This window comes from Kitasatospora sp. P5_F3, assembly GCF_054049135.1.
In genome coordinates this window covers 112,300-165,512 of the sequence record NZ_JBFUMY010000018.1, presented here as the reverse complement: position 1 = coordinate 165,512, position 53,213 = coordinate 112,300, and the positions used below count along the sequence as shown (strand labels likewise).

The window sequence follows — 53,213 nt, the reverse complement described above, 5'->3', positions numbered from 1 at the left end:
GGTTACATTCCGAACCCGGAAGCTAAGCCTCATAGCGCCGATGGTACTGCAGGGGGGACCCTGTGGGAGAGTAGGACGCCGCCGAACAATCTTTAGTCAGAAAGCCCCGCCGGGTAACCGGCGGGGCTTTCTGCATTTCCGGACCAGGTTGGAACTCAGAGGGTGTTCTTCACCTTGATGTAGCTCCGGTCGACGACGAACGTCTGGTTGGCGCTGAGCCACGAGCAGCGGTAGAGGATCGTCAAGCCATGGGCCCGACCGACGCTGTGGTCAAGATCTTCGTGTACGTCTCGATGTCGGAAGTCACAAGTAACGCCCTGGACGTCGCACTTCACCTGGACGGAGGGTGTTCGCCCTGGCAGATACCGCCGGATGGCCACCCCCGCCGGACCTCGTCGGCTACGGGACCCGACCGACCTCCGGCCGCGACCGGTGCAGCTCCAGTGCGATGTCGACGAGCGAGACCCGTGGCAGGTCGGCCACCTCGTCCAGGGGAATCCAGGCCGCCAGGTCGGTCGAACCCTCGACCTCGTTCTGCAGGCTGCCGCCCACCACCCGGACGCCGTAGACGATCCGCAGGCCGTGGAAGTCCTTCGGCGAGCCCTTCCGGGCGAAGGGCGGGTCGAGCAGGTGCTGCGAGTGGATGCCGAGCAGTCGCTCGGGCTCGACCTGGTAGCCGGTCTCCTCCAGGACCTCCCGGATCACCGCTTCGTACGGGTCCTCGCCGTGGTCGATGCCGCCGCCGGGGACGGTCCAGGCCCGGGTGCCGTCGCGCCCGACCCAGCGGGCCAGCAGCACCCGGCCGTCCTGGACGGCCACTCCGTACGCGGCCACCCGCTGTCGTCGTCGCAGCTCCGCTGTCATGTCGGGCCTTCCTTTCGAACCGTCGGGCCGGGGTCGGGCCCGGGGAGGGCGGGAGCTGACAGCCAATCACCGGACGGACCCGGCAGACCATCGGGTTTCGGCCCGTGCCGCCGCGTATGGTCGGCGGCATGGAGACGACGAACCCGAGTCAGGACGGAATCCGGAGCACCGAGACCCTTGGCGCGGACGATCTTGCGGCGGCCAGGGCGGTGCTCGCGGCGGCGAGTGCGGTGGACGGGCGGGAGGCGGTGTCCGAGGCGGGGCGGCTGCGGCTGCGGGTGGACAGTGCCCGGCCCGGGGTGACCCATCTGGTGCAGCGCCAGGAGGGGGTGCCGGCGGGGTACGCGCAGCTGGAGGCGGGGGAGGGGCGGACCACGGTGGAGCTGACCGTTCATCCGGACCACCGGCGGCTCGGTCTCGGGCGGCAGCTGCTGGACGCGACGCTGGCGGAGGCGGACGCGGGCACCGTGGACTTCTGGGCGCACGGCGGCCACCCGGGTGCGGCGCAGCTGGCGGCGGAGTACGGGGCGGAGCTGGTCCGGGAGCTGCGGCAGATGCGCAGGCCGGCCGAGCCGGTGCCGGCCGAGCCGGTGCTGCCCGAGGGAGTGACGGTCCGGAGCTTCCGTCCGGGGCAGGACGACGCGGTCTGGCTGCGGCTGAATGCGCTGGCCTTCGCCCACCACCCCGAGCAGGGCGGCTGGACGGAGCAGGACCTGGCCGAGCGGCTGGCCGAGCCGTGGTTCGACCCGGAGGGGCTGTTCCTGGCCTTCAGGGGAGCGGACCTGGTCGGCTTCCACTGGACCAAGGTGCACCCGGACGGTCTGGGCGAGGTTTACGTGGTGGCGGTGGATCCGGCGGAGCAGGGCAGCGGTCTTGGCCGGGCGCTGACCGCGACGGGCCTGCGGCATCTGGCGGAGGACCGGAAGGTCCCGGCCGTACTGCTCTATGTGGACGCTGACAATCCGGCCGCGGTGCGGGTATACGAAAGACTGGGGTTCACCGTGTACGAGGTGGACCTGATGTACCGCGTCGACACTGCGGTCCGGCGATGAGCTGACCGGTGACCGGACCCCGGACACGGGGTGACCGCCTCAGCTTTCCTCCTGGCCATGCGGTGTTTACCGTGGATTAAGTTAACGCCGCAAAGATCACAGGATGACGTCAGCAGTGCCACGCCCCCGGTCGGCCGGAGACACCTCGGCCGACCGGTCGCCGACCGCCCCGGGCGGTTGGGATCTGGCGCCTGCCGCCGGGTACCCGGAGAACGTCCTGCTGGAGGAGCTGGAGCACATGAGCATCCCCCGTCCCGCCTCCGTCCCGAAGACCCCAGGACCTGCCGCCCTGCCGCCGTCGCTGGCGCTGACCGAGGTCGACCTGGAGGTCGACGGCCAGGAGCTGGAGGAGCTGCCGCAGGGTCGGTTCCTGGACCGTGAGCGCAGTTGGCTGGCGTTCAACGAGCGAGTGCTGGAGCTGGCCGAGGACCCGCAGATCCCGTTGCTGGAGCGGGCCAAGTTCCTGGCCATCTTCGCCAGCAACCTGGACGAGTTCTTCATGGTCCGGGTGGCCGGGCTGAAGCGCCGGATCGCGACGGGGGTGGCCCAGCGGTCGGCCTCCGGGCTGCAGCCGCGCGAGGTGCTGGACCAGATCTGGACCCGCTCCCGCGAGTTGATGGCCCGTCATGCCGCGACCTTCCAGCACGAGGTGCTGACGGATCTGGCGGCGGAGGGCATCGAGCTGGTCCGCTGGGCCGAGCTGGCGGAGAAGGAGCAGGCCAGGCTGCACACGCTGTTCCGGCAGAAGATCTTCCCGGTGCTGACCCCGCTGGCGGTCGACCCGGCACACCCGTTCCCGTACATATCGGGGCTGAGCCTGAACCTGGCCGTGGTGGTGCGCAACCCGGTCTCCGGGCACAAGCACTTCGCCCGGGTGAAGGTCCCGCAGTCGCTGTCGCGTTTCCTGGAGGCGGGCGGGCAGCGGTACGTCCCGCTGGAGGACGTGATGGGGGCGCACCTGGAGGAGCTCTTCCCGGGGATGGAGGTGTTGGACCACCACGCGTTCCGGGTGACCAGGAACGAGGACCTCGAGGTCGAGGAGGACGACACCGAGAACATCCTCAAGGCGCTGGAGAAGGAGCTGATGCGGCGTCGGTTCGGCCCGCCGGTGCGGTTGGAGGTGGAGGAGTCGATCGACCCCTACATCCTCGACCTGCTGGTGCGGGAGCTGAACATCACCGATGCCGAGGTCTTCCCGCTGCCGGGCCCGCTGGATCTGACCGGCCTGTTCGGCATCGCCGACCTGGACCGGCCCGAGCTGCGGTACCCGAAGTTCGTGGCGGGGACGGCCCGGGGTCTGATCGAGGTGGAGTCGGCCTCGCAGCCGGACATCTTCGCCGCGATGCGCGAGCGGGACGTGCTGCTGCACCACCCGTACGACAGCTTCTCGACCTCGGTGCTGGCGTTCCTGGAGCAGGCCGCCAACGACCCGAACGTGCTGGCGATCAAGCAGACGCTGTACCGCACCTCGGGTGACTCGCCGATCGTGGACGCGTTGATCGACGCGGCCGAGTCCGGCAAGCAGGTGCTGGTGCTGGTCGAGATCAAGGCGCGCTTCGACGAGCAGGCCAACATCAAGTGGGCCCGCAAGCTGGAGGAGGCGGGCTGCCATGTGGTGTACGGCCTGGTCGGGCTGAAGACGCACTGCAAGCTCTCGCTGGTGGTCCGTCAGGAGGGCGACACGCTGCGGCGTTACGCCCATGTGGGGACGGGCAACTACCACCCGAAGACCGCCAGGCTGTACGAGGACCTGGGGCTGCTGACGGCGGACCCGCAGGTCGGTGCGGACCTGTCGGACCTGTTCAACCGGCTCTCCGGCTACTCCCGCCGGGAGTCCTACCGCCGGCTGCTGACCGCGCCGCGCGGGCTGCGGGACGGGCTGGTGGCGCGGATCCAGCAGGAGATCGCGCACCACCGGGCGGGGCGCCCGGCGTTCGTGAAGATGAAGGTCAACTCGATCGTGGACGAGTCCGTGATCGACGCGCTGTACCGGGCGTCGCAGGCCGGCGTGCCGGTGGACGTCTGGGTGCGCGGGATCTGCGCGGTCCGCCCCGGCGTGGCCGGGCTGAGCGACAACGTCCGGGTGCGCAGCATCCTGGGCCGGTTCCTGGAGCACTCCCGGATCTTCGTGTTCGGCAACGGTGGCGAGCCCGAGGTGTGGTTCGGCAGCGCGGACATGATGCACCGGAACCTGGACCGCCGGATCGAGGCGCTGGTGAAGGTGACCGACCCGGCGGCCCGTGCGGAGCTGTCGGGGCTGATCGACCTCGGGATGTCGGACGAGACCGAGTCCTGGCACCTGGGCTCGGACGGCCGGTGGACCAGACACTCGCAGGACGCCGAAGGGCGGCGGCTGCGGCACGTTCAGGACCTGCTGATCGACTCCAGGCAGCGTCGGCGCAAGCTGCCGTAGCAGGAGCTGAGAGACAGTCACCATCCCCGGGGCATCGCCACCACAGCGGGGACAGCCCTCGGGGGGACGAGGAATCAGCATGACCGATCTGCCGACGACGACGGAGCGCACCGACCACCCGGCCCTGGCCGGGGAGGTGCTGGCGGGGTACCTGAACGCCCGGGCGGGGGCCTTCCTGCGGGCGTTGCCGCTGGCGGTGGGGGAGGCCGGATCCCGGACCGGTTCGCTGCCGAGCGCCGGTGGCGCCCCCGGCGGSGGSGGGGGTGTGGCGGGAGGGACGGGGGAACTGCTGCGCTGTGTGCGGCGGATCGGCGGTGCGCTGCACACCTTCTCGACCGTCTTCGAGCCGGTCTGGGCGCAGGAGACCAGGACGGAGCTGCGCTGGCTGTCGGGGTTGCTGGCACAGGAGCCGGGCTACGTCCGGCGGTCGGCCCGGCTGCTGGCGGCGCTGGACTCGCTGAGCGAGACCGATCCGGGCCGGCCCGGGATGCTGGCCGGGCACACCGGTGCGCCGAAGGCCCGGGCCTTGATGGAGCGTCAGCTGACGCTGGCCAGGACCAGGGCGCACACGGCGCTGCTGCAGGAGCTGCGGTCGGCCCGGCTGCACGCGCTGGCCGACCGGATGACGCTGCTGGCCGGGGAGGTGCCGGTGCTGCCGGGGGGCGTGGGTGAGCTGCGGCCGCAGGTGGCGACGGCGCTCGGGCTGCTGGCGGCCGGGGTGGAGACGCTGCCGCCGGCCCGGGCACCGTACGGGGGCGAGGGGCTGCACCGGCTGGGGGCGGTGCCGGCCCAGGGGACGGCGGTGGACGCCGACGCGGTGGTGGCGGCGGACGACGCGCCGTGGCACCGGGTGCGGATTCTGGCGAAGCGGGCCCGGTACGCGCTGGAGGTGTGCGGGGTGGGGCTGCCGGAGCTGGACGGGATCGACCAGGTGCTGGACCGTCACCAGGAGGCGTCGGACGCGGCGGTGACGGTGTCGACGGCGGCGCGGACGCCGCGGATCACCCCGGCGACGGCGTACGTGCTCGGTGTGGTGCATGCTGATCAGCGGCTGGAGGTGGAGGCGGCGAGGTACGCCTTCGGCCATCAGTGGCCGACTCTCCAGCATCACGGATGGCACGCATGGGCAAGCTGCTGACCGCACCGGTCCGGGGGACGCGAGGGCGGCCGACCCGGCACGGGCAGACCATTCTGGCGGCGGGGGCGGTGCTCTGGGTGCCCGGGCCGCCGAAGAAGAACGGGGTGGGCCGGAAGAAGCCGCGGATCGCGCTGATCCACCGGCCGAAGTACGACGACTGGTCGCTGCCGAAGGGGAAGCTGGACCCGGGGGAGGGCTGGCGGGCGGCTGCGCTGCGGGAGGTCAGGGAGGAGACCGGGCTGAGTTGTGTGCTGGGTGTGGAGCTGCCCACCCAGCACTATCTGGCCCAGGGGCGGGCCAAGGAGGTCAGGTACTGGGTTGCGGTGCCGACCGGCGGCTCGTTCACGCCCAACCGGGAGGTGGACCGGCTGAAGTGGCTGTCGCCGCGGAAGGCGAAGGCCCGGCTGACCCACGACCGGGATCGGGAGCTGGTGGACGCCTTGTTGCGGGCGCTCGGTGACGAGGAGTCATAGCGCGTCAGGGGCCGAGTGATCTCGTCGCGCCCTGCCTGTGACGCAACCGTTACTACCGATCGGTGTTTCCCGCCGTCCGCTACAGGTTCACTCCTCGTTCACTTGTGACCGCCTGACGCGTCACCTACCCGGCTTAACTTCGGTAGCACCGGAGGGCCGCACGGACCCCGGACCACAGCAGAACCCGTACCGCCCTCCCGCTCCTGGGAGCAGGCCGAGGACGGGTGGTGCCACAGAAAGGGAACCCCTGTGAAGCTCCAGCGGAACGGCCGCTCCAAGGCCCTCGCGATCGGTGCCATGGCGCTCGTTGGCTCGCTGTCGCTCGCGGCCTGCGGCTCGGACGACAACGCCGACCCGAAGGCGTCCGGCGCCCCGTCGGCCGCGGCCATTGCCTGTGGCAAGGCCGGTCAGCTGCTCGGCGCCGGTTCCACCGCGCAGGGCAACGCGATCGACACCTGGAAGGTTGCCTTCGGCAACGCCTGCGCCGGTTCGACGATCACCTACTCCGGTGGCGGTTCGGGCGCCGGTGTCCAGCAGTTCAACCAGGGCAAGGTCGCCTTCGCGGGCTCCGACTCGGCGCTCAAGGAGGCGGATGTCACCGCGTCCAAGGAGGTCTGCAAGACCGGTCAGGGCATCAACCTGCCGCTGGTCGCCGGTCTGATCTCGGTCATCTACAACGTGGACGGCGTGGACAACCTCGTCCTGGACGGCCCGGCCATCGCGGGGATCTTCGACTCGAAGATCGTCAAGTGGAACGACCCGGCGATCGCCAAGCTGAACCCGACCGCCAAGCTGCCCGACGCCGAGATCCAGGCGGTCCACCGCTCGGACGACTCCGGCACCACGGAGAACCTGACCAAGTACCTGGAGAAGACCTCCGGTGGCGCGTGGCCGTACAAGGCCAGCAAGACCTGGGCGGGCAAGGGCGGCCAGTCGGCGGCCCAGAGCGCCGGTGTCTCGGCCCAGGTGAAGCAGGTCCCGAACTCGATCAGCTACGCCGAGCTCTCCTTCGCCCAGACCAACAACCTGAAGTCGGCCGCGATCGCGACCGGCGCCAGCAAGCCGGTCGAGGCCACCGCCGCCAACGCCGCGGCCACCTTCGCCAAGGCGAAGATCGCGGGCACCGGCAGCGACCTGGCGCTGACCCTGGACTACGCGACCAAGGAGGAGGGCTCCTACCCCCTCGTCCTGGTCACGTACGAGATCGTCTGCGACAAGGGCAACAAGGCCGAGACGCTCGACACCCTGAAGTCCTTCCTGACCTACGCGGTCAGCGACGCCGGCCAGCAGGCCATCGGCACCAAGGGCTACGTGCCGCTCCCCAAGGAGCTGAGCGAGAAGGTCAAGACCGCGGTCACCGCGCTGGCCTGATCTGACTGAACCACCGGCCGGGCGGCCCTCGAAGAGGGGGGCGGGGCTGCCCGGCCGGCATCACCACAGGACCCTCCGGCAACTGGGGGGCGGCGTCGCGACGCCGGAGTGCGTGCCTCGACGGCTTCTCGTCGGGCGCCGATGCTCCGCATGGACTTCCTCCTCGGCACCGCCGAGGCACGCACTCCAACGCCGCTCCTTCCTCCGCCCCCCAGTTGCCGGAGGGTCCAAGTCCGGGGCACCGCCGCCATGGTGCCGCCCTCCGCGGGGCAGCACCACCAGACCGGAGTAGAGACCATGACTTCATCACCCCCTGTCGCCTCCGGCGGCAGGGCCCGCCGGGGCCGATCGGACAGCCGGCGTGGCGACAAGATCTTCTTCAACCTCTCCCGCGGTTCGGGCATCCTGCTGCTGGTCATCATGGCCGCCATCGCAGGGTTCCTGACGTACCGTTCGTTCCTCTCGTTCGGGCACAACGAGGGCAACTTCTTCACCACCTTCGAGTGGCTGCCGGACGCACCGGTGCCGACCTTCGGCATCGCGGTGCTGGTCTTCGGCACCATCGCCAGCTCGATCATCGCGATGGTCATCGCGGTGCCGGTCGCCGTCGGCGTGGCGCTGTTCATCTCGCACTACGCCCCGCGCAAGATCGCCCAGCCGTTCGCCTACCTGGTGGACCTGCTGGCGGCCGTGCCCAGCATCGTCTACGGCCTCTGGGGCGCGCTCTTCCTGGTCCCGCACATGAGCGGTCTGACCAGCTGGATGGACGAGTACCTCGGCTGGACGTACATCTTCGACTCGACCAAGACCGGGGCCGCCCCGCGATCCCTGTTCACCGTCGGGATCGTGCTGGCCATCATGATTCTTCCGATCATCACCGCCGTGTCCCGCGAGGTCTTCAAGCAGGCGCCGCGGATGCACGAGGAGGCGGCGCTCGCCCTGGGGGCGACCCGCTGGGAGATGATCCGCACCGCGGTGCTGCCGTTCGGCCGCCCGGGCGTGATCTCCGCCTCGATGCTCGGCCTCGGCCGGGCGCTCGGTGAGACCATCGCGGTCGCCACCGTGCTCTCCTCCAGCCCGGTGCTCTCGCTGCACCTGATGGACCCGGGTGGCGGCACCTTCGCGCAGAACATCGCGCTCCGCTTCGGCGAGGCCGGCGAGAACGGCCGGAACGCGCTGATGGCCTCCGGTCTCGTCCTGTTCGTGATCACCCTGCTGGTGAACGGTGCCGCGCGGATGATCATCGCGCGCCGCAAGGAATACTCGGGGGCCAACTGATGAGTACCGTTACCGACTCGGTTGCCGTCGCGCCGCAGCTGCGCCGGGGTCTGACGACCAATCGGCTGCCGAGCTGGGCCCCGGCCGGGATCGCCGCGCTGTCGGTCGTGATCGGTGTCGCGATCGGCCTGATCGGCAGTCTCGACAGCAAGATCCAGTGGGGTCTGCTGGCCGGACTGGCCTTCGTCGGGCTCACCTACGCGCTCTCGGCGAAGGTCGAGGGCCGCCGGCAGGCCAAGGACCGGCTCGCCACCTCGGTGGTCTGGCTGGCCTTCGTGCTGGCGGTCATCCCGCTGGCCGCGCTGGTCTTCTACACCATCCAGCAGGGCGCGAGCGTGGTCGACGCCCGCTTCCTGAACCACTCCATGAAGGGCGTGCTGCAGACCGAGGCGGGTGGTGGTGTCTACCACGCGCTGATCGGCACCCTGATGCAGGTGGCGCTGGCCACCGCGATGGCAGCCCCGATCGGTCTGCTGACCGCCGTCTACCTGGTGGAGTACGGCCGTGGCCGGCTCGCCAAGGCGGTCACCTTCTTCGTCGACGTCATGACGGGTATCCCGTCGATCGTCGCCGGTCTGTTCATTCTCTCGCTCTGGATCCTGCTCTTCGGCTTCCAGTACTCGGGCTTCGCAGGCAGCCTCGCGCTGGCGATCCTGATGGTGCCGGTGGTGGTCCGCTCCACCGAGGAGATGCTCAAGCTCGTCCCGAACGAGTTGCGCGAAGCCTCCTACGCCCTGGGCGTGCCGAAGTGGAAGACCATCCTGCGGGTCGTCCTCCCGACCGCGATCGGCGGAATCACCACCGGTGTGATGCTGGCCGTGGCCCGCATCACGGGTGAGACCGCGCCGGTGATGATGCTGGTCTTCGGGTCCGACATCATCAACGAGAACCCGTTCGAGGGCCCGCAGCAGTCGTTGCCGCTGTACATCTGGCAGCAGTACCAGACCAACAACGACTTCGGGTACGCCCGGGCCTGGGGCGCCGCACTGGTGCTGATCGCCTTCGTGATGGCGCTCAACCTGGTCGCTCGTGGCATCGCCCGCTGGCGCTCGCCCAAGTCCGGGCACTGACAGACCGACTGACGCAGCAGAAGACGAAAGAGACGAACGATCATGGCCAAGCGCATCGACGTCAGCGGACTGTCCGCCTACTACGGCACCACCAAGGCCATCGAGGACATCTCGATGACCGTCGAGCCCCGCTCGGTGACGGCCTTCATCGGCCCGTCCGGCTGCGGCAAGTCCACCTTCCTGCGGACGCTCAACCGGATGCACGAGGTGATCCCGGGTGCCCGGGTCGAGGGCAAGGTGCTGCTCGACGACGAGAACCTGTACGCCTCGGCGGTCGACCCGGTCGCCGTCCGCCGCACCGTCGGGATGGTCTTCCAGCGCCCGAACCCCTTCCCCACCATGTCGATCTACGACAACGTGGCGGCCGGGCTCAAGCTGGCCGGCGTGAAGAAGAAGTCCGTGCTGGACGGCGTGGTGGAGAAGTCGCTCCAGGGCGCCAACCTCTGGAACGAGGTCAAGGACCGCCTGAACAAGCCCGGCTCCGGTCTGTCGGGTGGTCAGCAGCAGCGGCTCTGCATCGCCCGCGCGATCGCGGTCGAGCCGCAGGTGCTGCTGATGGACGAGCCCTGCTCGGCCCTGGACCCGATCTCCACCCTCGCCATCGAGGACCTGATCGGTGAGCTCAAGTCGCAGTTCACCATCGTGATCGTGACCCACAACATGCAGCAGGCGGCCCGGGTCTCCGACCGCACCGCCTTCTTCAACCTCGCCGGGGTCGGTCAGCCGGGCAAGCTCGTCGAGCTCGACGACACCCAGCGGATCTTCTCCAACCCGTCCGTCCAGGCCACCGAGGACTACATCTCGGGCCGGTTCGGCTGAGACCCGCGGGGGGGGGGGGGGGGGGGCGGCCCGCCCCCGTGATGTGGGGGCGGGCCTTCGTCATGTGCTGATGGTCGGTCAGTTGAAGATGAGGTACACCAGCCAGTACATCAGCGCGGCGACCGCGGCGGCGGCCGGCATGGTGATGAACCAGCCCATCACGATGTTCTTGGCCACGCCCCAACGGACCGCGCGGATCCGCTTGGTGGCCCCCACGCCCATGATCGCCGAGGTGATCACGTGGGTGGTGGAGATCGGCGCCTTGAAGACGAACGACGTGATGTACATGATCGTCGCGGCGGTGGTCTCGGCCGCGAAGCCCTGCGGCGGGTCCAGCTCGATGATCTTGCGGCCGAGGGTCCGCATGATCCGCCAGCCACCCGCGTAGGTGCCCAGCGAGAGCGCCGTGGCGCAGGAGATCTTCACCCAGACCGGGATGTCGCCACCGCTCTGGTGGCCCGAGATGGTGAGCGCCATCACCACGATGCCCATGGTCTTCTGGGCGTCCTGGAGACCGTGCGCCAGCGCCATCGCGGCGGCCGAAGCGGTCTGCGCGACCCGGAAGTTGCGCTTGGCCCGGTGCGGGTTGGCCTTCCGGAAGATCCACAGGATGGCCAGCATCACCAGGAAGCCGGCCACCAGGCCGACGATCGGGGACAGGAACATCGGGATGATGATCTTGTCCACCACGCCGGACCAGATCACCTCGGTGCCACCGGCCAGCGCCGCGCCCACCATGCCGCCGAACAGCGCGTGCGAGGAGGACGAGGGCAGCCCGAAGTACCAGGTGACCAGGTTCCAGGTGATCGCGCCGACCAGCGCGGCGAACAGGATGCCCATCCCCTGACGGCCCGTCGGGGTGGCGATCAGGCCCTCGGACACGGTCTTCGCGACACCGGTGCCGAGGAAGGCGCCGGCCAGGTTCATCACCGCGGCCATCGCCAGCGCGGCGCGCGGGGTGAGCGCCCGGGTGGAGACCGAGGTGGCGATGGCGTTCGCCGAGTCGTGGAAGCCGTTGGTGTACGTGAAGAAGAACGCCACCCCGAGGACGGCGATGAGTGCTGCCGTATCCACGCTGGTCAGGACTCCTTGACGGCGATGGTCTCCACCGTGTTGGCCACGTGCTCGAACGCGTCGGCAGCTTCTTCGAGGACGTCCACGACCTGCTTGAGCTTCAGCACCTCGATCGCCTCGTACTGGCCGCTGAACAGGTGCGCGAGCAGCTTGCGGTGGATCTGGTCGGCCTGGTTCTCCAGCCGGTTGATCTCGATCCAGTACTCGGTGAGCTTGGTCATGGTGCGCAGCTTCGGCATCGCCTCGGCGGTCAGCTCGGCGGCCCGGGCGAGCACCTCGATCTGCTGCTCGACACCCTTGGGCAGGGTCTGGATGTCGTAGAGGACGACCAGGTCGACCGCCTCCTCCATGAAGTCCATGATGTCGTCCAGCGACGAGGCGAGGCTGTAGATGTCCTCGCGGTCGAAGGGCGTGATGAAGGAGGAGTTGAGCTGGTGGAACACCGCATGGGTGGTGTCGTCCCCGGCGTGCTCGGCGGCGCGCATGCGCTCGACGATCTCCGCGCGGGCCGACACGTCTGAACCCAGCAGTTCCAGCAGGAGCTTCGATCCCACGACCAGGTTCTCCGCGGCTGCGGCGAACATGTCGTAGAAGCTCGTCTCCTTCGGGGTCAGGCTAAAACGCACGGAAATCTCCGATGTGCGGGGTAGGGACTGAACGATGCTAGGCGCAAGGCGTCAGAAGTGCGCAAACGGGGTGATGTTCGAGGAAGCGGAGCATCCGGTTCCGATTGTCGGCGCAGAGCGGTGCCGTCGGGTCCGCACACCGGCGTGCGGACGTGAGCCATCAGTCTGACGGAACAGCGGCCCGATTACCCCCCTGTTGCACGGGGGGATCCGTCGCGCCGCTCAGACGGAGGAACAGACCGGTGGCCCGTGGTGTTGGACACTTGAGCCCTACGGACAGGTGAGCACCGAGACTTAGGCGGACGGGATGACCAACGTCGGGACACAGGGTGCCGAGCACCAGCAGGAGACCGGGCCGGGCCCGCACGGGTACAGCCCGCAGAAGGCCGAGCACCTCAAGCGGCTGCGCCGGATCGAGGGCCAGGTGCGCGGCCTGCAGCGGATGGTCGACGAGGACGTCTACTGCATCGACATCCTGACCCAGGTCTCGGCCAACACCAAGGCCCTGCAGGCCTTCGCGCTCTCGCTGCTGGAGGAGCACCTGCGGCACTGCGTGGCAGCCGCCGCCGAGGAGGGCGGGGACGCGCTGGACGCCAAGGTGGCCGAGGCCGCCGCCGCCATCTCCCGCCTGCTGCGGACCTGACGGGCGGCCCGGCCTGACCACCGGTCAGTCCGACGCCTCGTCACCCGCCAGCAGCACCTCATCGATCCGCTCGGGGGCCAGCCGCTCGCCCTCGCTGCCGGAGGCGGCGATCATCAGCTCTCCGGTCAGCTCGATCTCGTCCAGGGCGGTCTGGTCGTGACCGCTGCCACGGGGCCCCGAGGACGCCATCACCCGTTCCACCCCCATGGACCCGTCCGACCGGTGGCGTGCCGCCCCGGACTCCAGCGTAGGGAGCCGGGGCATGCGACCGCATGGCACGGACGGGCCATCTCTGCCCACCATCCGGGCGGTTACCTCGGCGGGGCGGACGGCTTCATGGAGTAGATCTCGGCCGGCGTGGGCTCCACGGCCTGTACCGGCTTGCCGAAGTCGGACAGCGACAGCACCGAGACCACCTTCACCTGGTCCTTGGGCTGCTTCGAACCGGCCACGCCGGAGAACCCGAAGGTCTGCACCACCTTGCGCAGCCGCCCCTGCCCGTCCAGCCAGACCTCGTACGGGATCTCCTTCACCGTGAACGTCCCCGCGGCCATCCGCAGCCCGTCCCCGCCGCGCCCGCCGGTGGCCTCGGCGGCCTTGGCCAGGTCGAGCACCCCCTTGTAGTGCTTGAGCTCCACCCCGCCGGCCGACTCGGTGCCGACCAGCTCCGCCTGCTGCGCCCCGCGCAGCGCCCCGGCCGCACTGGCCGGGTCGGTCGCGCCGCTGCTGACCAGGTTCCCGTCCGGGAGCTGGCGGATGTCCAGCTTCACCCACTTGCCCTCGGGGATCTTCGCCCCGCTGTTCTGCAGGTAGACCGTGCCGGGCAGCACCACCTCGACGATCTTCCCGGTGGTCGCGGCACCCGGTGGGACGGTGATCTCCAGGCGCCCGATCCGCTTCACGTAGTCGTAGCCGCCGATGCCGTTGAACACCGCCTTCTTCTCGCCGGACTCGGTGGTCAGCTCGGTGACCGCCTGGGCGGAACCGGTGCGGCCGGTGATGTCGGCCGCGCTGCGGACGGCGGTCAGCGGATCGGCCGACAACTGGTCGGCGGAACCGCCGGCCGGCTGGCCCGAGCCGCCTCCACAGGCGGTAAGAGCGGCGGCGAGTACCGCCACGGCAGCGGCGGTACGAGCGGACTTCTTCACGACAGCGACAACCCCCTCGGGCCTGGACCCGGCAAGCAGCCACCCCGGATGGGCAGAGCTCTTGCGTGGCAAACGAGTTGAGGGACAGGGGGTTACGGTCGGACCGGCGCGCGATGTTCATTTCGCGCCGGTCGGAGGAGCGGCTACCGTGACAGGGTGTCCCGCGAGCATCACGTGACGATCGACGAACGCGGCTCCTTCGCCATCGCCCACTGCACCTGCGGCTGGTCGGCCCCGGCCCGCCGCTCCCGTGACCGCTCCCGCAGGGACGCCGCAGAACACCTGGCGGCACCTGACTCCGGCGATTAGCCACCAGGGGCTCGGGGAACTGCGAGGAGATCTAGCGTTCGGGTCACTGCGAAAGTGCCTGACCACCTGTGCATGGATCACCTTGCACGAGGTAGGCGCCGCCGTTCCCCGGGCCCCTGGCGGCTACGCGGCGAGGTCGCGCTCTGCGTGGTGGCGGGCGCGGCGGCGGGGCTGAGGGGCGATCAGGAGTGGTCGCAGGGCGGTCCGGGTGAGGGAGTGGCAGAGCGGGACCAGGACGGCCATCGCGATCGGGGCGAGCAGCAGCACCACCGCAGCCGCCAGTGCGTAGCCGCCGATCACGTCGGTCGGGTAGTGCACCCCGACGTACAGCCGGGCGAAGCCCTGGAGCAGGGCGAGCCCGGCGGCGATCAGGCCGAGGCGGCGGTTGACCAGGTACAGGGCGACCGCGAGGCCCATCGACATTGCCGAGTGGTCGCTGACGAAGGAGAGCGTGCCCTCCTTGCCGGCCACCAGGACGTCGAGGTCGGGGTGGTCGACGAACGGCCGGGGCCGGTTCACCAGGGCGGAGATCGGCAGGTTGGCGAGCTCGCAGAGGGCGACCGCGAGCGGCGCCCAGAGCAGGCCGGCGATGGCGACCGGGGCGTCGGGGCGGCGGCGGGCCTGGAGCCAGGCGACCAGCCCGAGCAGGGCCAGGCCGAGCAGGATGCCGTACTCGCCGAGCCAGGCGACCGTGCTGTCGACCCAGGCGGGCGCGGAGTCGGCCAGACCGTTCACCGCGCGCAGCAGCTCCAGGTCGGGCCCGGTCGTGTCGCCGAGCAGCGTCGACACGCCACACCTCCGTCGGAATCCGATTGTTCGCCATCGGACACAACGTCAGAACCGGGGTATCGGGTTCCGGGTCGAAGCGGTGTTACGAAAAATTGACGGACCGTCCACTCCGCAACCACAGACCCCTGACCAGTGCGGTCAGGCCCGCCCGGTGCCCTGGCTGCCGCTCGCGATCTCGCCGTCGGCGTTCCTGGCCGGCAGGGCGCCCGCGCCATCGGGGGTGACCCGGGTGGCGCCGAAGTACTTGGCCCGGTCGATGCTGTCGTAGCGGATCACCGCGTTGGTGTGCGGGGCGTTGATCATGTAGCCGCCGCCGACGTAGATCCCGACGTGGTCGATCGAGCGCGGGTCGCTCTGGTCGGTGGCGAAGAAGACCAGGTCGCCCGGGCGGAGCTGGTCCCGGCTGGGGTGCGGCCCCGAGTTCCACTGGTCGTTGGCGACCCGGGGGAGGTCGATGCCGACGCTGGCGAACGCGGCCTCGGTCAGGCCGGAGCAGTCGAACCGGCCGTCCTGCGAGGCCCAGCCGTTGCCACCCCAGAGGTAGGGGGTGCCCAGGGTCCGCTGGGCGTAGTAGATCGCACCGGCGGCCTGGGCGGACATCGCGAGTGAGCTGCCGGCCACGGGCGCGGTGAAGCTCTGGGTGAGCGACTTGATGCTCCGTACGTAGCCCTGGGTCTCCTTGTACGGCGGGATGCCCTGGTACTTGGTGACCGCGTCGGGCCCGGCGTTGTAGGCGGCCAGCATGTTGGACTGCAGGTCGCCGGGGACCTTGGCGACGTACTTGGCGAGCGCGCAGTCGAAGGTGGCGGCGGAGGCGATGGCGTCCATCGGGTCCCAGGGGTCGGCCTTGCCGTCGCCGTTGCCGTCCCGGCCGTAGGTGCGCCAGGTGTCGGGCATGAACTGGGCCATCCCCTGCGCACCGACGCCGCTCCTGGCGGTCGGCTTGAACCCGCTCTCCTGGTAGAGCTGGGCGGCCAGCATCGGCGGCGAGATCTCCGGGCAGAGGGCGCCCCACTGTTCGATCGGTGCCTGGTACACGGCCGGGACCGAACGGCTGGAGAGGCTCAGGTTGTTGGTGGGTGCCTGTGGGGCTCCGCTGGCGGCGTACGTGCCGAGCACGATCACGCCGACGAAGCCGACGGCGAGCACGCCGGTGGCGGCTGCGGCGGCCTTGGCCTTCCCGAGTAGCATCAGCACCGTCCCGACGAGGCGTCAGTTTCCTGTATCCGAGAAGGCATTGCTCAGCGCAATCATCGCAGATACAAAGAGTGAGCGGTATCATTCGTACGGTGGACATCCTGGCGTACGTGTCCCATCCCCCACGACCAATCCGCGAGAAGCAGCCAAGTCGGCATCAGATCTGGCCAAGAATGGGTACCGGCCCTTCGCGCAACCCTGGTCCGGGGCCTTGAATTTGCCTGATCGGGCGGTGAGATGGAATGAACCTGAGCAGCGTGCTGAATGACCGGATCGGCTTCCTGGCCGAGGAGCCCAAGAAGGCCGGCATCGACACCATCATCGGCGGCATCGCCCCGGACTGGGGCCCGTTCGCGAGCCTCGGTGCCGAGGCCAGGACGATGGTCCAGGTGGTGATGGCGGTCGCCATCCTGTCCTGCCTGGGCATCGCCATCTGGGGTGCGGCCAAGCAGCGGATCGGCGCGACCGCGATGCGGGACACCTTCGGGGCCGAACAGGGCAAGGGGCTGATCGTCGCGGGTCTGACCGGCGTGTTCATCATCGGATCACTCGGCACTCTGTTCACCATTGTGTACGGCATGGCCATCTGACGATCAGACAGTCCTATCCCCGGTGGCACGGCCAGGCGGCCGTGGCCACCGGGCTGTCGCGCTTCCCACCCCGTTCGCGCAGCACAGTCAGTCCACGCTTGGGCGCCCGTCGGGCTCCCCGTACCAGGAGGGCCGCCGTGCCGGTGTCCGACGACCAGCCGAACACTCGGACGCGGCTGCCGGTCGGCGAGCAGTCCGTCTACCAGTCGACGGGCCGTCAGCCCCGGCCACTGCGCACCCTGTTGACGGTGCTGCTGGTGGTGACCCTGCTGGTGGTGGCCATCTCCATCGCGAACCGGGACAAGCCGGACCCGGCCGGCGCGGCCTCGGCCGATCAGGTGGCCGCTCCGACGGTGGCCGCCACCGCGCCGTCGGGGCAACTGCCGGTCGCCACCGCCTCGAACGGCATCGGCGTCGGCCACCCGCACACCGACCAGGGCGCGCAGTCCGCCGCCGCCAACTACGCGGTGGCGCTCGGCTCGGCGGAGATGCTGCGGGCCGAAGGACGGCGCACCGTGCTGGCCACCATCGCCGACAGCACCAGCCAGGCCGCCCTGACCGCCCGGCTGGACGCGGCGTTCAGCAAGGAGACGCTGGGCCGGCTCGGCCTGGACGAGAAGGGCAAGGCCCCCAAGGGGCAGACCTTCGTCAGCCGGACGATCCCGGTCGGCACCAGGACCAGCAACACCGCCGACACGGCCACCGTGGTCGAGGTCTGGTGCACCGGCCTGTTGGGGCTGGCGGGCAACACCTCGGTGCTGCCGGTCACCGAGAACTGGTACACCCTCACCGTCACGATGCGCTGGACGGGAGCCGACTGGAAGTTGACCGACTTCGCCCGGCGCACCGGTCCGGCCCCGCTGCCCGGCGACCAACAGGCCGCCACCGCCGAGGAGATCACCGGCGCCGTCCAGGACTTCGGAGGCTTCCGCTATGCCCGTTGACGGTCACCGGCTCCGCCGGGCAGCCGTGCTGCTCGGTTCGCTCCCGGTCCTGGCCCTGCTGGCCGCCCAGCAGGCCTGGGCCGACCCGGTGGTGCCCTCGCCGACACCCAGGTGCGACGTGCCGCTGCCGGGCGCGGGCAACGTCTGCAACGCGCCCTCCGGCGCCGCGGTGGTCCCCAGCGGCGGTGTCAGTGGCGTCGGCGGCGGTATCACCGACCCGCTCGGCTCACTGGCCAAGGGCTGCGCCCAGGCCGCCGCGTACGTGGTGCGGGCGCTGTCCGGCGCGATCGACGGCACCACCCAGGTGGACTTCACCAACGCCGCCTTCCTCCAGCAGTACGCGGTGGTGTTCGCGGCCTCCACGGTGATCACCCTGGTGCTCTGGCTGCTCGCGGTGACCAAGCGCGCGGTCCGTGGCGCCTCGCTGGCCGGTGCCATCTCGGAGGCGATCGGCTTCCTCTGGCTGACCGTCATCGCCTCGGCCTTCACCCCGCTGATCCTCTACACCCTGGTCTCCGCCACCGACGGCCTGACCGACGCGATCTCGGCGGGCACCAAGTCCGACACCGGCACCTATCTGGGCGGCTTCGCGGACACCCTGGAGAAGGGGTCGATCGGCGGCGGGCCGCTGATCCTGATCATCATCTCGCTGGTCGCGGTGCTGGCCGCGGCGGTGCTCTGGATCGAGCTGCTGATCCGGGCCGCGATGCTCTACGTCGGGGCGCTGCTCGGCACCGCCGTGTACGCCGGGCTGGTGGACAAGCAGCTCTGGAAGCACGTCCGGCGCTGGGCCGGGGTGATGGGGGGGGCGGGGGSGGGGGCCCCGGGCGCSGGGSCCMCCGACGACTTCTCCAAGGTGCTCTCCGGCCTGGCCATCCTGTTCCTGTCGATCTTCGCCAGCGCCTCCGTCTACCGCTTCGTCCCCGGTTTCGGCGACGAGATGATGCAGCTCCGGAACGCCAGGGCGAGCGCCGTCTCGGCCGGCTCCGCGATGATCAACGGCCCGGCCAACCTGGTCAAGCAGGGCATCTCCACGCACGGCTCGCGCGGCGGCCCGCAGACCGCCAACGCGTCCACCGGAGCGGGCGGCGGTTCGGTCGCCCCCGGTATCGCCGCGCACGGCAACCGCGCTCCCGCTCCACCGGCCCAGGCCCCCGCTCCGACCACCAACCCAGTGAAGGGAGCGTGACCGGCCAGTGAGCAGCGAACAGTACGGCGGAGGTTCCTACACCCAGCCGTACGTGCACCAGCGCCGCACCTATCTGATCGGCAAGTCCCGCCCGAACGCGCCGATCGGGCGCAACCGGGAGTCCGGGGAGATCGTGCTGATCATCTTCGGCGCCTTCCTCGGCATGGTGTGGGGCCTGGCGATGCCCGTCCTGCCGCTGCGGATCGCCGGTCTGATCGGTCTGCCGCTGCTCGCCGTGATGGCCGTCTACGTGCCCTACCGGCGCCGGACGTTCTACAAGTGGGTGGAGATCAACCGCACCTACCGCCGCACCGCGCGGGCCGGCCGCGGGCTCTGGCGGTCCGACGTGGTGGACGCCGGGACGCGGCTGGACGGCCGGGAGATCGAGATCGGCCCGCCGCCGGGCGTCGGGCGGCTGCGCTGGCTCTCCGCGCCGTTCGGTCCGGACGAGGTCGGGGTGCTGATGCACCTGGAGCGCCGTACCGTGACGGCCGCGATCGAGATCGAGGGCCCGGGCGTCGGGCTGCGCGACTCGGAGGACCAGGAGACGCTGGTCGACCGGTTCGGCACGCTGCTCAAGCATGTCGCCAACGGGGACGGCTTCGTGACCCGGCTTCAGATCCTGGCCCGGACGCTGCCGGCCGACCCGGACGCGCACGCCAAGGACGTCGAGCGCCGGGGCAATCCGTCCTCCCCCGACTGGCTGCAGGACAGTTACGACCAGCTCCAGTCGATGGTCTCCACCTCCTCCGAGCAGCACCGGGCCTACCTGGTGGCCTGTATGCACTACACCCGGGACCTGGCGGCCGAGGCGCACGCGATGGGCCGGACCTCCGGCGCCCGGCGGGCCAGGGACGACGAGGGTCTGGCGGCGGTGATGGCCCGTGAGCTGACCGACATCTGCGCCCGGCTGGCCGAGGCCGACATCCGGGTCCGACAGCCGCTCGGCCATGCCAGGCTGTCCTCGCTGCTGCACTCGATGTACGACCCGGACCACCCGATCGACCACATCCAGGCGATGAGCCAGCGGAACGCCTGGCCGGCCGAACTCGACGCCACCCACCAGCTGTTCCTGCAGGCCAAGACCCGTGAGTCGGCCACCAGGGAGCCGTGGTGCCACGCCACCGCCTGGATCAAGGAGTGGCCGCTCACCCCGGTCGGCGTCAACTTCCTGGCCCCGCTGCTGGTGCACACCCCGGACGTGATCCGCACCGTCGCCGTCACGATGGACCTGGAGCCGACCGACGTCGCGATCGAGCGGATGCTGACCGAGAAGACCAACGACGAGGCGGAGGCCAGCCGGGCCGCCAAGATGAACCGCACGGTGGACCCGCGCGACCTGGCGCACACCGGCCGGGTGGACCAGCGCGGCGACGACCTGGCCTCCGGCGCGGCCGGGGTCAACCTGGTCGGGTACATCACGGTCTCCTCGCGCAGCCCCGAGGCGCTGGCCCGCGACAAGCGCACCATCCGCGCCTCGGCGGGCAAGAGCTACCTCAAGCTGGAGTGGTGCGACCGCGAGCACCACCGGGCCTTCGTCAACACCCTCCCGTTCGCCACGGGCATCCGCCGCTGAACCCCTCTCGGGAGGACCACTGATGGCCATCGGAAGCCTGACCGACGCTTTCACCAGCCTGATGTTCGGCAAGGTGGAGACCACCCGGCTGCCCGTGCGCACCTCCACCGGCCAGGCCCAGGCGGTGTACCTGCCCACCGCCGCCCCGGGGTTGGGCGACTCCGGGGTGATCATCGGCCGCGAGGTGTACAGCGGCAAGGGTTACGTCTACGACCCGTTCCAGCTGTACGGGCAGCAGCTGCCCGCCCCGCACTGGCTGGTGCTCGGCGAGTCCGGCAACGGCAAGTCGGCGCTGGAGAAGACCTACGTGCTGCGCCAACTGCGCTTCAAGGACCGCCAGGTGGTGGTGCTGGACGCGCAGGGCGAGGACGGCGTCGGCGAGTGGAACCTGATCGCCAACGCGCTGGGGATAAAGTCCATCCGGCTCGACCCGATGGCCGCCCGGGACGGCGGCGTCAAGCTCAACCCGCTCGACCCGGCGATCACCACCACCGGCCAGCTGTCGCTGCTGCGCACCATCATCGAGGTGGCGATGGGGCGCGGCCTGGAGGAGCGGGCGGGCTTCGCGCTGAAGGCCGCGCACGCGCATGTGCTGGCCACCGTGACGGACCGTCAGCCGGTGCTGGACGACATCATCACCACCCTGCGCAGCCCCGAGCTGGGCTCGACCGACTCGCTCGGGGTCGAGGTGAAGGACGTCCAGTCCTGGGGTCTGGACGTCGCGCTGGTGCTGGACCGGCTGGTCGACGGCGACCTGCGCGGCATGTTCGACGGCTCCACCACCGACGGCATCGACCTGGACGCGCCGCTGATCGTCTTCGACCTCTCGCACATCGACCGGAACTCGATCGCGATGCCGATCCTGATGGCGATCGTCGGGGTCTGGTTGGAGCACACCTGGATCCGTCCCGACCGGAAGAAGCGGATCTTCCTGGTCGAGGAGGCCTGGCACATCATCAACAGCCCGTTCGTGGCCCAGCTGTTCCAGCGGCTGCTGAAGTTCGGCCGCCGGCTCGGGCTGTCCTTCGTCGCGGTGGTCCACCATCTCTCCGACGTGGTGGACGGGGCGGCGGCCAAGGAGGCCTCGGCGATCCTCAAGATGGCCTCCACCCGGACCATCTACATGCAGAAGGCCGACGAGGCGAGAGCCACCGGCCGGGTGCTGGGCCTGCCGCGCTGGGCGGTGGAGATCATCCCGACCCTCTCGCCCGGCATCGCGGTCTGGGACGTGAACGGCAACGTCCAAGTGGTCAAGCACATCATCACCGAGGCCGAGCGCCCCTTGGTGTACACCGACCGCGCGATGACCGAGGACGCGGTGGCGGAGCGGGACCGGGCCGAGCGGCACCTGGAGGCCGAGCCGCGTAGGTGACGGGTGATCAGTCTTCGATCGCCGGGGCGGATTCGTCTCCAGGAAACGCTCTCGTTACCTTCAGGGTCCTGACAGCTACGCGCGTTGACTCTAGGCTGCATCGGGTCACACCACCCTCGGCTCCCCCCACAGCGGAGCCCCAAACGGTGCAGGGGAATCCTCATGCCCAATGTCGGCCAGCTCGGCCGCTTCCGTCGGCCCGCGTACGCCGCGGCCGCCGCTGTCGGTCTTTTCGGGACACTGCTCGCGCCGGGTGCCGCCCAGGCAAACGGCTGGGACTGGGACTGGCACAAGCCGAAGACCGAGGACCTCCAGATCCTCGCGATCAACGACCTGCACGGGAACCTGGAGCCGCCGGCCGGCTCCTCCGGGAACATCAAGGAGATAGACCCGGCGACCGGCAAGGTGGTGGACACCCCGGCCGGCGGCATGGAGTACCTGGCCACCGCGCTGCGCCAGGCCCGCGAGGGCCACCGCAACACGGTCACCGTCGCGGCCGGCGACCTGGTCGGCGCCAGCCCGCTGGTCTCCGCGCTGTTCCACGACGAGCCCACCGTCGAGGCGCTCAACAAGATCGGCCTGGACGTCACCAGCGTCGGCAACCACGAGTTCGACGAGGGCTCCAAGGAGCTGCTCCGGCTGCAGAACGGTGGCTGCCACCCGACCGACGGCTGCTACCAGGAAGGCCGCGAGTTCGACGGCGCGGAGTTCCAGTACCTGGCCGCCAACGTCACCAACGAGAAGACCGGCCGCCCGATCCTCAAGCCGTACTGGGTGAAGAACGTCCACGGCGTCAAGGTCGGCTTCATCGGCGCGACCCTGGAGGGCACGCCGAACATCGTCACCGCCGCCGGCATCCAGGGCCTCAAGTTCGGCGACGAGATCGAGACCATCAACAAGTACGCCGCGGAGCTCAAGCACCGTGGCGTGGACTCGATCGTGGCGCTGATCCACGAGGGCGGCTACCCCGCCTCCACCACGTACAACTACGACTGCGGCGCGGCCGGCCAGGGCATCTCGGGCCCGATCGTCGACATCGCCAAGGGCCTGGACCCGGCGATCGGCGCGATCGTCACCGGTCACACCCACAACGCGTACGCCTGCGCCATCCCGGACCCGCAGGGTGTGCCGCGCTCGGTCACCAGTGCCGCCTCGTTCGGCCGCCTGTACACCGAGATCAACCTCAAGCTCGACAAGCGGACCGGCGCCATCGTCCGCCCGTCGGTCACCGCCGCCAACCACGTGGTGCGCCGCACCGTCGAGAAGGCGCCGGACATCACCTCGCTGATCAGCCAGTACAGCAAGCTGGCGGCCCCGATCGCCAACCGCTCGCTCGGCTGGATCGGCGCCGACGTCAACGGCCGCGGCTCCAGCGCCTTCGAGAAGCCGCTCGGTGACGTGATCGCCGACGGCCAGCTGGCCGGGCTCGCGGCGGCCGACAAGGGCGGCGCGCAGATCGCCTTCATGAACCCGGGCGGCATCCGGTCCGACCTGGTCTACAAGGCCAGCGGCGCCGAGGGCGACGGTGTGGTGACCTACGGCGAGGCGTTCACCGTCCAGCCGTTCACCAACATGATGCAGGTCAAGACCCTGACGGGTGCTCAGGTCGTCCAGCTGCTCAAGGAGCAGGTCAGTGGCCTCAACACGGCTGCCCCGAAGATCCTGCAGAACTCCAAGGGACTGACCTACACCCTGGACCTCAACAAGACCGGCGCCGACCGGGTGCCGGCCGACTCGGTCAAGCTGAACGGCGCCCCGATCAACCTGACGGCCAACTACCGGGTCGCGGCCAACGAGTTCCTGGCCGGCGGCGGCGACGGCTTCCCGACCTTCGCGGCGGGCACCGACAAGCTGGTCGGCGCCTCCGACCTCGACCTGTTCGCGGCCTACCTCGGCGCGAACTCCTCCGCCACCGCCCCGCTGGCGGTCCCGGCGCAGGACCGGATCAAGATCATCGGTGTCGGCGAGGACCTCGACTGACGTCCGCTGACGCTCTGACGCAGTGAGAGGGGCACCCCTGCGGGGGTGCCCCTTTCGTGTGGGTGAGATGCCGGTGATCTGTGGGTGGCGGCTGCGACCTTGGAGGGGTGGCGGGCCGTACCGAGGCGTCCGGGGCTGGGAGTTGACCATGGATCAGGCGCTGGTGGACCGGATGTGGGAGTACCTGAACGCCGGACTCGCGATGGACGTGGAGGCACTGGACGCCCTCTACGACCCGGAGTTCGAGAACGTCCGCTTCGACGGGGCGGGGCAGGTGGTGACCCTGGTGAAGGAGCAGTTCATGGCCCGGTTCCGGGCGGTGCGCGCCCAGGGGCAGGTGGTTGGTGAGGCCCTCGACGACGTCACCTTCCTGACCACCAGCGAGTACGGCGGCCAGGGGACGATCGTGATGCGCCGGGTGAACGAGGGCGGGCCGGTGCTCTACACCTTCGTCTGGCGCCGGGAGCAGGGCCGATGGACCACCCTGGTCCGGGAGTTCACCTTCGAGCAGGACCTCGGCGGCCTGCTCGCGATGGTGCGGGCCGCCGGCTGACGGCCCGCCCGCTCACTCGGGCCGGGCCGGCTGGCCCGGGAGGCGGACGGTGGCCAGGGTGCCCGGGCCGTCCGGGGGTGCACCGAGGGCGACCTCGCCGCCGGAGTCGCGGATGGTCTGGGCGACGATCGAGAGCCCCAGGCCGGAGCCGGGGAGCTGGCGGGAGGACGGGGAGCGCCAGAACCGGTCGAAGACGTACTGGAGCTCGTCCTGCGGGATGCCCGGGCCGTGGTCACGGACCGTCAACCGGCCTTGGTTCAGGCTGACTTCGACGGTACCGCCGGGTGGGGAGTACTTCACGGCGTTGTCCAGCAGGTTGATCACCGCGCGTTCCAGCGCGGCGGCGTCGCCGTGTACGTACCAGGGGTCGATGGCGAGGTCGAAGTGCAGGCCGGGGCCGCGCAGCCGGGCCCGTTCGACGGCCCGTTCGGCGATCTCGTGGAGGGCGACCACGGTGGGGTTCAGCTCGGCCCTGGGGGAGTCCGGGCGGGACAGCTGGAGCAGGTCGCCGATCAGCAGGGTGAGCTCCTGCATCTGCGCCTTCATGTTGCCGAGCAGCTTGGTGCGGGTCGCTTCGGGCAGCGGGCGGCCGGTGTCGTTGGAGCGGATCAGCAGGTCGACGTTGGTCCGGAGGGAGGTGAGGGGCGTACGGAGCTCGTGCCCGGCGTCGGCGATCAGCCGGGTCTGCCGGTCACGGGAGTTGGCGAGCGCGGTGGACATCGAGTTGAAGGAGGAGGAGAGCCGGGCGATCTCGTCGTCCCCGTGCACGGGGATGGTGGAGCCGACCTCCTCGGTACGGGCGATGTGCTCGACCACGTCCGTGAGGTGGTCCACCGGCTTGAGCGCGGACCGCGCGACCAAGCGCCCAGTGACTCCGGCGCCGACCACGCCGAGCGCGGCGACACCGAGCAGGATCAACGCGAGCTGCTGGAGCGATTCGTCCACGGTGGTCATCGGGGCGGCGACCAGCATGGTGTACGGCTTGCCGTTGATCTTCGCCACGCCGTTGGAGCGGCGCACCATCGCGGAGGTGCCGTCGGAGTAGCTGCCGTCGCGATAGCTGGTCCCGTCGGCCGTGTAGTCGGATGGAGAGGTCTTGATGATCCGGTCCGCATCGATTGGGAAGCAGACGCTGCCGTCGGTGGCGACCAGCTGGATGTCCGGATTGCCGCCAGGGAACGGTAGAGCGCCGAATCGGGTGGCTGCCGCCTCGGCCTCGGCGAGCGCGTCTTCCGGAGTTGAGCCGCAGTAAACCTTGGGCCCGCCCGGTGAGTTGGGAATTCTCGCTGCGGACAGGTTGTCCCGGACCTGTTGGTACAGCCGGTCCCTGACGATGAACCAGCAGGCCAGCGCCGAGAGCGCGATGGCGACCGCCACTGCGGCGGCGGTGAGCATGGCGAGCCGGCTCCGGAGGGAGCGGCTGTGGAACCAGCCGGTGAGTCGCTTCACGCCGCTGTGCCGGTCGCAGACCGCAGTGCGTAGCCGACGCCGCGGACGGTCTGGATCAGGCGGGGCATGCCGCCCTGCTCGGTCTTGCGGCGCAGGTACATCACGTAGACGTCCAGCGAGTTGGAGGAGGGCTCGAAGTCGAAGCCCCAGACGGCCTTGAGGATCTGCTCCCTGGTCAGCACCTGGCGCGGGTGCGAGAGGAACATCTCCAGCAGCATGAACTCGGTCCGGGTCAGCTCGATCGGCTTGCCCTCGCGGGTGACCTCGCGGGTGGCGGTGTTCATCCGCAGGTCGCCGAAGGCCAGCACCTCGGTGTCCTCGGCCTCGACCGCCGCGCGGGCGGCGGCCTCCGAAGCGAGGGCGCTGCGGCGGAGCAACGCCCGGACCCGGGCCAGCAGTTCGTCGAGTTCGAAGGGCTTGGCCAGGTAGTCGTCGGCGCCGACGTCGAGGCCGGTGACCCGGTCGCCGACCGCGTCGCGGGCGGTGAGCATCAGGACGGGGGCGGTGTCGCCCCGGGCCCGCATCCGGCGGACGGCAGTGAGGCCGTCCATCCGGGGCATCATGATGTCGAGCAGCACCAGGTCGGGGTGGTCGCGTTCGACGGCGTCCAGTGCCTCGAAGCCGTCGGTGGCGGTGGTGACCTCGTAGCCCTCGAAGGCGAGGCTGCTCTCCAGGGCGTCCCGCAGGGCGGGCTCGTCGTCGACCACGAGGAGACGGGCCGTGCCGCCCGGGGTCTCGGCAGGGGCGCGGTCGTCGGCGGGGGGTGTCATCGGGCGGGACCTTTCCTAGGCCGGTCGTCTTGTCATTGTGCTTCTCAGAGCTGCTGGCCGGCCTGCAACTTGGGCAGCACGTCCTTGATGTCGTTGATCGGGATGGCGAAGCCGAGCCCGACGCTGCCCGCCGTGCTGGAGTCGGCAGTGGAGCTGGAGCCGCTGGCGGAGTACATCGCGGAGTTGAGGCCGATCACCTGGCCGGCGGCGTTGATCAGCGGGCCGCCGGAGTTGCCGGGGTTGAGTGCGGCGTCGGTCTGCAGGGCCTTGTAGTTGGCGGTCTCACCGCCGGATGAGCCGGAGCTGCGCTGGCCGGGGAGGTTGGGGAAGCCGAAGCCGCCGTTGCCGCTGGTGGTGGACTCGTCGACCTGGACGGTGACCGGGCGGTCCTTGGCGCTGATGATGCCGGAGGTGACGGTGCCGGTCAGGCCCTTGGGGTTGCCGATGGCGACCACCGAGTCGCCGACCTGGACGGCGTCCGAGTCGCCGAGGGTGGCGGTGGGCAGGCCGCTGGCGCCGCTGGCGGTGATCACGGCGACGTCCAGGGCGGCGTCGGTGCCGGTCACGGTGGCGCTCTTGGTGGAGCCGTCCTTGAAGGTGACGGTCAGTTGGCCGCCGCCGCTGACGGCGCCGGAGATGACGTGATAGTTCGTCAGGATCTGGCCGTTGGCGGTGAGCACCACGCCGGTGCCGGTCGCGGTGCCCGAGCTGGACTTCACGGTGATCTGGACGACGCTCGGCGAGACCGCCGAGTTGATCGCGGTGACGTCGGCGCTGCCGTCGGACTTCGAGGAGACCGGGCTGACCAGGGTGCTGGAGCTGCCGCCGCCGGAACCGTCGGCGGCGCCGATCACCCCGCCGGTGACGCCGCCGAGCAGCGCGGCCACCGTGGCCACGGCGGCGACCAGGACCAGCCGGCCCTTGAGGAAGCCCTTACGGGCGTGGCCCGCCGGGGGTGCGGGCGGGGCCGGGGGAGCGGCGAAGTCCTCGGCGTACGGGCCGTGCGGGAGCACGGTGCCCTCGATCACGTGGGCGGTCGGAGGCTCGGTCGGCGGCAGAGCCGGCTGCGGCGGGGTCCAGCCCGGGTAGCCGTACGGACCCTGGTCTTCGGAGTTGCGGTGCTGGTCGCTCATGCATCCAACGTCCGCCCGGTTGATGAGAGCCGGATGAGAGCGCGGTCAGAGCCACCCGAGAAGCCCGTTGACTTCTCATAAAGCCTGGTCAGGCCTCGGTGGGGGCTCCGCAGCCGCAGGAACGGCGGATGACCAGCCGGGACGGGAACTTCCGGACCCGCTCGGTGTCCGAACCCGGGACCATCAGCGAGTCGTCCAGCACCAGGTCGACGGCGGCCCGGGCCATCGCGTCCCGGTCCGAGGCGACGGTGGTCAGCGGCGGGTCGGCCAGCGCGGCCTCGGGGATGTCGTCGAAGCCGGCCACCGCCAGGTCCTCCGGCACCCGCAGGCCGACCTCGCGGGCGGCCCGGAGCACGCCGATCGCCTGGTCGTCGGTGGAGCAGAAGATCGCGGGCGGACGCTCCGGGGAGCGCAGCAGCTTCACCGCGACCTCGTAGGCGCCGTAGCGGTGGAACGGGGCGTCCACCAGGTTGGGCTCGACCGGGAGGCCGTGCGCGTCCATCGCGCGCTGCCAGCCCTCCACGTGGTCGATCACCGGGTCGCCGGGGGCGGGCTGCTCGACCGGGCCGCCGAAGCAGACCACGTACGGGTGCCCGTGCACCTCGAGCAGGTGGCGGACGGCGGTCTCGGCACCGCCCACGTCGTCGGTGACCACCGCGACGTCGTCGATCGCCTCGGGGCGGCGGTGCAGCAGCACCACCTTGGCGCCCTCCATCGCGGCGAACTCCTCGGCGGCCCGCTGCGAGGGACCCTGGCTGACCAGGATCAGACCGGAGACCCGCATGCCGAGGAAGGCGCGGACGTAGTGCACCTCGCGGTCGTCCACGTAGTCGGAGTTGCCGATCAGCACCAGCTTGCCGCGCTCGGAGGCGGCTCGTTCGACCGCGTGCGCCATCTCGGCGAAGAACGGCTGCCGGGCGTCGGGGACGACCATGCCGACCAGGTTGGTCCGCCGGGAGGCCATCGCCTGGGCGACGCTGTTCGGCCGGTAGCCGAGCTGGTCGATCGCCGCGAGCACTTTCTCCTTGGTCGCGGGCGCGACCGGGCGCGGCCCATTGTTGATGACGTAGCTGACGACCGCGGTCGAGGTCCCAGCCAGTCGGGCTACATCGTCACGCGTCACCTTGGCCACGGGGGGAGTCTACGCGGGTCGCGCAAGGGGGTGCGGGGGATGCCCGACCCGCCCCGGACAGGCCGGGGCGTAGTCGGACAAGCCGGTCATGCCGGATGGACCCGTCAGTACTCGCGGGCGGCCGGGGAGCGCTGCTCCAGGCCGGGCCGCTCGCCCTTGTCCGGCTTCTCCGGGATGACGAAGCGGTAGCCGACGTTGCGGACGGTGCCGATCAGCTGCTCGTTCTCGACGCCGAGCTTCGCCCGCAGCCGCCGGACGTGCACGTCCACCGTCCGGGTGCCGCCGAAGTAGTCGTAGCCCCAGACCTCCTGGAGCAGCTGGGCCCGGGTGAAGACCCGGCCCGGGTGCTGGGCCAGGTACTTCAGCAGCTCGAACTCCTTGAAGGTCAGGTCGAGCACCCGCCCCTTGAGCTTGGCCGAGTAGGTGGCCTCGTCGACGACGAGGTCGCCGTTGCGGATCTCCATCGGGCTGTCGTCGGAGACCACCTGGAGCCGGCCCATCGCCAGCCGCAGCCGGGCCTCGACCTCGGCCGGGCCCGCGGTGTCCAGCAGGACGTCGTCGATGCCCCACTCGGCGGTGACGGCGGCCAGGCCGCCCTCGGTGACCACCAGGATCAGCGGGGAGCCGATCCCGGTGGAGCGGAGCAGTTGGCAGAGGCTGCGGATCTGCGGCAGGTCCCGCCGGCCGTCCACCAGGATGACGTCGGCGCTCGGGGTGTCGACCAGGGCGGAGCCCTCGGCCGGGGCCACTCTGACGGTGTGCAGCAGCAGGCCGAGGGCCGGCAGTACCTCGGCGGAAGGCTGCAGCGCGTTGGTGAGGAGGAGGAGAGAACTCATACCCGGTAGTCCCCTTTCCGGGTCGTCGCGGTCGCAGCCGGCCGGCCGGGGGGCCGGTGGACGGCTGCGGTGAAGGTGGGGGAGCGGACGTCCGAGGGGTGAGATCCGACCGGTTCGTGAGCGCGCAGCACCGGCCGGGGCGTGCGACCGAGGTCCCGCAACCCCTGACGCGCCGTCTCAGTCCTGCTCATCCGCGAACCTTCCGGTCTGCTCCCGCTGCACTCCCGCCCGGCCGGGCTCCCGCACACCGTTGTGCGGCTCCGGCCGACCGGTCCTCGCCGACGGCGGTGCGGGTGGGGCACCGTCCCGGGAGGCCATTCGTACGTGGCGTCCTGAAAACACAAAAGGACCCGGGGGCGACTCTGCCCAGGTCCCTCACGCCACGAGAATAGCCGACCACTCCCCGCACGGGGAGGTCCGCGCAACCGGTGGTTGGCCACATCGGGCCACTCCGGCCGTGACTCCCGCCACGTCCGCGCCGTTCACCGGGGGCCGGAGCACGCCACGCGCGACCAGGGTCGTTACGGCATCCGGGGTCGGCCGGTCCATCATGGGAGCCGCACCGGCCGCACCGTACGTGTACACCTTTGGCGTGGGTGCCCCGGCAGCAGAGCCGGCGCACCGCACCGGGCGAGGACGACGAGGAGGGCTGCCATGGCAGCGAACACTTCCACCGCACGAGCGACGGCCGGCACGGGCGTCAGGGTGACCGGCACCATCCGGTACTGGGCCGCGGCCAAGGCCGCCGCCGGGATCCCCGAGGAGCCGTACGAGGCCGCCACCCTCGGCGAGGCGCTCGCCGCAGTGCGGTTGCGCCACGCGGAGAACCCGAAGCTGCTCCAGGTCCTGGCCCACTGCAGCTACCTGGTCGACGGCCACCAGGTCGGCTCCCGCGACCACACCACCGTCCCCCTCACCGCCGACGGCACCATCGAGGCCCTGCCCCCCTTCGCGGGCGGCTGACCTTCGGCACACGGCAGTCGTGGCACACGCCAGGGGCTCGGGGAACTGCGACGCCGACCTCAGGAGCGTTCAACGTGAGTGGGTGGTCAGGCACTTTCGCAGTGATCCGAGAGCCATGAACCGTCGCCGTTCCCCGAGCCCCTGACTTCCGACCCATCTGCCCACGGAGCCCCCAATGGTCCTGACCGCCGCCCCCGCGAAGAGCGACACGCCGATCGTGGCGCCGGGCCTGCGGCCCGCGCTGCTCACCGCAGGTCTGTGCGCCCTGCTCGCGGCGGCCACCCTGGGCGGCCGGTACGGCCTGACGGCCGGGCTGATGGTGGCTCAGGGGCTGACCGCGGTGGGGTGGTTCAGGCTGCACGGCATGTGGCCGGCCCGGCAGGGGATCGCCGGGGCGGCGCTGGCGGGCTTCGCGGCCGATGCCGCGGTGCTGGCCGGCGGGGCGGCCGGGCTGGCGGCGGCGCTGGGCGTGGGGCTCGTGGTGGTGCTGGTCTGGCAGACGTTCCGGCCGGCCGATCCGGCGGAGCGGTTCTATGCGCTGACGGTGCTCGGTTCGGGCGTGCTGCTGACCGGGCTGATGGCGTCGCTGCTGCTCGCGGCTCACGTCCCGGCCGCGCTGCTGGTGGTGGCGGTCGGCACGCTGCTGGCTGCGGCCCCGGTCGGCGGGGTGCTCGGCCCGTTCGCTGCGGCGCTGCTGGGCGCGACCGCCGGGGTGCTGGCGGGTGGGCCGCCGGCCCTGGCGGGGCTGGTGGTGGTCGGTGCGCTGGTCGGCCGCCGGGTGGCCTCGTACGACTTCCCGTCCCGGTTCGTGCACTTCACGGCGGGTGTGGCGCTGCCGCTCGCGGTGGCCGCGCCACTGGCCTGGCTCGGGTCGCGGCTGATCGGCTGAACATTTGCTGGCGTCCGCTCTGCGAGACGCACTGTCCAGGATCACCGTCGCCGGGTCCGCCCGCCCGGGTTCGGGAACGCGCCGGACCCGGTGCCGCCAAGGCGGGAAACCCTCAAATCTCACTATGCGAAGCAGATCGTCTCACTATTCGACACGTTGATGACAGCGGCCCGTCCGAGTCCCTAGCATCGTCTGCATGAAGCGACAGGCGGACCTCACGAAGCGGCGGGCGGTAGACCTGTGCCGCGTGTCTGCCTGCCTCTGTCGAATGCGCTGAACGGGCGGTTCTGACCGGCACGTCCGGCCCTGCCCACTCCCTGCCGATGGCTCTGACCAGGCAGCTTTATGCCTTGGACCGCCTTGGCGCCCCTGACTCCAGCTCGACCCTGGCATCCCTGTGCCGTCTCGGTATTCGGACAGAATTCCGGACGGCCGGTGCCGGGCACCTTGCCACCCCTTCCGCAGTACCGCCCCCGGATGGAGACACCACCATGAGCCGCAGTGACGTCCTGGTCGACGCCGACTGGGTCCAGGAAAACCTGGACAACCCGAAGGTCGTCGTCGTCGAGGTTGACGAGGACACCGCCGCGTACGAGCTGAACCACATCCGCAACGCCGTCCGGATCGACTGGAAGCAGGACCTCCAGGACCCGGTCCGCCGCGACTTCGTCGACCAGGCCGGCTTCGAGGCGCTGCTCTCGAAGAAGGGCATCGGCAACGACGACATCGTGGTGCTGTACGGCGGCAACAACAACTGGTTCGCCTCGTACGCCTACTGGTACTTCAAGCTCTACGGCCACGGTGACGTCCGCCTGCTCGACGGTGGCCGCAAGAAGTGGGAGCTGGACGCCCGCGAGCTGGTCGCCGAGGTGCCCGAGCGCGCCGCGACCGACTACAAGGCGCAGGAGCAGAACACCGCGATCCGCGCCTACCGCGACGACGTGGTGAACGCGATCGGCACCCTCAACCTGGTCGACGTCCGGTCGCCCGACGAGTTCGCCGGCCGCCTGCTCGCCCCGGCCCACCTCCCGCAGGAGCAGTCGCAGCGTCCGGGCCACGTCCCGTCCGCCCGCAACATCCCGTGGGCGAAGAACGCCAACGACGACGGCACCTTCAAGTCGGACGAGGCGCTCAAGGAGCTCTACTCCGCCGAGGGCGTCGACCTGGCGAAGGACACCATCGCGTACTGCCGGATCGGCGAGCGCTCCGCGCTCACCTGGTTCGTGCTGCACGAGCTGCTCGGCCAGGAGAACGTCAAGAACTACGACGGTTCCTGGACCGAGTACGGCAGCCTGGTCGGCGTGCCGATCGCGCTCGGCGACAACTGAGCCATCGAACCGTAGGAAGGGAAGACATCATGTGCGGTGCGAAGGCCGGTGGGCCCGATCTGGCAGGAGTTGACGTGGCCAAGGAGACGATCATCCAGGGTTCGGTGACCCGCGACGGTGAGCCCGTCAACGGTTACGTCCGACTGCTGGACGAGGGCGGCGAGTTCACGGCCGAGGTGCCCACCTCGGCGACCGGGCAGTTCCGCTTCTTCGCCCGTCCGGGCAAGTGGACGCTGCGCGCGCTGGTCCCGGGCGCGACCGTGGACCGGGTCGTGGTCGCCTCCCAGGGCGCCCAGACCGAGGTCGCGATCGCGGTCTGACGACCCGACAGCTCCTTGACGTACGACCGAGGGCCCTCTGCCGCGCAGGGGGCCCTCGGTCGTACCGTGGAAGGGTGCAGCAGCGCCGGAGACACCTCTACTACTTCGTCATGATGGGCGTCTGCCTGACGATGTTCGTCCTGGCCTGGGGAGTGGTGCGGTTCTTCTCGGTGCCCGCCGCGATCGGGATGTGCGTGGTCGCGATGGTGATCCCGCCGGCCGCCGCGATCTTCGCCAACAAGCGCGACCCCGAGGACGACTGGTGGCAGGACCCGCGCTGGGACGACCCGAAGTGGGACGAGCCGGGCCACGACAAGGACCGTCCGGATCAGTAGCCCGGATCAGTAGACGAGCGCCTGCACGTCCTCGGCCATGATCTCCTGCACGAAGAGCTGCGCCCCGGCGATCCTGGCGCCCTCGATCAGGTCCTGCTCGACGATGCCCCGCCGCACCGCGCACTGGGTGCAGACGGTGACCTGGCCGGCCGCCAGCACCGCCTCCAGCAGGTCGGGCAGCGGCGCGGCGTGCGGCAGCTCGAACTCGGCGGCCCGGCCGGGCAGTGCGAACCAGGTCGACTCGCCGGTCAGCCAGAGCGAGACCTCGACCCCGCTGGCGACCGCGACGGCGGCCACCGTGAAGGCCTGCGAACAGCGCTCCGGCGCGTCGGCTCCGGCGGTGACCTTGATGACCAGCTTCTTCGGCATAGTGACACCCTAGCCACGACGTGGCGGGGCTCACCGAGAGCGGCCCATACCGGGCCGATAGACTCACCCCGTCCTGCTCTGTACCGCAACGCCGCAATGGGAGCGCCCCGTGTCCGGTCTGGAAATCTTCTTCGACGGTCTGCTCATCCTGATGGCCATCCTGATCACCTGGTTCGCCATCTTCGCCGTCATGAAGCTGTACCAGGGCCAGCGCTGATCCCTGCCGTACGGTTGAGCCAGTCCCCCACCGACGACAGCGACCAGGAACATGATCGAGATCCCTTCTGACCTCCACAAGGACGTCGTCCCGCTGGCCTTCCTCCTCGGCACCTGGGAGGGCGCGGGCGTCTATGACTTCCCGGGCACCGAGAAGTGCAACTTCGGCCAGGAGATCGTGTTCCGGCACGACAGCCGTCCGTTCCTGGAGTTCCGCTCCCGCAGCTGGGTGCTGAACAACGAGGGTGAGAAGGTCCGTCCGCTGGAGACCGAGCACGCGTTCTGGCGGGTCACCAGCAACCAGCACGGCACCAGCGGCGAGCGCGAGATCGAGGTCTCCTCGGTCCGCGACGACGGCACCGTGGAGATCTGGTACGGCAAGCTGCACGACGGCAAGCCGCAGATCGACCTGGCCACCGACGCGGTCGCCCGGATCGAGGGCGCAGCCCCGTACAGCGGCGGCAAGCGGCTGTACGGCATGGTCGCCGAGGAGTTGCTCTGGGTCGGCGAGAAGGCCGCCCCCGAGGTGCCGCTGCGGCCGTACATGTCGGCGCAGCTGAAGAAGGTGCTGAACCCGGCGCGGCTGATCCAGGACATCGCGGACCTGCCGGACGACGGCATCGCCTTCTTCCGCTGAGCCAGTGGTGCACCGTAGGGACCGGCCGGGTGGCCGGTCCCTACACTTGTCGCACGACCTAGAGCTAGGGCAGGCGCACCGTGGCTGACACCGAGACCCCCTCCGACTGGAAGGCCGACCTGCGCGAGCGCGGGTACCGGCTCACCCCGCAGCGCCAGCTGGTGCTGGAGGCCGTGGACGCGCTCGACCACGCCACCCCGGACGAGCTGCTGCACGAGGTCAGGAAGACCGCCAGCGGGGTCAACATCTCCACCGTGTACCGGACCCTGGAGCTGCTGGAGGAGCTCGGGCTGGTCTCGCACGCGCACCTGGGCCACGGCGCCCCGACCTACCACCTGGCCGGGCGGCACACCCATCTGCACCTGGTCTGCCGGGACTGCGACAGCGTCACCGAGACCGACACCGCGATCGCCGCGCCGCTGATCGACAGCCTGCGCGCGGAGCACGGCTTCGACACCGACCTCAAGCACTTCGCCATCTTCGGCCGCTGTGCGGACTGCACCGCCAAGCTCACAGCGGAGCAGTCGTAAGCTTGCGGTCATGAAGAGTCCGCTGCTTGCCCTGCCCGGTGCCGTCCCCGCCGAAGGAGCCGACGAAGGGGTGGCCGCGCACTACGGCGGTCTCTTCCCCGAGCAGCGCGAACTGGCCGCCGGTCGCGGCTTCGTGGACCTCTCGCACCGGGGCGTGCTGACCGTCACCGGCTCGGACCGGCTGACCTGGCTGCACCTGCTGATCACCCAGCACGTCAGCGCGCTGCCGCCGCAGCAGGCCACCGACGCGCTGGTGCTCTCGCCGAACGGGCACGTCGAGCACGCGCTCTACCTGGTGGACGACGGCGAGACCACCTGGGCGCACGTCGAGCCCGGCACCCAGCAGGCGCTGATCGCGTACCTGGAGAGCATGAAGTTCTTCTACCGGGTGGAGGTCGCCGACGCGACCGAGGACTACGCCGTGGTGTACCTGCCGGCCGGGTCCGAGGTCTCCGCCGAGGGCGCCGCCGCGGTGCGTGAACTCCCGTACGGGCGGGACCTGTTCGTGCCGCGCGCGGAGCTGGCCGCACTGACCGCGGGCTACGGCCCGGCGGCCGGGATGTGGGCGTACGAGGCGCTGCGGATCGAGGGGCACCGGCCCCGGCTGGGCTTCGAGACCGACCACCGGACCATCCCGCACGAGGTGGACTGGCTGTCCACCGCCGTGCACCTGCAGAAGGGCTGCTACCGGGGCCAGGAGACGGTGGCCCGGGTGCACAACCTGGGGAAGCCGCCGCGCCGGCTGGTGCTGCTGAACCTGGACGGCATGGAGGAGAAGCTCCCGGCGCACGGCTCCGAGGTGCTCCGTCCCGGCCAGGACCGCCCGGTGGGCTTCGTGACCTCCTCGGCCCGGCACCACGAGCTGGGCCCGATCGCGCTGGCCCTGGTGAAGCGGAACACACCGGTGGACGAGGTGCTGCTGGCCGACGGTGTGCCGGGCAGCCAGGACGTGATCGTCCCCGCCTAGATCTCCAGCAGGACGGTGAACGGGCCGTCGTTCACCAGCGACACCTTCATGTCGGCGCCGAACCGGCCGGTCTCCACCTTGGCGCCGAGCGCCCGGAGTTCGGTCACCACGGCGTCCACCAGCGGCTCGGCCAGCGGGCCGGGGGCGGCGGCGTTCCAGGTGGGGCGGCGGCCCTTGCGGGCGTCGCCGTAGAGGGTGAACTGACTGATCACCAGCAGCGGGGCGTTCAGGTCGGAGCAGGACAGCTCCGTCTCCCCGTTGTCGAACAACCGCACCGACCAGAGCTTGCGGGCGAGTTGGGCCGCCTTCTCCGGGGTGTCGTCGTGGGTCACCCCGACCAGCACGCAGAGCCCGGGCCCCCCGATCGCGCCGACCGTCTCGCCGTCCACCGTCACGGCCGCCTCGGCGACCCGCTGTACCACTGCTCGCATGGGCCTCATTGTGCCGGAGCGGTACGACCGTTCCGCAGGCGCGTGGTGGGCAGGTGGCGGGCGTGCAACAGGGGCGCGCACGCCGGGGGCGCATTCCGCGCGCCGTCGGACGGGTGGTGCGGCCTGCGGATTGTTCCGGTCGTATCAGCCACCCCCCTTCGCCAGGGGGCCGTTCGGGTGCACGGGCGGTGCACCGGCCGGTCCCGGATGGCACGCTGTGGGCGACGCGTGGACGAGCACCCATGCGGGGGTTTGGATTTCGGGGTCGCTCGCACGGGTGGAGTCGCTGCCCTGCGGGAACTCCCGGCGTCGGACGGGCGTCACCGGACACGGGGCGTGCGGCGGCGGACATCAGTGGGGGATTCAGTGACCGGTACAGCGGCAGGTGGTTGGTTGATGGACGCGAGCAGCACGGCCCACGAGCAGGAGTACGGCCTCACCGGGCTCGGTCTGGATCAGCTCCGGCTGCTCCGCCGGGACGCGCACGACCAGGAGGCCGACCTCTCGTACCTGCGTCGGCTGCTGCACGGGCGGCTGGACATCCTGCGGGCCGAGCTGGCGCGCCGGCAGTCCGCCGGGTCCGAGCCGGGGGCCGACGGGCTGTCGGACGCGCTGTCGGACGCGCTGCTCGACCGGCTCCCGGCGATCCTGGCCGACACACCGTCACCGGTCCGCCGCCCGGCCCGCCACCTGCGGCTCGGCCCGCCGCGCGGGGAGCGCTACCAGCGGGAGGCGGACGCCCTGATGGGCGACGTCCAACTGGCCGATCTGGAGGCCCACCAGACCGTCGAACTGGTGGCCGCCGTCGAGCGCCTGACGGTGCACGAGCGGGAGGTCTCCGGGCGGCGGCAGGCGCTCCAGCGGCGGGCGGACGACTGCAGCGCGGAGATCACCCGCCGCTACCGCGAGGGCGAGGCCAGGGTGGACGACCTGCTCACCGGCGGGTGAGCGTGCGGGAGCCGCCCGGCTGGGGCACGGTGGACCGGGGACGCATTGATGGGAGAGAGCCATGAGCGAACACGTGTACCGGGTCACCGAGATCGTCGGTTCCTCGACCGAGGGGGTGGACGCGGCGATCCGGAACGGGGTCGGGCGGGCCTCGCGGACGCTGCGCAACCTGGACTGGTTCGAGGTGACGCAGATCCGCGGGCACATCGAGGAGGGCGGGGTCGCGCACTTCCAGGTGGGGCTGAAGGTCGGCTTCCGGCTGGACGACGACGAGGACTGAGACAAGCCCCGAGCCCTGAGCCCTGAGCCCTGAGCCCCGAGCCTCCGTAGCCGGGGCTCGGGGCTTCTCAGCGGGTGGGCAGCACCAGCGGAGCGCCCGTGACGGGGTGCGGGAAGACCTCGACCGGGTGGGCGTACACCTCGGTCAGCAGCGCGGCCTCGAGCACCTCGGCGACCGGTCCGTCGGCCACCGCGCGGCCGCCCGCCAGCAGCACCACACGGTCGGCGTAGGCGGCGGCCAGCGAGAGGTCGTGCAGGACCACCACGACGGCGTCGCCCGCCCGGGCACGCTCCCTGGCCACCCGCAGGACCAGCTCCTGGTGGCGCAGGTCGAGGGCGGCGGTGGGCTCGTCGAGCAGCAGCAGGGCGGTCCGCTGGGCGAGCACCCGGGCCAGCGCGATCCTGGCCCGTTCGCCGCCGGAGAGTGCGGTGAACGGGCGGTCCACGAAGGCGGCCGACTCGGTGGCGGCCAGTGCGGCGGTCACAGCCGCGTCGTCCTCGGCCTCGGCTGCCGTACCGGCCCAGGGAGCGCGGCCCATCCGGACCACCTCCCCGGCGGGGAACGGGAAGGAGAGCGCTGCGGCCTGCGGCAACAGGGCCCGGTGCAGAGCGAGTTCGGCCGGCCGGTAGCCGTCCAACGGGCGTCCGTTCAGGGTGACCGTCCCGGAGGTCGGCAGGACGTCCCCGGCGAGCACCGAGAGCAGGGTGGACTTGCCGGCCCCGTTCGGGCCGAGCAGGGCGAGCACCTCCCCGGCCCGGACCACCAGGTCCACGCCGCCCAGCAGTTCGCGGCCGTCGACCACCAGCCGGAGGCCGGCGGCGGTGAGCAGTTCGGCGCCCGGGAGCGGACGCCCGGGCAGCCGGCGGCGTCGCTTCACGCCCAACCCCCTTGCTTGGTACGGGTCCGGCGGAGCAGCCAGAAGAAGAACGGGCTGCCGATCAGGGCGGTGAGCACCCCGAGCGGCAGTTCGGCGGGCTGGGCCAGGGTGCGGGCGGCCAGGTCGCCGAGCACCAGCACCAGCGCACCGGCCAGCGCGCTGCCCGGCAGCAGGAAGCGGTGGCCCGGGCCGGCCAGCATCCGCAGCAGGTGCGGGACGACCAGGCCGACGAAGCCGATGATGCCGCTGACCGAGACGGCGGCGGCGGTCAGCAGCGCGACCACGGTGATCAGCACCAGGCGCAGCCGCTCGACGTCCACCCCGAGGTGCCGGGCAGGGCGCTCGCCGAGTGCCAGCAGGTCCAACTTCCGGGCGTGGAACGGGGCGACGGCCAGACCGAGCAGGGCGAACGGCAGGATCGCGAGCACCTTGCCCCAGGTGGCCTGGGAGAGCGAGCCGAGCTGCCAGAAGGTCACCTGGTTGATCGCGGCACTGTCGGCGGTGAACAGGAAGATGCCGATCAGCGCGCCGCAGAACGCGTTCACCGCGACGCCGGTGAGCACCAGGGTGACCACCTCGGTCCGGCCGCCGGAGCGGGACATCGCGTAGACCGCGAAGACCGTCAACAGGCCGGTGGCGAAGGCGAAGACGGTGACCGTCCAGCTGCCGAAGGCGTCCAGGCCGAGCACGATGCAGGCGACCGCGCCGACCGCACCGCCGGAGGACACCCCGATCACGCCGGGCTCGGCCAGCGGATTGCCGAAGATGCCCTGCATCAGGGCCCCGGCGCAGCCGAGCGAGCCGCCGACCAGCAGGGCCAGCACCACCCGGGGGAAGCGGACGTTCCACAGCACCGACTCGGGGACCCGGTCGAGCGCGTGGCCGCCGAGGCCGAGCCGGTGGGTGACGGAGGCGAGCAGGTCGCCGAGCGGGATGCGGTACGCCCCGACACCGGCCGCCAGCAGGGCGGCGACCAGCAGGGCGAGCGCGAGGCAGGCGGTGAGCAGGGTGCTGCGGCTGAGCCGGGGGCGGGTCAACGGGAGGGCGGCGGCGGTCACTTGGCGGCCCCGTAGAGCTGTTCGGAGATCGACCTGAGCACCTCGGGGGTGCGCGGGCCGTAGCTGAGCAGGACGCCGTCCGGCACCGAGACCACCCGCCGGTCGAGGCCGGCCGGGGTCTGCGCGACCCCGGGGAGCTTGAGCATTCCGTCGATCCCGCCGACCGAATCCAGGCCCTTGCTCATCACCAGCAGGGCGTCGGGGGCGGCCTTGACCAGGGCCTCACTGGTGAGCGGGGTGAAGTCACCGGTCAGACCGGAGGCGGTGCCCGCGTCGACGCCGCCGACCGCTTCGATCAGCGAGCCCGCGCCGGAACCGGCGCCGCCGAGCAGGAAGACCGAGGCGCTGCCGCGCAGGTAGAGGAAGGCGACCTTGGGCTTGCCGCCGGTGGGCCTGATGGCGGCCTGTACCTCCTTGGTGCGGGTGGCGGTCCGTTCGGTCAACTGCCGTCCGGCGTCCGGGACTCCGAGGGCTGCGGCCACCTTGGCGATCCGGCTGTCGAGGTCGGAGAGCTGCTTGGCGTCGTCCAGCACGACCAGCGGGACTCCGGCGGCGCGGATCTGGTCGATCGCCTCGGCCGGTCCGGTGGAGCGGTCGGCCAGCACGACGGTCGGGTGCAGCGAGAGCACGCCCTCGGCGGAGACGTCGTGGGCCTGGGTGATCACGGGCAGCGCGGCGGCCTGCTCGAAGGTGGTGGAGACGTCCCGGGCCACCACCTTGTCGCCGAGGCCGAGGCTGAACACCAGCTCGGAGAGGCTGCCGCTGAGCGGGATGATCCGCTCGGCGGCGGCCACCGTGACCAGGCGGCCGTCGGCCGAGGCGACGGTGGTCGGCAGTACGGGGGTGGCGGCGGCCAGCGGCTCGACCCGGTCGGGTGCGGCCGGGGCCTGTGTCGGCCCCGTGCCGGTGCCGGCGGCGTTCCCGCCGCAGGCGGCGACGGTGGCCAGCAGCAGGGCGAGGCCCAGCGCGCGGGCACGGTTTCGGATGGTCCCCGTCAACTGCTGCTCCTTAGCTGGGCGCTGGCACGTCCGGACCGTGAAGCAAGGGTGGACCCGGGGTGACTCTTGACGCATATATTAGGTTAGCCTTACCTGAGTTTCGCAAGGGGGGTTCTTTCGAGCCCGCCCTCACCCCACGCTGCCGAGGAGCGCTTCGCCATGCCCGTATCGCGACGTCTGCGCCGCCTTGCCGCCACCCTGGTCGCGGCGATCGCGGCACTGCTGCTGGTCGCGCTGCCCGGCGTCCCGGCGCTGGCCGCACCCGGTACGGTCTCCGGCGGACGGCTCGACTGGGGGCTGAAGCAGTCCTTCCTCACGTACGTCACCGGGCCGATCGCCAAGGGCAGTTGGGGTCTGACCGGCGGTGCCGCCACGGTCGGCGGCAACACCTTCCGGTTCCACTCCGCGACCGGTACGTACGACCCGGCGAGTGGTGCACTGACGGCTGCCTTCTCCGGCGGGGTGACCTTCAAGGGGCATGAGGCCAAAGGCAGTTACGGCCTCGACCTGAGGCTCAGCCGGTTCACCCTGAAGGCGGGTGGCAGTGGTGCGGGGCTGTACGCGGACGTCAGCAGCAAGGCCAAGGACACCGGGGTGGTGACCAATGCCACCCAGGCCAAGCTGGTCGACCTCGGGCTGGACGGGATCGACCTGCGCGGCCGGTCCGGGGCCCTGAGGCTCTCCAACGTGCCCACCACGATGACCGCTTCGGGTGCGGTGGCGTTCGGCAACTTCTACCCCGCCGGCACCGCGCTGGACCCGCTGACCGTCTCGGTCGACGTCAAGGCGGCCGCCGCCCCGAGCCCGTCGGCGCCGGCCACCACCGCGCCGCCGACCACGCCGCCCCTGGCCGCTACCGACACCCCGTCAGCTCCGCCCGCCGTGACCCGGACCGAGTTCGCCCAGGGCGCGCTCGACTGGGGCGTCCGCCGGACCTTCCGGGACTACGTCACCGGCACCATCGCCAAGGGCGACTGGCAGCTCGCCGACGGCGCCGCCGACGGTGGCGCGTTCTTCCGCTGGACCCCGGCCAAGGGCAGCTACGACCCGGCCACCGGCGAACTGACCGCCGCCTTAACCGGTGCTGTCCGGTTCCGCGGCATGAAGACCGGCGACGCGTACGGCCTCGACCTCACCCTGACCAACCCTGTGGTGAAGGTGGCCGGCGGCAAGGGCACACTGCTGGCCGACGTCTCCGGGAAGGCCGCCGACGGTTCGGCCCAGCAGCTCCCGGCCGTCCCGCTGGGCAGCTTCGACGCGGCCGCGCTCAAGCCCGAGGCCGGGCTGCTCAAGGCGGCCGAACTGCCGCTGCTGCTCACTGAGGACGGTGCCAGGGCCTTCGGGGGCCTCTACCCGGCGGGCACCGCGATGCCGCCCGCCCCCCCCGCGGCCGCCGCGGCGCCCCCCGCCCCGGGSGCGGSGGTCGCCGGCCAGGGCTCCTCGCCCTGGCCGTGGATCGCCGTCGGCGGCGGGGTGCTGGCAGGCGGTACGGCCGTGGCCGTCACCCTGCTGGTCCGGCGCCGCCGGACCGTCTGAACTCTCTCCCCCGCCGCCGTTCCTGAAGGAGTACCAGCACCATGTCCGTCACCGCCAAGAGCGCCCGCCGCAACCGCACCCCCCTTCCGGCTCTGGCCGCCGTCGCGGTCGGGCTGGGCCTGACCGCCGTCGGGATGCCCGGGGTGGCCTTCGGTGCCGGGCCCACCACGGTGGTCTACGACCAGGGTTCGCTGGACTGGGGCGTCAAGGAGTCCTTCCGCAAGTACCTGGAGGGCCCCGCCTCCCAGGGCGGCAAGATCGAGCTGACCGGCGGCACCACCCGCAACGCCGACGGCAGCTTCCACCTGAACGGCACCGGCGCGTACGACGGCACGGCCCACACGATCAGCGGCGCATTCGTCGGCGGACTGCGCTTCACCGGCCACCAGGGCCAGTTGGACATCGCGCTGACCGACTTCAAGCTGACCACCTCGGGCAGCACCGGCACCATCACGGTGGACGCGACGACCGCCGAGACCACGGAGGACCCGACCACCAAGGCGAAGACCACCAAGCTGGTCGAGCGTGCGGACGTCCCGCTGGTGACCTTCGCGGTCGGCCGCGACACCACCACCGGGGTGGCCACCCCGACCGTGCTGACCGAGGACGGCGCGAAGGCGTTCGGCGGGTTCTACCAGGCCGGTGCGGCGATGGACCCGGTCAAGCTGGTGCTCAGCAAGTCGACCCCGAGTGCGTCTGCGTCTCCATCTGCGTCCCCGTCCGTCTCGGCTTCTGCGTCGGCTTCGGCCAGCGCGTCGGCGTCGGCTTCTGCGTCGGCCAGCGCGTCGGCGTCGGCTTCCGCGTCGGCCGGCGTTTCGGCCGGCCCCTCCACCCCGGCGCCCACCGAACTGCCCATTCTGGACGGCGCGTTGAACTGGGGTGTGAAGGAGTCCTTCCGCAAGTACCTGGCCTCCCCGGCGGCATCCGGCAAGGTGGAGTTCAGCGGCGGCGCGGCCGACTACCGGTTCGGCGGCGGCAGTGGTGCGTACAACCTGAAGACCCACGCCGTCACGGCCGGGTTCGACGGCGCGGTGCGTTTCCTGGCGCATCCGAAGGACGGCGGCTACGAGCTGGACCTGACCTTCGCCGACCTGGGCATCCAGGTGGAGCGGGCCGGGGCGTTCCTGACCGCCGACGTGAAGTCCAAGTCGCTGGACGGCAAGGTCAGCGAGCTGACGGGCGCGAAGATAGCCTCGCTGGACGTCTCGAAGGCGAGCTTCGCCCCGGTCAACGGCGTGGTGACGCTCGATCAGCTCCCGGCCACCCTGACCGAGCAGGGCGCCACCGCATTCGGCGGCTTCTACCAGGCCGGCGCCGCGCTCGACCCGGTCAGCGCCACGCTGGCCTTCGGGCAGGGCGCCACGCTGCCGACCCCGGCCCCGACCCCGACCACCGCCGGTACCCCGGCCCCCAGTGGCGGCGCGGTGCTGACCAGTGGTGAATCCTCGATCACCGCAGGCGAGTTGGCCTCCACCGGGATGGACACCCCGGTCGTCCCGCTGCTGGCCACCGCCGCCGGTCTGCTGCTGCTCGGTGGCGGCACCACGGTGCTGCTGCGCCGCCGTACCACCAAGTAGTCCGCGAACGCCGTTGCCCTCCGGTGCAGTTCACCGGAGGGCAACGGCGTCACCGCGATCAGGCGCTGAGCGGGTACCGCAGGTCCAGGTCGGCGAAGATCGCGCCGTTCAGGGTGAACGCCTGCTTGGTCTCCTCGGTCACCCGGCGGCGCTCCACCTCGTCCAGCGCCTCGCCGGCCACGTCCAGCTTGGCCCGGTAGTCGCGCTTGAAGGAGGCGGGGTTCCCGACCTGCTCGAAGACGTAGAAGTGCACCCCGGGCCCCTTCTTCTCGAAGCCCCAGGTCTTCTCGGCTATGCCACGGATGATCTGACCGCCCGACAGGTCGCCCAGGTAGCGGGTGTAGTGGTGGGCCAGGTACCCGGCCGGCCAGCTGTCGATCAGCTGCTCCAGCCGGGCCACGTACGCGGCCGTGGCGGGCGAGGCGGTCAGCCCGGCCTGCCAGTCGGCGCCGCGCAGGTGCAGCAGGTCGGCCTCCAGGGCGGCGGTGCGGAACAGCGCCGGGTCGATGAACGGACCGATCACCGGGTGCTGGGCGAGCTCGCCGGCCCGCCCCTCCAGGGCCCGGTAGACGAACCAGAGCTGGCCCGAGAGCTCCGCGTACGCCTCCACGCCCAGCCGCCCGTTCAGCAGGTGGCCCATGAACGAGGAGGATTCGGCGGCCTCGTGCTCCGCGGCACTGGCGGTGCGCAGCACGGTGGAGAACGGGGTGGGCTCAGGGCTGGTCATGCGGACCTCCGGTTGGGGCCCCCCCCCCCCCCCCCCCCCCCCCCCCCCCCCCCCCCCCCCCCCCCCCCCCCCCCGGGGTGGCCCGCAGGGCCGTTCGCGGTGCCGGGCTCAGTGGCCGGAGTCCGCGAGGCGCTTGATCGAGGCCGTGATCTCGGCCTCGGCCTCGGCGCGGCCGACCCAGTCGGCGCCCTCGACGGACTTGCCGGGCTCCAGGTCCTTGTAGACCTCGAAGAAGTGCTGGATCTCCAGACGGTCGAACTCCGACACGTGCTGGATGTCCTGCAGGTGCTCCCAGCGCGGGTCCGTCGCCGGGACGCAGAGCAGCTTGTCGTCGCCGCCGGCCTCGTCCGTCATCTTGAACATACCGATGGCACGGCACTTGATCAGGCAGCCGGGGAAGGTCGGCTCCTCCAGGATGACCAGCGCGTCCAGCGGGTCGCCGTCGTCCGCGAGGGTGCCCTCGACGTAGCCGTAGTCGGCCGGGTAGCGGGTCGAGGTGAAGAGCATCCGGTCCAGACGGAGGCGACCGGTCTCATGGTCGACCTCGTACTTGTTCCGCGAGCCCTTCGGAATCTCGATCAGGACGTCGAACTCCAACGGTTCCTCCAAGGTAGGGACTGACAGAATCCAAGTGTCTCCTACGGCAGGGTGTGCTCAGGAAAGGGGCTGGTCGGTGCAGCGAGGTGCAGGGGCGGGGCGTGGCCGGAGAATCGCGGTCGCCGGGATGCTCGGGGTGGCGCTGACAGCGGGCGCGCTGAGCCCGGCGTGGGCCGATCCCAGCCCGGGATCCAGCTCGGGAGCCGGCCCGGGCAAGACCGGCAGCGGTACGCCGCAGCCGCCAACCGCCGCCGGGCGCAAGGCGGTTGCCACCGGTGGGGCCGTGCTGGCTGCCAGTACGACCGGGGCGGAGGGCATGCCGACCACCGCCGGGCTCCAGCGCGACCTGGCCGCCGTGCTCCAGGACAAGGCACTCGGCACCCTCAGTCTCGCCGTCACCGACGGCGCCACCGGGCAGCTGCTGTACGGCGCGGGCGAGAACAACCCCGCCACCCCGGCCTCCACCACCAAGCTGCTCACCGCGCTGGCCGCGCTCGAACTGATCCCCGGCGACACCCGGCTGGCCACCAAGGTGGTCAAGGGCGCCGCTCCGGACGAGATCGTGCTGGTCGGCGGCGGCGACCCGACGCTGTCCACCCTCCCCGCCGACCAGGTCAGGGTCGGCGGCCTGCCGGTGGACCCCGACACCGCCCCCGCCACCGTCGCCGAACTGGCGAAGCGCACCGCGACCGCTCTCAAGGCCGCCGGGGTGAGCTCGGTCAAGCTCGGTTTCGACACCACGATGTACACCGGCCCGCTGAACCACCCGCAGCACGACGCGATGAACATCGCCTCCGTCACCGCGCTGATGGTCAACGAGGGCCGGATCGACCCGAAGTCCACCGACGAGGGCCCGGCCCGGGTCTACGACCCCGCAGGTCAGGCCGCCGACGCCTTCGCCGCAGCGCTCACCGCCGAGGGCGTGGCCGTCCAGGGCAAGCCCAAGGCCGGCACGGCCGCCGCCGGGGCCGAGCGGCTCGCCGCCGTCGAGTCGCCCACCGTCGCCCGGCTGATCGAACGCCTGCTCACCACGTCGGACAACACCCTCAGCGAGGCGATGGCCCGTCAGGTCGCGATCGCCGCCCAGCAGCCCGCGAGCTTCGAGGGCGCCTCCGCCGCCACCCGGCTGACCCTGGAGAAGCTCGGCGTCCCGACGGCGGGCGTGGTCCTGAACGACGGCAGCGGCCTGCACACCGGCAACCAGATCTCTCCGCTGGTGCTCTCCAAGGTGCTCGCGCTCGCCGCTGCGCCCGAACATCCCCGGCTGCGGCCGGTGCTCACCGGCCTGCCGATCGCCGGGTTCACCGGGACGCTGCTCGGCCGGTTCGGCACCGCGACCCGGGCACAGAACGGGATCGGCATCGTCCGGGCCAAGACCGGCACGCTGGCCGGCAGCGGGATCTACACGCTGGCGGGCACCGTGCTGGACGCGGACGGCCGAGCGCTCGCCTTCGCCCTGATGACCCGCACCACGGCTCCATCCGACGCAGCCCGCGCGGCGGTCGACCGGGTCGTCGGGCAACTCGCCAACTGCGGGTGCCACTAGCGGCACACGGTGCACCACCAGGGGCTCGGGGCCCTGCTGATGGGCGGCTCCGCCGCGGGGCGACGCCGACCTCGAAAAAGGTGATCCGTGCGTGGGTGGTGAGGCACTTTCGCAGTGACCCCGGCGCCAGATCTCCTCGCAGTTCCCCGAGCCCCTGGAGAGTGCAACTTAGGCGTGTGCCTCAGGGGTACGGTCCCGTACGGTGAGGGCATGACGAGCGCGCGCGGCGGGGCTGGGATGGTCGACTGGGATCTCGCGGTCGCGACGGCGACCCGGCTGGCGCGGCCGGGTCCTGTGGTGAGCCGGGGCGAGGCGCGGGCGGTGGTCTCGGAGCTGCGTCGGCATGCGCTGGAGGCGGAGGAGCATGTCCGCGCGTTCACCCGGATGGGATCGAGCAGCCTGCTGACGATGGATGCCACCCCGGTGCTTGTGGTGGACCGGCCGGGCTGGATCAGGGCCAACGTGGCGGGCTTCCGGACCATCGTCCGGCCGCTGGTGGAGAAGCTGCAGTCCCGCCGTTCGGACTCACCCGGTTCGGCGGCGCTGGGTTCGCTCGGTGAGAAGGCCACCGGGGTCGAGGTCGGTGCGGTGCTGGCGTTTCTGTCGGGGAAGGTGCTGGGCCAGTACGAGACCTTCGCCCCGGCCGAGTTCCCCGGTGCGCTGCCGGAGGCTCCGGACAGTCCGGCGGGCATCCTGGACACGCCGCGTCGGGCGCTCCGGCCGCCGACCCCGGGCCGGCTGTTGCTGGTGGCGCCGAACATCGTCCAGGTCGAGCGCGAACTGGACGTGCACCCGCACGACTTCCGGCTCTGGGTCTGCCTGCACGAGGAGACCCACCGGACCCAGTTCACCGCCGTGCCGTGGCTGCGCGACCACATCCAGTCCGAGGTGCAGTCCTTCCTGGCGCAGACCGACGTCGATCCGGCGGCGCTGCTGGACCGGGCCAGGGAGATGCTGGCCGGGCGGGGCGAGGAGCGCCGGGGCACCCTGCTGGAGGCGGTCCAGTCCCCGCAGCAGCGGGAGACGCTGAACCGGCTGACCGCGGTGATGTCCCTGCTGGAGGGGCATGCCGACGTGGTGATGGACGGGGTCGGCCCGGCCGTGGTGCCGAGCGTGGCGGAGATCCGGGAGAAGTTCCAGCTGCGCCGGGCCGGTGGTGCGGGCCGGCTGGACCTGGTGATCCGTCGGCTGCTCGGGATGGACGCCAAGCTGCGGCAGTACCAGGACGGTGCGGTCTTCGTCCGGGGTGTGGTGGACCGGGTCGGGATGGACGGTTTCAACCGGGTCTGGACCTCGCCGAACACGCTGCCGACCCGCGAGGAGATCCACAACCCGGGGGCCTGGGTGGCCCGGGTCGCCCCCTGAGAGGGTTCGGTCCGATCGACCCGGTCGACCGCACGTTCGCGCCGGTTGACCCGTTGGCTGCGGATGAACGTTTCTTCATTCACTCGTACGTGGGACGGTGGTCGTACCGGTGGCGCGGGTGGCGTAGCCGGTGCCCGGATTCTGCGACCATCTGTGAGCACCCGGTGACTGTGAGCTGACGCCGCGTCACCATCCGCTCCGCCTCCAAGGAGTGCTTACCCGTGGGACCACACCCCGCTGTCGCGGCGATACGCCTCGCCGTCCGCCGTACCCTCGCCGAGCTCGCCGCCGATCTGGGCGAGACCACCCCCGCCGCCCGGGCGCCCCGCAGCCGCCCGTCCGAGCTCGCCCTGAGTGGCGCCGCCGGTGCCACCACCCTGATCGGCAACGCCCGCCGACACCCCTCCGGCCTGCCCCGTACGCCCGCCGCGCCCGGCTCCCCGCTGGTGCTGGTCGCGGTCAGCGGTGGCGCCGACTCGATGGCGCTGGCCATCGCCACCGCCTTCGAGGCACCCAAGCTCGGCCTGCGGGTCGGCGCGGTGACGGTGGATCACGGACTTCAGGCCGGTTCGGCCGAGCGGGCCCAGCAGGTGGCCGAGCGGCTGCGCGAGCTGGGCCTGGACCCGGTGGAGGCGGTCCCGGTGCTGGTGGGCCGTCAGGGCGGCCCGGAGAACGCCGCCCGGGAGGCCAGGTACGCCGCGCTGGACGAGGCCGCCGACCGGCTCGGCGCGGAGGCCGTACTGCTCGGCCACACCAGGGACGACCAGGCGGAGACGGTGCTGCTGGGCCTGGCCCGCGGATCCGGCTCCCGCTCGCTGGCCGGGATGCCCGCGCAGAAGGGCCGCTACCGCCGCCCGCTGCTGGAGCTCGACCGGGCCGCCACCCGGCAGGCCTGCTCCGCCCAGTCCATCCCGGTCTGGGACGACCCGCACAACAGCGACCCGGCCTACACCCGCTCCCGGGTCAGGCACGAGGTGCTGCCGGTGCTGGAGAAGCACCTCGGCGCCGGTGTGGTCGAGGCGCTGGCCAGGACCGCCCGGCTGTTCCGGGACGACGCCGACGCGCTGGACCAGTGGGCCGCGCTGGCCGAGCGCGACCTCCGGACGGCCGAAGGGGCGCTGGACGTCTCGAAGCTGGCCGAACTGCCCTCCGCCGTCCGCCGCCGGCTGCTCCGCCGCGCCGCGCTCCGGGCGGGCTGCCCGGCCGGGGATCTGTTCGCCCGTCACCTGGAAACCGTGGACCTGCTGGTGACCGGCTGGCGCGGCCAGGGGCCGTTGCACCTACCCGGTGGCGTGGAGGTCACCCGTAGGTGTGGCACGCTGGTGTTTCGGCGACAGAGCGACTGACAAGTGAACACCCGGTCGCAGGGCCGCCGCCGACACAGGACCCCGAACGTTTGAGGACGTATCCCCGGTGGATCACAACGACATGGGCGCCGACCTGGCGAAGGTGCTCATCAGCAAGGACGAGATCGACGCCAAGCTGCTGGAGCTGGCGGCGCGGATCGACCAGGACTACGCCGGACGGGATCTGCTGATCGTCGGCGTGCTCAAGGGCGCCGTGATGGTGATGGCCGACCTGGCTCGCGCGCTGCACTCGCAGGTGACGATGGACTGGATGGCGGTCTCCTCCTACGGGATGGGCACCAAGTCCTCCGGCGTGGTCCGGATCCTGAAGGACCTCGACACCGACATCGCCGGCCGTGACGTGCTGATCGTCGAGGACATCATCGACTCCGGCCTGACGCTGTCCTGGCTGCTGGGCAACCTGGGCTCGCGCGGCCCGGCCTCGCTGGAGGTCTGCACCCTGCTCCGCAAGCCCGACGCGGCCAAGGTCGAGATCGACGTCAAGTACGTCGGGTTCGACATCCCGAACGAGTTCGTGGTCGGCTACGGCCTGGACTATGCCGAGAAGCTCCGCAACCTGCCGTTCATCGGCACGCTGGCCCCGCACGTCTACGGGGGCTGACGGACCGTCGGACAACTGCTGCCCCAATCGGGCGACGGGCGGGAACAGTGCGATGTTCCCGCCCGTTGTGCCGGGGTAGGAAAATACGTCGTAGTCGTCGTGCTCTCGCCTTGGGTGGAGAGGACTGCGGTACGGTCCCATTAACCGCTCTTCTGATGAGCACATACCCGGAATGCGCCGACGGCCCACAGCCGTGCAGCGCCGTTGAGTGGCAGGAGGGACGGGGCGGCAACGCCCCGCATGGATGGACGTCAAGCGATACTTCCGTGCGCCGATCATGTGGATCGTGCTGGCCGTCCTAGCCGTCATTGTGCTGATGCAGGTCGTCTCCGACTCGAGCGGCTCCAAGACGGTGGACACCAGCCAGATCGTGGCTGCGATCAACAACAATCAGGCGAAGTCGGTGCAGATCACCACCGGCGACTCGAATCTGATCAAGGTCGAGCTGAGGGACGGTCAGAAGCTGCCGGTTGGCAGCAATGGCAAGGTTCCCTCCGGCTCCAAGTTCCAGGCCTCGTACATCGGAGACCAGGGCGCCGCTGTCGCGGCCGACCTGAGCAAGAACCCCGGCCTGGTTCCCAACGGTTACACCGTCGTCCCCGAGAAGCAGTCCACCTTCGTCAGCGTGCTGCTGTCGATGTTGCCGATCGTCATCATCGTGCTCGTGTTCCTCTTCCTGATGAACCAGATGCAGGGCGGCGGCTCGCGGGTCATGCAGTTCGGCAAGTCCAAGGCCAAGCTGCTGACCAAGGACACCCCGAAGACCACCTTCTCCGACGTCGCAGGCGCGGACGAGGCGGTCGAGGAGCTCCACGAGATCAAGGAGTTCCTGCAGGAGCCGGCCAAGTTCCAGGCGGTCGGCGCCAAGATCCCCAAGGGCGTGCTGCTGTACGGCCCGCCCGGGACGGGCAAGACCCTGCTGGCGCGTGCCGTGGCCGGCGAGGCGGGCGTCCCGTTCTACTCGATCTCCGGCTCCGACTTCGTCGAGATGTTCGTCGGTGTCGGTGCCTCCCGGGTCCGCGACCTGTTCGAGCAGGCCAAGGCGAACGCCCCGGCGATCGTCTTCGTCGACGAGATCGACGCGGTCGGCCGCCMCCGCGGCGCCGGCCTCGGCGGCGGTCACGACGAGCGCGAGCAGACTCTCAACCAGCTGCTGGTCGAGATGGACGGCTTCGACGTGAAGGGCGGCGTCATCCTGATCGCCGCCACCAACCGCCCGGACATCCTGGACCCGGCGCTGCTGCGCCCCGGCCGCTTCGACCGCCAGATCGCGGTCGACCGCCCGGACCTGCTGGGCCGCCTGGAGATCCTCAAGGTGCACCAGAAGGGCAAGCCGGTCGCGCCGGACGTCGACCTCAAGGCCGTCGCCAAGCGCACCCCCGGCTTCACCGGTGCCGATCTCTCCAACGTCCTGAACGAAGCCGCCCTGCTGACGGCCCGTTCGGACAAGAAGCTGATCGACAACAACATCCTGGACGAGGCCATCGACCGGGTCGTTGCCGGACCGCAGAAGCGCACTCGGATCATGTCCGAGAAGGAGAAGAAGATCACCGCGTACCACGAGGGCGGTCACGCCCTGGTCGCGGCGGCTTCCCCCAACGCGGACCCGGTGCACAAGATCACCATCCTGTCCCGCGGCCGGGCCCTGGGTTACACCATGGTGCTCCCGGACGAGGACAAGTACTCGACCACCCGTAACGAGATGCTCGACCAGCTGGCGTACATGCTGGGCGGGCGCGCGGCGGAGGAGCTGGTCTTCCACGACCCGACCACCGGCGCCTCGAACGACATCGAGAAGGCCACCGCCACCGCCCGCGCCATGGTCACCCAGTACGGGATGACCGAGCGGCTCGGGGCGATCAAGTTCGGCACGAGTGACTCCGAGCCGTTCCTGGGCCGCGAGATGGGCCACCAGCGCGACTACTCGGAAGAGGTCGCCGGGCTGGTGGACGAGGAGGTCAAGAAGCTCATCGAGAACGCGCACAACGAGGCCTGGGAGATCCTGGTCGAGAACCGCGACGTGCTCGACAACCTGGTGCTTGAGCTCCTCGAGAAGGAGACCCTGAACAAGGAGCAGATCGCCGAGATCTTCCGCTCCATCGTCAGGCGCCCGGCCCGGCCGGCCTGGACGGGCTCGTCCCGTCGTACGCCGTCCACCCGCCCGCCGGTGCAGTCCCCGAAGGAGCTGGCGCTCACCAACGCCGCTCAGCCGGAGATCGCGGCCCCGGTGGTCGACACGGTCAAGCACCCGGAGACTCCGGCCGAAAGCTGACCGACCCGTACGGAATGGATGCCGCGCCACCTGGGTTTGTACCCTGGAGGCGCGGCATTCGTGCTGCTGGCCCTGACCCTGACCCAAGCGAGGCACGCATGATCGACCCGGTGACCCTGGAGCAGGACGCCGCCGCCATCGGGACGTTCGACCAGAAGCGTGCCGAGAACGCCGTCCGAGAGCTGCTCATCGCCGTCGGCGAGGACCCGGACCGCGAGGGCCTGCTGGAGACCCCGGCCCGGGTGGCCCGGGCGTACCAGGAGATATTCGCCGGGCTCTGGCAGGAGCCGGAGGACGTCCTCACCACCACCTTCGACCTCGGCCACGACGAGATGGTGCTGGTCAAGGACATCGAGGTGTTCTCCACCTGCGAGCACCACCTGGTGCCGTTCCGCGGCGTCGCGCACGTCGGGTACATCCCGTCCCCCAGCGGCAAGATCACCGGCCTCTCCAAGCTGGCCAGGCTGGTCGACGTCTACGCCCGCCGCCCCCAGGTCCAGGAGCGGCTGACCAGCCAGGTCGCGGATTCGCTGATGCGGATCCTGGAGCCGCGCGGGGCCATCGTGGTGATCGAGTGCGAGCACATGTGCATGTCGATGCGCGGCATCCGCAAGGCGGGCGCCAAGACCATCACCTCGGCGGTCCGCGGCCAGCTCCGCGACCCGGCGACCCGGGCCGAAGCGATGAGCTT

At 70.9% G+C, this 53,213-nt stretch carries 55 protein-coding genes and 1 rRNA gene (1 of these 56 running past the window's edge); 37 read left to right on the top strand and 19 right to left on the bottom strand.

Annotation, left to right across the window (positions count from 1 at the left end; all coding sequences use genetic code 11):
- A 5S ribosomal RNA gene (gene rrf, locus ACXJMZ_RS14845) occupies window positions 1–87 on the top strand; the annotation flags it as partial.
- Window positions 88–399: 312 nt separating this feature from the next.
- Here the strand turns inward: rrf and ACXJMZ_RS14840 are convergent.
- A complete protein-coding gene (locus ACXJMZ_RS14840) occupies window positions 400–864 on the bottom strand; it encodes an NUDIX hydrolase (protein ID WP_457030485.1) in 465 nt (154 codons plus the stop codon).
- A 128-nt stretch (window positions 865–992) separates the two neighbouring features.
- Between ACXJMZ_RS14840 and mshD the strand changes: the two genes are divergently transcribed.
- The 8 genes from mshD (at window position 993) to pstB (ending at window position 10,478) form a co-directional block, all read left to right on the top strand.
- Window positions 993–1,916, top strand: coding sequence for a mycothiol synthase (gene mshD, locus ACXJMZ_RS14835; protein WP_457030484.1), 924 nt, complete (start codon window positions 993–995; stop codon window positions 1,914–1,916).
- Between the two features lie 238 nt (window positions 1,917–2,154).
- The gene (locus ACXJMZ_RS14830) at window positions 2,155–4,329 is read left to right on the top strand and encodes an RNA degradosome polyphosphate kinase (RefSeq protein ID WP_457030494.1); all 2,175 of its coding nucleotides are present in this window, start codon (window positions 2,155–2,157) and stop codon (window positions 4,327–4,329) included.
- A gap of 79 nt (window positions 4,330–4,408) precedes the next feature.
- Complete coding sequence (locus ACXJMZ_RS14825) at window positions 4,409–5,467, top strand: CHAD domain-containing protein (protein ID WP_457030483.1); 1,059 nt, start codon at window positions 4,409–4,411, stop codon at window positions 5,465–5,467.
- Window positions 5,452–5,940, top strand: coding sequence for an NUDIX hydrolase (locus tag ACXJMZ_RS14820; protein WP_457030482.1), 489 nt, complete (start codon window positions 5,452–5,454; stop codon window positions 5,938–5,940). The genes ACXJMZ_RS14825 and ACXJMZ_RS14820 overlap by 16 nt, the downstream gene beginning before the upstream one ends.
- 249 nt (window positions 5,941–6,189) lie before the next feature.
- Window positions 6,190–7,311 (top strand): phosphate ABC transporter substrate-binding protein PstS, encoded by a 1,122-nt coding sequence (pstS, locus tag ACXJMZ_RS14815; RefSeq protein ID WP_457030481.1) that lies wholly within the window; start codon window positions 6,190–6,192, stop codon window positions 7,309–7,311.
- A 297-nt stretch (window positions 7,312–7,608) separates the two neighbouring features.
- Window positions 7,609–8,589 (top strand): phosphate ABC transporter permease subunit PstC, encoded by a 981-nt coding sequence (gene pstC, locus ACXJMZ_RS14810; RefSeq protein ID WP_457030480.1) that lies wholly within the window; start codon window positions 7,609–7,611, stop codon window positions 8,587–8,589.
- Window positions 8,589–9,659, top strand: coding sequence for a phosphate ABC transporter permease PstA (pstA, locus tag ACXJMZ_RS14805; RefSeq protein WP_457030479.1), 1,071 nt, complete (start codon window positions 8,589–8,591; stop codon window positions 9,657–9,659). The genes pstC and pstA overlap by 1 nt, the downstream gene beginning before the upstream one ends.
- 42 nt (window positions 9,660–9,701) lie before the next feature.
- Entirely contained in the window at window positions 9,702–10,478 is a 777-nt protein-coding gene (pstB, locus tag ACXJMZ_RS14800; protein WP_057227903.1) for a phosphate ABC transporter ATP-binding protein PstB, read from the top strand.
- A gap of 78 nt (window positions 10,479–10,556) precedes the next feature.
- Here the strand turns inward: pstB and ACXJMZ_RS14795 are convergent, their stop codons facing one another.
- Both ACXJMZ_RS14795 and ACXJMZ_RS14790 read right to left on the bottom strand, forming a co-directional pair.
- Complete coding sequence (locus ACXJMZ_RS14795) at window positions 10,557–11,552, bottom strand: anion permease (protein WP_457030478.1); 996 nt, start codon at window positions 11,550–11,552, stop codon at window positions 10,557–10,559.
- 5 nt (window positions 11,553–11,557) lie between these two features.
- Window positions 11,558–12,178 (bottom strand): DUF47 domain-containing protein, encoded by a 621-nt coding sequence (locus ACXJMZ_RS14790; RefSeq protein WP_057227898.1) that lies wholly within the window; start codon window positions 12,176–12,178, stop codon window positions 11,558–11,560.
- A 307-nt stretch (window positions 12,179–12,485) separates the two neighbouring features.
- On the opposite strand from ACXJMZ_RS14790, the gene ACXJMZ_RS14785 reads away from it, so the two are divergent.
- Window positions 12,486–12,821: a metal-sensitive transcriptional regulator gene (locus ACXJMZ_RS14785; protein WP_457030477.1), complete on the top strand. Its 336-nt coding sequence runs from the start codon at window positions 12,486–12,488 to the stop codon at window positions 12,819–12,821.
- Between the two features lie 24 nt (window positions 12,822–12,845).
- Here ACXJMZ_RS14785 and ACXJMZ_RS14780 read toward each other — a convergent pair whose 3' ends face one another.
- Together ACXJMZ_RS14780 and ACXJMZ_RS14775 are read right to left on the bottom strand one after the other, a co-directional pair.
- Window positions 12,846–13,028, bottom strand: coding sequence for a hypothetical protein (locus ACXJMZ_RS14780; protein ID WP_057227894.1), 183 nt, complete (start codon window positions 13,026–13,028; stop codon window positions 12,846–12,848).
- 104 nt (window positions 13,029–13,132) lie between these two features.
- Window positions 13,133–13,969, bottom strand: a complete 837-nt coding sequence (locus tag ACXJMZ_RS14775; RefSeq protein ID WP_457030476.1) for a hypothetical protein — start codon at window positions 13,967–13,969, stop codon at window positions 13,133–13,135.
- A gap of 156 nt (window positions 13,970–14,125) precedes the next feature.
- On the opposite strand from ACXJMZ_RS14775, the gene ACXJMZ_RS14770 reads away from it, so the two are divergent.
- On the top strand, window positions 14,126–14,278 hold the full coding sequence (locus tag ACXJMZ_RS14770) for a hypothetical protein (RefSeq protein WP_457030475.1): 153 nt from the start codon (window positions 14,126–14,128) through the stop codon (window positions 14,276–14,278).
- A 123-nt stretch (window positions 14,279–14,401) separates the two neighbouring features.
- Here the strand turns inward: ACXJMZ_RS14770 and ACXJMZ_RS14765 are convergent, their stop codons facing one another.
- Together ACXJMZ_RS14765 and ACXJMZ_RS14760 are read right to left on the bottom strand one after the other, a co-directional pair.
- Complete coding sequence (locus ACXJMZ_RS14765; protein ID WP_457030474.1) at window positions 14,402–15,067, bottom strand: phosphatase PAP2 family protein; 666 nt, start codon at window positions 15,065–15,067, stop codon at window positions 14,402–14,404.
- Window positions 15,068–15,205: 138 nt separating this feature from the next.
- Window positions 15,206–16,258 carry an NlpC/P60 family protein gene (locus ACXJMZ_RS14760; protein ID WP_457030473.1) on the bottom strand — a complete coding sequence of 351 codons (1,053 nt, stop codon included), beginning with the start codon at window positions 16,256–16,258 and terminating at the stop codon, window positions 15,206–15,208.
- Window positions 16,259–16,506: 248 nt separating this feature from the next.
- Here ACXJMZ_RS14760 and ACXJMZ_RS14755 point away from each other — a divergent pair, with 248 nt between their 5' ends.
- From ACXJMZ_RS14755 to ACXJMZ_RS14725, 7 genes are all read left to right on the top strand, one after another.
- Window positions 16,507–16,854, top strand: coding sequence for a hypothetical protein (locus ACXJMZ_RS14755; RefSeq protein ID WP_457030472.1), 348 nt, complete (start codon window positions 16,507–16,509; stop codon window positions 16,852–16,854).
- Window positions 16,855–16,991: 137 nt separating this feature from the next.
- Window positions 16,992–17,798, top strand: coding sequence for a hypothetical protein (locus ACXJMZ_RS14750; RefSeq protein WP_457030471.1), 807 nt, complete (start codon window positions 16,992–16,994; stop codon window positions 17,796–17,798).
- The gene (locus tag ACXJMZ_RS14745) at window positions 17,788–18,987 is read left to right on the top strand and encodes a hypothetical protein (RefSeq protein WP_457030470.1); all 1,200 of its coding nucleotides are present in this window, start codon (window positions 17,788–17,790) and stop codon (window positions 18,985–18,987) included. The genes ACXJMZ_RS14750 and ACXJMZ_RS14745 overlap by 11 nt, the downstream gene beginning before the upstream one ends.
- 7 nt (window positions 18,988–18,994) lie before the next feature.
- Entirely contained in the window at window positions 18,995–20,563 is a 1,569-nt protein-coding gene (locus tag ACXJMZ_RS14740) for an SCO6880 family protein (RefSeq protein WP_457030469.1), read from the top strand.
- A gap of 22 nt (window positions 20,564–20,585) precedes the next feature.
- A complete protein-coding gene (locus ACXJMZ_RS14735) occupies window positions 20,586–21,935 on the top strand; it encodes an ATP-binding protein (protein WP_057227881.1) in 1,350 nt (449 codons plus the stop codon).
- 162 nt (window positions 21,936–22,097) lie between these two features.
- Window positions 22,098–23,915, top strand: a complete 1,818-nt coding sequence (locus ACXJMZ_RS14730; RefSeq protein ID WP_457030468.1) for a bifunctional metallophosphatase/5'-nucleotidase — start codon at window positions 22,098–22,100, stop codon at window positions 23,913–23,915.
- Window positions 23,916–24,063: 148 nt separating this feature from the next.
- The gene (locus ACXJMZ_RS14725; protein ID WP_457030467.1) at window positions 24,064–24,468 is read left to right on the top strand and encodes a nuclear transport factor 2 family protein; all 405 of its coding nucleotides are present in this window, start codon (window positions 24,064–24,066) and stop codon (window positions 24,466–24,468) included.
- Window positions 24,469–24,480: 12 nt separating this feature from the next.
- On the opposite strand, the gene ACXJMZ_RS14720 is transcribed toward ACXJMZ_RS14725, so the two are convergent.
- The 5 genes from ACXJMZ_RS14720 to ACXJMZ_RS14700 all read right to left on the bottom strand — a co-directional run bounded on the left by ACXJMZ_RS14720 (window position 24,481) and on the right by ACXJMZ_RS14700 (window position 29,788).
- Entirely contained in the window at window positions 24,481–25,917 is a 1,437-nt protein-coding gene (locus tag ACXJMZ_RS14720) for a sensor histidine kinase (protein WP_457030466.1), read from the bottom strand.
- The gene (locus ACXJMZ_RS14715; protein WP_457030465.1) at window positions 25,914–26,687 is read right to left on the bottom strand and encodes a response regulator transcription factor; all 774 of its coding nucleotides are present in this window, start codon (window positions 26,685–26,687) and stop codon (window positions 25,914–25,916) included. Before ACXJMZ_RS14715 ends, ACXJMZ_RS14720 begins: the two co-directional genes overlap by 4 nt.
- A gap of 44 nt (window positions 26,688–26,731) precedes the next feature.
- Complete coding sequence (locus ACXJMZ_RS14710; RefSeq protein WP_457030464.1) at window positions 26,732–27,820, bottom strand: S1C family serine protease; 1,089 nt, start codon at window positions 27,818–27,820, stop codon at window positions 26,732–26,734.
- A gap of 88 nt (window positions 27,821–27,908) precedes the next feature.
- Entirely contained in the window at window positions 27,909–28,952 is a 1,044-nt protein-coding gene (locus ACXJMZ_RS14705) for a LacI family DNA-binding transcriptional regulator (RefSeq protein ID WP_057227868.1), read from the bottom strand.
- 104 nt (window positions 28,953–29,056) lie between these two features.
- Window positions 29,057–29,788: a response regulator transcription factor gene (locus tag ACXJMZ_RS14700; RefSeq protein ID WP_457030463.1), complete on the bottom strand. Its 732-nt coding sequence runs from the start codon at window positions 29,786–29,788 to the stop codon at window positions 29,057–29,059.
- 717 nt (window positions 29,789–30,505) lie between these two features.
- On the opposite strand from ACXJMZ_RS14700, the gene ACXJMZ_RS14695 reads away from it, so the two are divergent.
- From ACXJMZ_RS14695 to ACXJMZ_RS14670, 6 genes are all read left to right on the top strand, one after another.
- The gene (locus ACXJMZ_RS14695) at window positions 30,506–30,751 is read left to right on the top strand and encodes a MoaD/ThiS family protein (RefSeq protein ID WP_457030493.1); all 246 of its coding nucleotides are present in this window, start codon (window positions 30,506–30,508) and stop codon (window positions 30,749–30,751) included.
- Between the two features lie 175 nt (window positions 30,752–30,926).
- The gene (locus ACXJMZ_RS14690; protein ID WP_457030462.1) at window positions 30,927–31,640 is read left to right on the top strand and encodes a hypothetical protein; all 714 of its coding nucleotides are present in this window, start codon (window positions 30,927–30,929) and stop codon (window positions 31,638–31,640) included.
- Window positions 31,641–31,836: 196 nt separating this feature from the next.
- Window positions 31,837–31,917: a putative leader peptide gene (locus tag ACXJMZ_RS14685; protein ID WP_350529122.1), complete on the top strand. Its 81-nt coding sequence runs from the start codon at window positions 31,837–31,839 to the stop codon at window positions 31,915–31,917.
- A gap of 214 nt (window positions 31,918–32,131) precedes the next feature.
- The gene (locus ACXJMZ_RS14680; protein WP_457030461.1) at window positions 32,132–32,968 is read left to right on the top strand and encodes a sulfurtransferase; all 837 of its coding nucleotides are present in this window, start codon (window positions 32,132–32,134) and stop codon (window positions 32,966–32,968) included.
- A 29-nt stretch (window positions 32,969–32,997) separates the two neighbouring features.
- Window positions 32,998–33,288, top strand: a complete 291-nt coding sequence (locus tag ACXJMZ_RS14675) for a DUF1416 domain-containing protein (RefSeq protein ID WP_057227860.1) — start codon at window positions 32,998–33,000, stop codon at window positions 33,286–33,288.
- Window positions 33,289–33,362: 74 nt separating this feature from the next.
- Window positions 33,363–33,623, top strand: coding sequence for a DUF3099 domain-containing protein (locus tag ACXJMZ_RS14670; protein WP_457030460.1), 261 nt, complete (start codon window positions 33,363–33,365; stop codon window positions 33,621–33,623).
- Between the two features lie 6 nt (window positions 33,624–33,629).
- Here the strand turns inward: ACXJMZ_RS14670 and ACXJMZ_RS14665 are convergent, their stop codons facing one another.
- A complete protein-coding gene (locus tag ACXJMZ_RS14665) occupies window positions 33,630–33,992 on the bottom strand; it encodes a DsrE family protein (protein ID WP_057227858.1) in 363 nt (120 codons plus the stop codon).
- A gap of 268 nt (window positions 33,993–34,260) precedes the next feature.
- On the opposite strand from ACXJMZ_RS14665, the gene ACXJMZ_RS14660 reads away from it, so the two are divergent.
- From ACXJMZ_RS14660 to ygfZ, 3 genes are all read left to right on the top strand, one after another.
- On the top strand, window positions 34,261–34,845 hold the full coding sequence (locus ACXJMZ_RS14660; RefSeq protein WP_457030459.1) for an FABP family protein: 585 nt from the start codon (window positions 34,261–34,263) through the stop codon (window positions 34,843–34,845).
- Window positions 34,846–34,925: 80 nt separating this feature from the next.
- Entirely contained in the window at window positions 34,926–35,375 is a 450-nt protein-coding gene (locus ACXJMZ_RS14655; protein WP_457030458.1) for a Fur family transcriptional regulator, read from the top strand.
- 10 nt (window positions 35,376–35,385) lie between these two features.
- A complete protein-coding gene (gene ygfZ / locus ACXJMZ_RS14650; protein ID WP_457030457.1) occupies window positions 35,386–36,342 on the top strand; it encodes a CAF17-like 4Fe-4S cluster assembly/insertion protein YgfZ in 957 nt (318 codons plus the stop codon).
- Here the strand turns inward: ygfZ and dtd are convergent.
- The gene (gene dtd, locus ACXJMZ_RS14645) at window positions 36,339–36,773 is read right to left on the bottom strand and encodes a D-aminoacyl-tRNA deacylase (RefSeq protein WP_457030456.1); all 435 of its coding nucleotides are present in this window, start codon (window positions 36,771–36,773) and stop codon (window positions 36,339–36,341) included. The genes ygfZ and dtd overlap by 4 nt on opposite strands.
- A 396-nt stretch (window positions 36,774–37,169) precedes the next feature.
- Between dtd and ACXJMZ_RS14640 the strand changes: the two genes are divergently transcribed.
- Window positions 37,170–37,721: an RsiG family protein gene (locus tag ACXJMZ_RS14640; protein ID WP_457030455.1), complete on the top strand. Its 552-nt coding sequence runs from the start codon at window positions 37,170–37,172 to the stop codon at window positions 37,719–37,721.
- Window positions 37,722–37,782: 61 nt separating this feature from the next.
- On the top strand, window positions 37,783–38,001 hold the full coding sequence (locus ACXJMZ_RS14635) for a dodecin (protein ID WP_457030454.1): 219 nt from the start codon (window positions 37,783–37,785) through the stop codon (window positions 37,999–38,001).
- A 67-nt stretch (window positions 38,002–38,068) separates the two neighbouring features.
- On the opposite strand, the gene ACXJMZ_RS14630 is transcribed toward ACXJMZ_RS14635, so the two are convergent.
- The 3 genes from ACXJMZ_RS14630 to ACXJMZ_RS14620 are packed head-to-tail and all read right to left on the bottom strand — an operon-like array spanning window position 38,069 to window position 40,934.
- Entirely contained in the window at window positions 38,069–38,884 is an 816-nt protein-coding gene (locus ACXJMZ_RS14630) for a heme ABC transporter ATP-binding protein (RefSeq protein ID WP_457030453.1), read from the bottom strand.
- A complete protein-coding gene (locus ACXJMZ_RS14625; protein ID WP_457030452.1) occupies window positions 38,875–39,936 on the bottom strand; it encodes a FecCD family ABC transporter permease in 1,062 nt (353 codons plus the stop codon). The genes ACXJMZ_RS14630 and ACXJMZ_RS14625 overlap by 10 nt, the downstream gene beginning before the upstream one ends.
- Complete coding sequence (locus ACXJMZ_RS14620) at window positions 39,933–40,934, bottom strand: heme/hemin ABC transporter substrate-binding protein (protein ID WP_457030451.1); 1,002 nt, start codon at window positions 40,932–40,934, stop codon at window positions 39,933–39,935. The genes ACXJMZ_RS14625 and ACXJMZ_RS14620 overlap by 4 nt, the downstream gene beginning before the upstream one ends.
- 159 nt (window positions 40,935–41,093) lie before the next feature.
- Here ACXJMZ_RS14620 and ACXJMZ_RS14615 point away from each other — a divergent pair, with 159 nt between their 5' ends.
- A complete protein-coding gene (locus ACXJMZ_RS14615; protein WP_457030450.1) occupies window positions 41,094–42,470 on the top strand; it encodes an HtaA domain-containing protein in 1,377 nt (458 codons plus the stop codon).
- Window positions 42,471–42,511: 41 nt separating this feature from the next.
- Complete coding sequence (locus ACXJMZ_RS14610; RefSeq protein ID WP_457030449.1) at window positions 42,512–44,047, top strand: HtaA domain-containing protein; 1,536 nt, start codon at window positions 42,512–42,514, stop codon at window positions 44,045–44,047.
- A 58-nt stretch (window positions 44,048–44,105) separates the two neighbouring features.
- On the opposite strand, the gene ACXJMZ_RS14605 is transcribed toward ACXJMZ_RS14610, so the two are convergent.
- On the bottom strand, window positions 44,106–44,774 hold the full coding sequence (locus ACXJMZ_RS14605) for a biliverdin-producing heme oxygenase (RefSeq protein WP_457030448.1): 669 nt from the start codon (window positions 44,772–44,774) through the stop codon (window positions 44,106–44,108).
- 108 nt (window positions 44,775–44,882) lie between these two features.
- On the bottom strand, window positions 44,883–45,371 hold the full coding sequence (locus ACXJMZ_RS14600; RefSeq protein WP_057228079.1) for an inorganic diphosphatase: 489 nt from the start codon (window positions 45,369–45,371) through the stop codon (window positions 44,883–44,885).
- 76 nt (window positions 45,372–45,447) lie between these two features.
- On the opposite strand from ACXJMZ_RS14600, the gene dacB reads away from it, so the two are divergent.
- The 6 genes from dacB to folE form a co-directional block, all read left to right on the top strand.
- Window positions 45,448–46,917 (top strand): D-alanyl-D-alanine carboxypeptidase/D-alanyl-D-alanine endopeptidase, encoded by a 1,470-nt coding sequence (gene dacB / locus ACXJMZ_RS14595; protein WP_457030447.1) that lies wholly within the window; start codon window positions 45,448–45,450, stop codon window positions 46,915–46,917.
- A 210-nt stretch (window positions 46,918–47,127) separates the two neighbouring features.
- On the top strand, window positions 47,128–48,282 hold the full coding sequence (locus ACXJMZ_RS14590) for a zinc-dependent metalloprotease (protein ID WP_457030446.1): 1,155 nt from the start codon (window positions 47,128–47,130) through the stop codon (window positions 48,280–48,282).
- 221 nt (window positions 48,283–48,503) lie between these two features.
- Window positions 48,504–49,628, top strand: coding sequence for a tRNA lysidine(34) synthetase TilS (gene tilS, locus ACXJMZ_RS14585; protein WP_457030445.1), 1,125 nt, complete (start codon window positions 48,504–48,506; stop codon window positions 49,626–49,628).
- 67 nt (window positions 49,629–49,695) lie between these two features.
- Window positions 49,696–50,250 (top strand): hypoxanthine phosphoribosyltransferase, encoded by a 555-nt coding sequence (hpt, locus tag ACXJMZ_RS14580; RefSeq protein WP_057227828.1) that lies wholly within the window; start codon window positions 49,696–49,698, stop codon window positions 50,248–50,250.
- 244 nt (window positions 50,251–50,494) lie between these two features.
- Complete coding sequence (gene ftsH, locus ACXJMZ_RS14575; RefSeq protein WP_457030444.1) at window positions 50,495–52,522, top strand: ATP-dependent zinc metalloprotease FtsH; 2,028 nt, start codon at window positions 50,495–50,497, stop codon at window positions 52,520–52,522.
- A gap of 98 nt (window positions 52,523–52,620) precedes the next feature.
- Window positions 52,621–53,213 carry the 5' portion of a GTP cyclohydrolase I FolE gene (gene folE, locus ACXJMZ_RS14570; RefSeq protein ID WP_057227824.1) on the top strand. It continues 16 nt past the right edge of the window, so the window shows 593 of its 609 coding nt (coding positions 1–593); its start codon is at window positions 52,621–52,623; its stop codon lies beyond the right edge, outside the window.

Bases quoted from the DNA above. Each gene is read 5' to 3' on its own strand.
- ACXJMZ_RS14840 (WP_457030485.1), bottom strand. From the start codon at position 864: ATGACAGCGGAGCTGCGACGACGACAGCGGGTGGCCGCGTACGGAGTG.
- mshD (WP_457030484.1), top strand. From the start codon at position 993: ATGGAGACGACGAACCCGAGTCAGGACGGAATCCGGAGCACCGAGACC.
- ACXJMZ_RS14830 (WP_457030494.1), top strand. From the start codon at position 2,155: ATGAGCATCCCCCGTCCCGCCTCCGTCCCGAAGACCCCAGGACCTGCC.
- ACXJMZ_RS14820 (WP_457030482.1), top strand. From the start codon at position 5,452: ATGGGCAAGCTGCTGACCGCACCGGTCCGGGGGACGCGAGGGCGGCCG.
- pstC (WP_457030480.1), top strand. From the start codon at position 7,609: ATGACTTCATCACCCCCTGTCGCCTCCGGCGGCAGGGCCCGCCGGGGC.
- pstA (WP_457030479.1), top strand. From the start codon at position 8,589: ATGAGTACCGTTACCGACTCGGTTGCCGTCGCGCCGCAGCTGCGCCGG.
- pstB (WP_057227903.1), top strand. From the start codon at position 9,702: ATGGCCAAGCGCATCGACGTCAGCGGACTGTCCGCCTACTACGGCACC.
- ACXJMZ_RS14785 (WP_457030477.1), top strand. From the start codon at position 12,486: ATGACCAACGTCGGGACACAGGGTGCCGAGCACCAGCAGGAGACCGGG.
- ACXJMZ_RS14780 (WP_057227894.1), bottom strand. From the start codon at position 13,028: ATGGGGGTGGAACGGGTGATGGCGTCCTCGGGGCCCCGTGGCAGCGGT.
- ACXJMZ_RS14760 (WP_457030473.1), bottom strand. From the start codon at position 16,258: ATGCTACTCGGGAAGGCCAAGGCCGCCGCAGCCGCCACCGGCGTGCTC.
- ACXJMZ_RS14755 (WP_457030472.1), top strand. From the start codon at position 16,507: ATGAACCTGAGCAGCGTGCTGAATGACCGGATCGGCTTCCTGGCCGAG.
- ACXJMZ_RS14735 (WP_057227881.1), top strand. From the start codon at position 20,586: ATGGCCATCGGAAGCCTGACCGACGCTTTCACCAGCCTGATGTTCGGC.
- ACXJMZ_RS14730 (WP_457030468.1), top strand. From the start codon at position 22,098: ATGCCCAATGTCGGCCAGCTCGGCCGCTTCCGTCGGCCCGCGTACGCC.
- ACXJMZ_RS14725 (WP_457030467.1), top strand. From the start codon at position 24,064: ATGGATCAGGCGCTGGTGGACCGGATGTGGGAGTACCTGAACGCCGGA.
- ACXJMZ_RS14715 (WP_457030465.1), bottom strand. From the start codon at position 26,687: ATGACACCCCCCGCCGACGACCGCGCCCCTGCCGAGACCCCGGGCGGC.
- ACXJMZ_RS14710 (WP_457030464.1), bottom strand. From the start codon at position 27,820: ATGAGCGACCAGCACCGCAACTCCGAAGACCAGGGTCCGTACGGCTAC.
- ACXJMZ_RS14700 (WP_457030463.1), bottom strand. From the start codon at position 29,788: ATGAGTTCTCTCCTCCTCCTCACCAACGCGCTGCAGCCTTCCGCCGAG.
- ACXJMZ_RS14690 (WP_457030462.1), top strand. From the start codon at position 30,927: ATGGTCCTGACCGCCGCCCCCGCGAAGAGCGACACGCCGATCGTGGCG.
- ACXJMZ_RS14685 (WP_350529122.1), top strand. From the start codon at position 31,837: ATGAAGCGACAGGCGGACCTCACGAAGCGGCGGGCGGTAGACCTGTGC.
- ACXJMZ_RS14680 (WP_457030461.1), top strand. From the start codon at position 32,132: ATGAGCCGCAGTGACGTCCTGGTCGACGCCGACTGGGTCCAGGAAAAC.
- ACXJMZ_RS14675 (WP_057227860.1), top strand. From the start codon at position 32,998: ATGTGCGGTGCGAAGGCCGGTGGGCCCGATCTGGCAGGAGTTGACGTG.
- ACXJMZ_RS14665 (WP_057227858.1), bottom strand. From the start codon at position 33,992: ATGCCGAAGAAGCTGGTCATCAAGGTCACCGCCGGAGCCGACGCGCCG.
- ACXJMZ_RS14660 (WP_457030459.1), top strand. From the start codon at position 34,261: ATGATCGAGATCCCTTCTGACCTCCACAAGGACGTCGTCCCGCTGGCC.
- ygfZ (WP_457030457.1), top strand. From the start codon at position 35,386: ATGAAGAGTCCGCTGCTTGCCCTGCCCGGTGCCGTCCCCGCCGAAGGA.
- dtd (WP_457030456.1), bottom strand. From the start codon at position 36,773: ATGCGAGCAGTGGTACAGCGGGTCGCCGAGGCGGCCGTGACGGTGGAC.
- ACXJMZ_RS14640 (WP_457030455.1), top strand. From the start codon at position 37,170: ATGGACGCGAGCAGCACGGCCCACGAGCAGGAGTACGGCCTCACCGGG.
- ACXJMZ_RS14635 (WP_457030454.1), top strand. From the start codon at position 37,783: ATGAGCGAACACGTGTACCGGGTCACCGAGATCGTCGGTTCCTCGACC.
- ACXJMZ_RS14610 (WP_457030449.1), top strand. From the start codon at position 42,512: ATGTCCGTCACCGCCAAGAGCGCCCGCCGCAACCGCACCCCCCTTCCG.
- ACXJMZ_RS14605 (WP_457030448.1), bottom strand. From the start codon at position 44,774: ATGACCAGCCCTGAGCCCACCCCGTTCTCCACCGTGCTGCGCACCGCC.
- ACXJMZ_RS14590 (WP_457030446.1), top strand. From the start codon at position 47,128: ATGACGAGCGCGCGCGGCGGGGCTGGGATGGTCGACTGGGATCTCGCG.